The sequence below is a fragment of the Pseudomonas sp. RIT-PI-q genome, from assembly GCF_001297125.1.
Lineage (GTDB): Bacteria > Pseudomonadota > Gammaproteobacteria > Pseudomonadales > Pseudomonadaceae > Aquipseudomonas.
In genome coordinates this window covers 114747-171897 of record NZ_LHPC01000056.1, presented here as the reverse complement: position 1 = coordinate 171897, position 57151 = coordinate 114747, and the positions used below count along the sequence as shown (strand labels likewise).

Below are 57151 nucleotides of genomic sequence, written 5' to 3'. Positions count from 1 at the left end.
CAGGAGTTTGTGTATGGGGCGTGAGGGCCTCTTCGCGGGCAAGCCTCGCTCCTACAAGGAAACACGATCCCCTGTAGGAGCGAGGCTTGCCCGCGAAGGCCGCGCCTCGGTCTAACGTCTTACTGCGCGGTTGGGCTCACATCCCGCAACGGCTTGCCACGCACCGGCGCATCACCGGCGACGAAGTAAGCCGCCTTGCTGCGCGGCAATGGCTGGCGGCCACGAATCTTGTCGGCGATTTTCTCGGCGATCATGATCGTTGGCGCGTTCAGGTTGCCGGTGGTGATGATCGGCATGATCGAAGCATCGACCACCCGCAGGCTTTGCAGGCCATGCACGCGACCTTCAGCGTCAACCACGGCCATTTCGTCGGTGCCCATCTTGCACGAGCAGGACGGGTGGAACGCGGTTTCGGCGTGTTCGCGGATGAACTTGTCCAGCTGCTCATCGGTTTGCACGTCGATGCCCGGGCTGATTTCGCGGCCACGGAAAGCGTCCAGCGCCGGCTGTTGCATGATTTCACGGGTCAGGCGGATGCCATCGCGGAATTCCTGCCAGTCCTGCTCGGTGGCCATGTAATTGAACAGAATGCTCGGGTACTCGCGCGGGTCCTTCGACTTGGCCTGGATGCGACCGCGGCTCGGCGAACGCATGGAACCCATGTGCGCCTGGAAGCCGTGTTCTTTCACCCCGTTGCTGCCGTTGTAGTTAATCGCGACCGGCAGGAAGTGGTACTGGATGTTCGGCCAATCGAATTCTTCGCGGGTGCGGATGAAACCGCCGGCTTCGAACTGGTTGCTGGCGCCGATGCCGGTGCCGTTGAACAGCCACTCGGCACCAATGGCCGGCTGGTTGTACCAGAGCAGCGACGGGTACAGCGAGACCGGTTGGGTGCAGGCGTATTGCAGGTACAACTCAAGGTGATCCTGCAGGTTTTCGCCGACGCCTGGCAGGTCGTGGACCACCGGGATGTCGAGCTTGTTCAGCAGGTCGGCCGGGCCGACACCGGAGCGTTGCAAGATCTGCGGCGAAGCGATCGCGCCGGAGCACAGCAGCACTTCTTTGCGGGCACGGACTTCAACGCGCTCTTCAGCGGCGCCGATCAGGTAACGCACGCCGACTGCACGCTTGCCTTCGAACAGGATCTTGTCGGTCAGGGCGTGGGTGACGATGGTCAGGGTCGAGCGCTTCTTGGCGACGTCCAGGTAACCGCGAGCGGTGCTGGCGCGACGGCCGTTCGGCGTCACGGTACGGTCCATCGGGCCGAAGCCTTCTTGCTGGTAACCGTTCAAGTCTTCGGTGCGCGGGTAACCGGCCTGTACGCCGGCTTCAACCATCGCGTGGAACAGCGGGTTGTTGCCGGCTTTTGGCGTGGTCACGCTGACCGGACCGTCGCCACCGTGGTAGTCGTTCGGGCCGATGTCGCGGGTTTCGGCCTTGCGGAAATACGGCAGGCAGTTCAGGTAGTCCCAGTCTTCCAGACCTGGCAGTTTGGCCCAGTTGTCGTAGTCCATCGCGTTGCCGCGGATGTAGCACATGCCGTTGATCAGCGAAGAACCGCCGAGGCCCTTGCCGCGACCGCATTCCATCCGGCGACCGTCCATGTGTGGCTCTGGATCGGTTTCGTAGGCCCAGTTGTAGCGACGGCCTTGCAGCGGGAACGCCAGGGCGGCCGGCATTTGCGTGCGGAAGTCAAAACGGTAGTCCGGGCCGCCGGCTTCGAGCAGCAGGACGGTGACGCCTTCGTCTTCAGTCAGACGGGTCGCCAGGGTGTTACCAGCCGAGCCGGCACCGATGATGATGTAATCGAATTCTTGGGACATTAAATGCACCCTCTTTGAAGTTGGTTCAGGTCAGCGAGTGCTTCGCACCCGATCGCCGGCAAGCCGGCTCCTACAGGTATTGCGCTGTCCCTGTAGGAGCTGGCTTGCCAGCGAAGGCGGCCTCGCAGGCGAAGCGAATGTCGCCTTAGAACACCGAGGCGTAATCGCCCAGTTCGACCTGTACCGATTTGATGCGTGTGAAGTTGTTCAGCGAGCTGATGCCGTTCTCACGGCCAACACCCGATTGCTTGTAGCCGCCAACCGGCATCTTCGCGTCGGACTCGCCCCAGGCGTTGATCCAGCAGATACCGGCTTCCAGTTGATGAATCACGCGGTGAGCGCGGTTCAAGTCTTTGGTGACAACGCCAGCAGCCAGGCCGAAGTCGGTGTCGTTGGCACGACGGATCACTTCTTCTTCGGTTTCGTAAGTCAGGATGCTCATCACCGGGCCGAAGATTTCTTCGCGAACGATGGTCATCTCGTCGGTGCAGTCGGTGAACACGGTCGGGGCCACGAAGGCGCCTTTGGCGAACTCGCCTTCGGTCAGACGGCTGCCGCCGCACAGCACGCGAGCACCTTCTTCCTTACCTTTGGCGATGTAACCCAGCACGCTTTCCATGTGGGCGAAGCTGACCAGCGGACCGAAGTTGGTGTTTTCGTCTTCCGGGTTGCCGACGCGGATGCGCGCAACGCGCTCAACGATCTTGGCTTCGAACGCGGCTTTCAGGTGGCTCGGCACGAACACGCGAGTGCCGTTGGTGCAGACCTGGCCGGAGCTGTAGAAGTTGGCCATCATCGCGGTGTCGGCGGCGCGATCGAGGTCGGCGTCGTCGAAAATGATCAGCGGGGACTTGCCGCCCAGTTCCATGGTCACGTCTTTCAGCGACGAGGCGGAAGCGCTGGCCATGACCTTCTTGCCGGTGTCGGTGCCGCCGGTGAAGGAGATTTTTTCAATGCGTGGGTGCTCGGTCAGCCAGGTGCCGACTTCACGGCCGCTGCCGGTCAACACGTTGAACACGCCAGCCGGAACGCCTGCTTCAGTGTAGATCTCGGCCAGTTTCAGGGTGGTCAGGGACGTGACTTCGCTTGGCTTGAAGATCATCGCGTTACCGGCCGCCAGGGCAGGTGCGGATTTCCACAGGGCGATCTGGATCGGGTAGTTCCATGCGCCGATACCGGCGACAACACCCAGCGGCTCGCGACGGGTGTAGACGAACGACGTGGTGCGCAGCGGGATCTGCTCGCCTTCGATGGCCGGCACCAGGCCTGCGTAGTATTCCAGCACGTCTGCGCCGGTGACGATGTCGACATACTTGGTTTCGGAGTACGACTTGCCGGTGTCCAGGGTTTCCAGGGCGGCCAGTTCATCGTTGCGCTCGCGCAGGATGTCGACGGCGCGACGCAGGATGCGCGAGCGCTCCATGGCCGTCATGGCAGCCCAGATTTTCTGGCCCTTTTCGGCACTGACCACCGCGCGCTCGACGTCGTCGAAGGTCGCGCGTTGTACTGTTGCGAGGACTTCACCGTTAGCCGGGTTGATGGCTTCGAAAGTGGCGTCGCTGCTGGCGTCACTGTAGCCGCCATCGATGTAGAGTTTTTGCAGTTCGAAACGGGCCATATTGTCCTCGCAAGAGCATAAGTGGGTTGGCGGTAACCACTGGGCGCACCGTGTAGCTCGGGCGGCGCGGGTCAGTGGCGGTTCAGGGGCTGAGCGTTTTATGTGTGCTCTAGCTCACCTGCTTGGCCAATTGGAAATCCATGTATTCGTAAGCGATGCGGTGCGCTTGCTCGGTGTCGAAAGCATCGCCCGACAGCGCGCCGCGCAACCACAAACCGTCGATGAGGGCTGCCAGGCCTCGAGCTGCACTGCGCGCGTCATCGAGCGGCAATACACGGCGGAACTGGCAGCACAGGTTGGAATACAGACGGTGATCGTTGATCCGCTGCAACCTGTGCAAAGACGGGTGGTGCATGCTGGTGGCCCAGAAGGCCAGCCAGGTTTTCATTGCCGGGCCATTGACCTGGCTGGCGTCGAAGTTGCCTTCGATAATCACCTGAAGGTGCGCCCGCGGGCTGCTGTCCTCCAGCGCCTGACGACGCGCGGTGACGTTCTCGCTGAGGACACTCATCAGGTACTGCGCGGTGGCCGCGATCAGGCCGTTCTTGTCCTGAAAATAGTGACTGATGATGCCATTCGAGACACCGGCCAAACGGGCGATCAGCGCAATGCTGGCGTCCCCCATTCCGACCTGATCGACCGCCTGCAAAGTGGCTTCGATCAACTGCTGGCGACGGATGGGTTGCATACCGACCTTGGGCATCTTGCACATCTCCTTAGGCCTTCCGGCGGACGTAAAACGTCTATCGGATTGAAGGCCAGTCTATTTTGTTTTGATTGAACGTTCAATCAACAAAGAATAAGATCTGCGACAATTCGTCGCTGCCTACAGGTTTTTCCTACACGTAGTTAGCGGAAAAACGACATCCGAAAACGCTCGAAACCCACGCGCACTGGCGCTCCCGGGCTTCGGGCTTTTTTCGGGGTGTCTTTATATCACCCGCTGGTCGGCTGCCAACTAACCGATTGGTCGGGTATCGCGTTGCCTTGTGTTCTTCTCCCGCACTGCCCGGAGCATCTGTGCCATGAGTTCTGCCTCTCTTATAAAGACCCCGCCCGAGAAGGTGACGGTCAACGGTTGGGTGTTCTACACCTCTACCGCGTTGATTCTATTGTTGACCGCCATTCTGATCATCGCCCCGCAAGAGGCCGGCAGATTGCTCGGTATTGCCCAGGCCTGGTTGTCCCGCAGCTTCGGCTGGTACTACATGGTGGTGATTGCCGCTTATCTGGTGTTCGTGGTCGGCCTGGCGTTTTCCTCCTACGGCAAACTCAAGCTGGGCAGCAAGGACGATACCCCGGACTTCAGCTACGGCGCCTGGGCAGGGATGCTGTTCTCGTCGGGTATCGGCATCTCGCTGTTGTACTTCGGTGCCTCCGAGCCGCTGGACCACTACTTCAACCCGCCCGAAGGCGTGGCCGCCAGCAACATGGCCGCGCGTCAGGCGGTGCAATTGACGTTCCTGCACTGGGGCCTGCATGGCTGGGCGATCTACGCATTGGTCGGCCTGGCCGTGGCGTATTTTGCTTATCGTCACAACCAGCCGCTGGCGTTGCGTTCGGCGCTGTATCCGCTGGTCGGTGAGCGTTGGGTCAAAGGCGCAGCCGGTCATGCGGTGGACGGCTTTGGCATGTTCGTGACCCTGCTGGGTCTGGTGACGAACCTGGGGATCGGTTCGCTGCAAGTGTCTTCCGGGCTGGAAAACCTGTTCGGCATGGAACACAGCAACACCAACCTGCTGATCGTGATCATCGTGATGAGCACCGTGGCGACCATCGCTGCCGTATCGGGCGTGGAAAACGGCATCCGTCGCCTGTCCAACCTCAACATCGTGTTGTTCAGCGGTCTGCTGATTTTCGTCCTGCTGTTCGGCCCGACCCTGCACCTGCTCAACGGCTTTGTGCAAAACGTCGGTGACTACCTGAACGGCGTGGTGCTGAAGACCTTCGACCTCTATGTGTACGAAGGCGACAGTGACAAGTCCGACCGCTGGTTGGGCCTGTGGACCCTGTTCTACTGGGCCTGGTGGATTTCCTGGGCGCCATTCGTAGGCATGTTCATCGCGCGTATTTCCCGTGGTCGTACCGTGCGTGAACTGGTGGCCGGCGTGCTGCTGATTCCGCTGGGCTTCACCCTGGCGTGGCTGTCGATCTTCGGTAACTCGGCCCTCGACCTGGTGATGAACCACGGCGCGGTGGAGCTCGGGAAGACGGCGCTGGAACAGCCGTCCATGGCGATCTACCAGTTGCTGGAGCATTACCCGGCGTCGAAGATTGTGATCGGCGTGTCGATTTTCGTGGGTTTTGTGCTGTTCCTGACCCCGGCGGATTCCGGCGCGGTGATGATGGCCAACCTTTCCTGCAAGGGCGGCAACGTCGACGAAGATGCGCCGCACTGGCTGCGGATTTTCTGGTCGGCGGTGATCACTCTGGTGACCATCGGCCTGCTGTTCGCCGGTAACTTCGAAGCCATGCAAACCATGGTGGTGCTGGCCGGTCTGCCGTTCTCGGTGGTGCTGGTGTTCTTCATGTTCGGCTTGCATAAAGCAATGCGTCAGGACGTGCAGATCGAACAGGAACAAGCCGAGTTGGCGGCGCGCGGTCGTCGTGGTTTCAGCGAGCGCCTGACTCAGTTGGACTTGCAGCCGAACCAGTCGATCGTTCAGCGTTTCATGGACAAGCAAGTCAGCCCGGCGCTGGAAGACGCGACGGTGCAATTGCGCGCTCAGGGCCTGGACGTGCAGACGTTGCTGGGCAAATCGAAGCGGTGCATGGGTGTGCGGATCGAGATGGAAGAGGGCAACCCGTTTGTCTACGAAGTGAGCCTGGACGGTTACCTGGCGGCGGCGAGTGACACGGTGTCGGCTGAAAGTGCTGATGAACCCCGCGCCCGTTACTACCGCGCCGAGGTGTACCTGCACAACGGCAGCCAGGACTACGATTTGATGGGTTTCACCCAGGATCAGATCACTCGTGACGTGCTCGATCAGTTTGAAAGCCATCGGCAGCTCCTTGGCCGTGTCTATAGCTGAGTTGTAGGAGCTGGCTTGCCAGCGAACGCCTCACCGCGGTGCACCAGATGCACCGCATTCCCCTGTAGGAGCTGGCTTGCCAGCGAACGCCACACCGCGGTGCACCAGACGCACTGCATTCCCCTGTAGGAGCTGGCTTGCCAGCGAATGTTGCACCGCGGTGTATCTGATGCACCGCATTCCCCTGTAGGAGCTGGCTTGCCAGCGAACGCCTCACCGCGGTGTATCTGATGCACCGCTTTCGCTGGCAAGCCAGCTCCTACAGAGGTTGTGTTGATACAAATAACGCGTCCAAACAAAAACGCCGCGATCCTCTCGCGGCGTTTTTGTGTCTGTTGCCTTACCCCAGGTTCTTGCCGAGCAGTGCGTGATACAGCTCGCTGTCGCCTAGAATCCCGACCACTTGGTTGTTGTCGTGCAGCACCAGCTTGTTGCCCGTCTGGTAACGAATCTGCAGCGCATCGCGCATGCCGATGTTCGAGTCCACCAGCGTTGGCCGACGACCCAGGCCTTCAACCGCCTGCCCTGGAATCCAGTTCTGCAGGTCCAGGCTCGCACCGTTCTGGCGTGCGCCTTTGATGGTGTTGCCTTCGGCCAGGTCCAGCCACGAATCGCCGCCCGGATCGAGGCATACCGAACCGTTGATGCGTTTGCAGTTGTCCAGGGTGCGCATCAGGCTGCGACCGCACAGCACGTTCAGCGGATTGGTGTGAGCCACGAAGGTCCGCACATAGTCGTCCGCCGGGTTCAGCACGATTTCTTCCGGTTTGCTGTACTGGACGATCCGACCGTCTTTCATGATTGCGATACGGCTGCCCAGCTTCAGTGCTTCATCGAGGTCGTGACTCACGAACACGATGGTTTTGTTCAACTTGCTTTGCAGCGCCAGCAGTTCGTCTTGCAGGCCCTGGCGGATCAATGGGTCGAGTGCCGAGAACGGTTCGTCCATCAGCAGGATGTCGGCGTCCATCGCCAGCGCGCGGGCCAGGCCCACACGTTGCTGCATACCACCAGAGAGCTCGTCGGGTTTCTTGTTGCGCCACTGGGTCAGGCCCACCAGTTCCAGCTTTTCGTCTACCAGTTTGCGGCGTTCTTTCTCAGGGCGACCCTGCATCTCCAGGCCGAAGCTGATGTTCTCGCGAACGGTCAGCCAAGGCATCAGGGCGAACTTCTGGAACACCATCGCGATGCGCTTGGTGCGCATCATTTTCAGTTCGGCCGGGGTGCAGGAAGCGATGTCGATCTGCTTGCCTTCGTGCTCGACGAACAACTTGCCACGGCTGACGGTATTGAGACCGTTGATGCAACGCAGCAGGCTGGATTTACCGGAACCGGACAGGCCCATCAGTACGCAGATTTCGCCTTTTTCGACGTCCAGGCTGGCCTTCTCAACGCCGACGATCTGCCCGGTTTTTTTCAGAATCTGGTCGCGGGTCATGCCCTGGTCGAGGAGCTTGAGCGCCTCGCGCGGGTCTTTGGAAAAGATTACATCGACGTCTTCGAACCGAATAATGCTCATGCGTCACCCCCTACTTTGGCGTCGGGTTGTTTGCAGATACGGTCGAGCATGATCGCCAGCAGTACGATCGCCAGGCCGGCTTCGAAGCCCAGGGCGATATCAGCAGTGTTCAGTGCGTTGACCACGGGTTTGCCCAGGCCATCGGCGCCCACCAGTGCCGCAATTACCACCATCGACAACGACAGCATGATGCACTGGGTGATGCCGGCCGCGATGCTTGGCATGGCGTAAGGCAGTTCGATGCGCGCGAGCAGTTGACGGCGCGAGCAGCCGAAGGCTTTGCCGGCGTCCATCAATTCTGCGGGAACATCACGGATACCCAGGTAGGTCAGACGGATAGGCGCGGCAATCGCGAACACTACCGTTGAGATCAGGCCCGGGACCACACCGAGACCGAAGAGGGTCAGGGTAGGAATGAGGTACACGAAGGTCGGCACGGTCTGCATCAGATCGAGCACCGGACGCATCAGTGTGTAGAACATCGGTTTGTGCGCGGCGACGATGCCCAACGGCACGCCGATGACCACGCAGACCAGGGTCGCGAATAGCACCTGGGCGAGAGTTTCCATGGTTTCCTGCCAGTACCCCAGATTGAGGATCAGCAGAAAGGAGGCAATGACGAAAACGGTCAGGCCCCATTTGCGTTGGATGAAGTGTGCCAGTAGCGCGATGAGGCCGATCAATGCCAGCGGGTTGAACCAGGTCAGCGCGAAAGTCACGCCGTGGATCATCGTTTCCAGTGACACGGCGATTGCGTCGAAGGTGCTGGCGCCGTGTTGCGTCAACCATTCAACGAAGCCCGCGATGTACTGGCCTAAGGGTATTTTCTGATCAATCAGCATGGTAGTGAACGTCCGCATGCAAGGAAATAAACAGCCCGGGCGAGCGAACCCGCCCGGCGTAAGCGATTACTGCGCGAGCTTGGCTTTCACGGCCTCCAGGCCTGGTTTACCGTCAATGGTGGTCACGCCAGCGAGCCAGGTATCGAGGACCTGTGGATTCTTTTTCAGCCAGGCCTTGGCGGCCGCGTCAGGCTTCATTTTGTCGTCCAGGATGTTGCCCATCAGCGAGCTTTCCATGTCGACGGTGAATTCCAGGTTTTTCAGCAGCTGACCCACGTTGCTGCATTCCTGGACATACCCTTTGCGAGTGTTGGTCGCCACGGTGGCGGCACCAAAGTCGGGGCCGAAGAAGTCGTCACCACCGGTGAGGTATTGGATCTTGAAACGCTTGTTCATCGGGTGCGGTGCCCAGCCGAGGAACACCACAGCGGTGTCGCGTTTCTGGGCGCGGTCGACTTGCGACAGCATGCCCGCTTCACTGGACTCGACCATCTTGAAACCGGCGTCTTTCAAGCCGAAGGCGTTCTTGTCGATCATACTCTGAATCAGACGATTGCCATCGTTACCCGGTTCGATGCCGTAGATCTTGCCGTCGAGTTCTTTCTTGAATTTCGGAATATCGGCGAAGTCATGCAGCCCTTTGTCATACAGCGCTTGCGGTACGGCGAGGGTGTACTTGGCGCCGGTGAGGTTGGTGCGCACCACGTCCACGGTGCCGGCATCACGATACGCCTTGATGTCGTTTTCCATAGTCGGCATCCAGTTACCCAGGAAGATGTCCATGTTCTTGCCGTCGGCCAGGGACTTGTAGGTCACCGGCACGGAAATCATCGTGGTTTTGGTCTTGTAGCCCAGGGCCTGGAGGACGACGCTGGTGGTGGCGGTTGTTGCGGTGATGTCAGTCCAGCCGACATCGGAGAAGTTTACGGTACTGCATTGTGCCGGTTCTGCGGCTTGCGCCAGAAACGGCAGACTTAGCATGGCGGCCAACAACAACGACGGGGAACCTTTCATGGATGGACTCCTTGGTGTTTTTTTTGGCAGTGTTCCGACTGGACCACCGCACTTATAGGTTGCGGTTGGATGGCGTTTTTTAGACAGCTCTACCACGGCGCCTTGCAATCGAGTCGATACGATCATGTACCAGTGAAAATCTGACGCCTACAGGGGGCGTCGTAACCAGTACAGGGATGGTCGCATCCAGTGTCGGTGACGTCGTTTACAGCTTTTTTCAGCCCCCTTTGTCCCTCTGAACCGTAAAAAAACGGCGAAAACGCAGCGTGAAACGCCCGCGGCGTTCGTGGACAAGAGTGCGTCGGTGTGAGACGTCGAACGACCTGGCAAAAGCCTGATGATGCAGCCATACCGGCGGATTGCAGCTTGAGCGTAGCAGCTCCGTCACTGGGCGCTTTTGCGTCCAGAGTTGGCACATCCAGGAGTTCGGCAGTAATGGCTATCAGCGTTTTCGACCTGTTCAAAATCGGCATCGGCCCTTCCAGTTCGCACACCGTGGGGCCTATGCGGGCCGCGGCGCTGTTCGTGCAAGGTTTGCGTGAGCAGGGACTTTTGGAACAAGTGCGGCGCGTCGAAGTTCAGCTTTATGGTTCGCTGTCCGCCACCGGCATCGGTCACGGCAGCGATAACGCCGTGATCATGGGCCTGATGAGCGAGTGGCCGGACGCGATCGACCCGTCGCAAATCGGCATCCGCATCGAGACCCTGCGTGAAACCCACACGCTGCTGCTTGATGGTCGCCTGTCGGTGCCATTCATCTGGGCTCGGGACATGCGCCTGATCGACGAAAACCTGCCGTTCCATCCCAATGCCATGACCTTGATCGTTGAAGGTGATGACGGCGAGCTGCATCGCGACACCTACTATTCCATCGGCGGCGGTTTTGTCGTCGATGAAGCACAAGCCTCCAGCGGTGTGGTGGATCTTGATCGCACTGTGTTGCCGTATGACTTCTCCAGCGCCGTCGAACTGCTCAGCCTCTGCCAGACGCACAACTTGCGTGTGGCCGAATTGATGATGGCCAACGAGAAGGTCTGGCGCAGCGAAGAGGAAATCCGCGCCGGCCTGATGAAACTCTGGCGGGCGATGCAGGATTGCGTGGAGCAGGGCCTCAAGCACGAAGGCATCTTGCCCGGCGGGCTGAATGTGCGTCGGCGTGCGGCCAAGCTGCATCGCAGCCTGCAAGAGCTGGGGAAACCGAACGTGATCGGCTCGACGCTGAGCGCGATGGAATGGGTCAACCTGTTCGCCCTGGCGGTCAACGAAGAAAACGCCGCGGGCGGGCGCATGGTGACGGCGCCCACCAACGGCGCGGCGGGGATCATTCCGGCGGTGTTGCACTACTTCATGAAGTTCAGCGAGGCGGTGACTGACGCCAACGTGGTCGACTATTTCCTGAGTGCGGCGGCAGTGGGGATTCTGTGCAAGAAGAACGCCTCGATCTCCGGCGCGGAAGTCGGTTGCCAGGGTGAAGTCGGCTCGGCCTGCGCCATGGCTGCCGCCGGGTTGGCGGAGATTCTCGGCGCGACGCCGGAGCAGCTGTGCAACGCCGCGGAAATCGGCCTGGAACACAACCTAGGCTTGACCTGCGACCCGGTGGGCGGGCTGGTGCAAGTGCCGTGCATCGAACGCAACGCGATTGCCGCGGTGAAAGCGATCAACGCGGCGCAGATGGCGTTGCGGGGCGATGGTCAGCACTTTATCTCGCTGGATCGGGTGATCCGCACCATGCGTGATACCGGCGCCGACATGCATGACAAATACAAAGAGACATCGCGGGGCGGGTTGGCTGTAAGCGCGGTTGAGTGCTGAGACCGAGTTGACCCCATCGCGGGCAAGCCCGCTCCCACAGGATTTGTTGTGTATTCGAGAATTGAGACTCACCTTGAATCCCTGTGGGAGCGGGCTTGCCCGCGATAGCGCCAGACCAGTCAAAACTGCGCGCTAAGTGAACACCCGATTCAAAACGCGCCACGTTTTGGCGCGTCGCTTAGAGATAAGCGGCATCCAAACGGACAACGTTGAAAACGGACCTTGACCGTCCATCACCCGTGCTTGCGGTGACACTCTCCAGCAGGTCGCCGCAGGCCTGTTCCCACAAGTGCTACCGAATTGCTCACACCCAACGGGGCACAGCGATTGCGGCCATTGATGGCACTTATATTCCACCCTTCCTGCGCGTCATATCCAGACACATCGCGACGTCGTTTTCAGGAGTTATTGAACGCCCATTCAATTTTAGGCATGGCAATTGCTCTGTCATAACAAAGCCCGTCTCCCACGCGAGAACGATGGCAATAACAAGAGCCTCCGCCTGAGGCCATCACCCGCTTTGTGTGAGGAGATACCGCGATGACGACGTTCAACTCCGGGGCCCAACCCCAGAACCGTGCGCCTCAATCCATCGGCTTTCTGCTGCTGGACAATTTCACGCTTATTTCTCTGGCCTCCGCCGTAGAACCCCTGCGGATGGCCAACCAATTGTCCGGTCGCGAGCTGTATCGCTGGAGCACGCTCACCGTCGACGGCGGTCAGGTCTGGGCCAGTGACGGTCTGCAGATCACCCCCGATTGCTCCATGCACAAAGCACCGCCCCTGGACACCGTGATTGTCTGTGGTGGCATCGGCATCCAGCGCACCGTTACCCGCGAACACGTCTCATGGCTGCAAAGCCAGGCCCGTCAGTCGCGCCGTCTCGGTGCGGTCTGCACCGGCAGTTGGGCGCTGGCGTGCGCCGGCCTGCTGGACGGCTTCGATTGCAGCGTGCACTGGGAATGCCTGGCCGCGATGCAGGAAGCTTTCCCGCGTGTGGCCATGAGCACTCGCCTGTTTACCCTCGACCGTAACCGTTTCACCAGCTCCGGCGGCACCGCGCCGCTGGACATGATGTTGCACCTGATCAGCCGCGATCATGGACGTGAACTGTCGGCCGCGATTTCGGAAATGTTCGTCTACGAGCGCATCCGCAACGAGCAGGATCACCAACGCGTGCCGCTCAAGCACATGCTCGGCACCAACCAGCCGAAGTTGCAGGAAATCGTCGCGCTGATGGAAGCCAACCTTGAAGAACCGATCGACCTCGACGAACTGGCGGTGTATGTCGCCGTGTCCCGTCGTCAACTCGAGCGTCTTTTCCAGAAATACCTGCATTGTTCGCCGTCGCGCTACTACCTGAAACTGCGCCTGATCCGCGCCCGGCAGCTGCTCAAGCAAACGCCGATGTCGATTATCGAAGTGGCGTCGGTGTGTGGCTTCGTTTCCACGCCGCACTTCTCCAAGTGCTACCGCGAATACTTCGGCATTCCGCCGCGTGACGAGCGCGTAGGTTCCAACACCACCCAGCAAGTAGCGATGATGCCGCTGCCGCAAGCGCTGGTGCTGTCGCCGTTGTCCGGGCCGTTGTCGGCGCTGAGTCAGGCGCGCAATGAGTCGACGTTTGCCAGCGTAAGGCTGTAAACCGAGGCGCCTTCATCGCGGGCAAGCCCGCTCCCACAGGGATCACGAATAACCTGTGGGAGCGGGCTTGCCCGCGAAGGCGGTTTGTCAGGCGCTACGGCTCTGTTGATACTCCGCCAACGCTGGCAGCAATTGCTTGTCGATAGCCTGGCGCACGGCCGGCAGGATGGTCGCGCTGCTGGTGTACATCTGCTTGACCATGGTCCGCAGTTCCATTGCCCGTTCGTTGTTCAAACCCCGTACCGCGCATTCGCAGGCCTGCTCAGCAGTTGCACCAGGGGGCACTGCAAATCCTAACGCCTTGAGCTGGCCCAACAGGTCTCCCTGGTCAATCAAATCGGCGTACATCATGACGCAATCCTTCTTCAGGGAACGGTGTCGTGGCTCGATTCTCGTAGGGGCGGGGGGTGGCGGCAAGGACGATTTGTCGCAATGGCCGCAATACCTATGAACAGGTCGTTTTCGGCTAACTTGCGATCGATGCGAGTGGGCACACTGGCGTCAGCTGGCTTCACGAAGGTTTGGTCACCCTCGCGCAACGGCTCCTCAACAATACCCTCCTCAGCTCCGATCCTGTCACGGCTTGATCGGGGTTTTTTTTGCCTGTAATTCGGGGACGTTGTGTTGCCTGCCCAGACGCAATCGCGGGCAAGCCCGCTCCCACAAGGATCGCGAATAACCTGTGGGAGCGGGCTTGCCCGCGATGAACGATGACGCGGTTTAACGCTGTAGAACGAGGATCCGCGACAACAATTCATCACGGTCGACATAGCAGCCCTGGAAATGCCGGGCGCCGGAGGCGGGGTCGAAGGCGTTGCGGGCGTGGAGGGTACGGCGGTTGTCGAAGCACCACAATTCGCCGGGGTTGAGCCGCGTCATCAGGCGAAACCGTGCCTCGCGGGTCATGGCAATGAAGCGCCGATAAGCGCGATACAGCCTGGGCATTTGCTCCACCGAGGCATCGAACGGGCCGCGCAGGAAATTCGCCATGCGGATTTCCGACACCTGCCCAAACGCGTCCAGGGCAATGATAGGTGCGAGGCAGCGGTAATCGCTGTGGCGGTCCTTGTTGCGGAACTCCACGGGGATTTCACACAAGGCTTGAAACGCCTCGGGATCCTCCTGACGCAAAGCCTCGGCAATGGCAAAACCGTCGACGAAAATACTCTCGCCACCGTCGGCATCATTGACCAGGCAATGCAGAAACTGCAGCCCCGGTTGCAATTCCCGGGTCGGCAAGTCGCTGTGCAGCGGCAGGTTGAAAGCGGTGTAGGCGTTGCTGTCGGCATCGGCCTTGGACTGCACGTTGAACAGCACACCAAAGTTGCTCTCGCGGATGAACGAAATCCGCTGGGCGATCAGCTTCAACGAGCCCGGTTCGGTGGGCACGCCACGGACCTGGGTCAAGCCGATATCGCGCACCGACAGCAGCCATTGCAACAAGGCATTGTTGTCGTTCATCAACGCCTGGTATTCGAACACCGGCAGCTGCAAATCACTGTTCCAGAGCCGCGCTTTCGGTTTGCTAGCGCGACGTTCCGCGCGGGATTCGTCGTCGTAGGCGTGGGCACGCAACCAGCCTGGATCGAAGCGGCTGAGGTGACCGTCCTGCCACTGGACGCAGAGGCAACCGTCAGCATCGACGCTGGTCTCGGCCGGCACCAGGTTTTCCGGGACGTCGACGATTTCCAGCACTTGTTCGCGGGTCACGGTGTAGACGCAGTGCGGGCACGGGCAGTTGTCCCGCAACCAGCTGTGATGAAAGGGGCTGACGCGGTCGTCGGCCCACTTCACCAGAACACGATCCGCCAGGGTCTGCACGCCTGTCAGCGCGCTGATCAACGGATAGGTACGGAAGTCGGCAAAAGCGGCGGCGGTGTTCATGGCGATCTCCTTATGCGGTGGTGGCTACTTTGCAGGGGGCAGGGCGATGACGCGGCCGATGTAGTCGGGAGCGGGCAGGTCGGCTTGTTCGGTGACGATGGCATGCAGTTTGCTCAAGGTGTCTTCGCTGAACGGCGCGGATCGCGGCCCGGCGAGGTCGACGTGCAGGAGCATTTGCTCGTTGCCCGCCAGTTCCTTGTCTCCACCGATCAAGTGCAGGCTGTGGTAGAGGTGCAGGCGTTTGCTGTCGTGAGCGATGATCTGGGTGTGGACCTCGACGTCGGCGTCGAGCTTCACTTCGTGCAGGTAATTGAGGTGCAGTTCGAGGGTGAACAACGAATTGCCGCTGGCTTCGCGGTTGTTGCTGTCCATCCCGAGGCGGTCCATCAGGGCGTCGGTGGCGTAGCTGAAAATCAGCAGGTAAAAGGCATCGCGCAGATGGCCGTTGTAGTCGACCCAGTCGGGGATGATTTTGGTTTGGTAGGTGGTCAATGCGGGCATGTCATCAAATCCTGAAGTTAAGAAGACCTGTAGGAGCCGGCTTGCTGGCGAACGGGGCAATGCGGTGTGACAGACACACCGCTTTCGCTGGCAAGCCAGCTCCTACAGAGAGCGTTTAGTCGGCGAATGCCATCCCATGCTTCTCTTTGGTGGTCTTCACCGCCTCCAGCACCGCCAGCAAGCAATCATCACGATAGCGCTCCAGCGCCGAAATGCTGTGGTTGCCCAACTGCTCACTGGTGCCATCGACCACATCATCGATCAACTTGTCGGTCAGCTCCGGCGCAGGCAGATACGTCCACGGCAACTGCAACGCCGGACCGAACTGCGCCATAAAGTGCCGCATGCCTGCATCGCCACCCGCCAGTGTGTAGGTCAAGAACGTCCCCATGAACGACCAGCGCAGACCCGCGCCAAAACGAATGGCATCGTCGATTTCACCGGTGGTCGCCACACCGTCGTTGACCAGGTGCAGCGCCTCACGCCACAGCGCTTCGAGCAAGCGGTCGGCGATAAAGCCCGGCACTTCCTTGCGCACATGCAGCGGACGCATGCCCAAGAATTCGTAGACTTTCATTGCCGCTTGCACGGCTTCGGGGGCGGTGTTTTTGCCGCCAACCACTTCCACCAAGGGCAGCAGGTACACCGGGTTGAACGGGTGCCCGACCACGCAGCGTTCCGGGTGGGTCGAACTCTCGTAGAACTCACTCGGCAACAGGCCCGAGGTGCTGGAACCGATCAAGGCGTTGGGCTTGGCCGCTGCGCTGATTTTGCTGTGCAGTTCCAGTTTCAGATCCAGCCGTTCCGGAGCGCTTTCCTGAATAAAATCCGCATCGCGAACGCACTCTTCAATCGTTGCGACAAAGCGCAGCCGATCCTGTGATGCGCCCGGCGCCAGCCCTTGTTTCTCCAGTGCCCCCCAGGCATTGGCAACGCGTTTGCGCAGGGCCGCTTCGGCACCCGGCGCCGGGTCCCAGGCCACCACGTCGAGGCCGTGGGCGAGGGCGCGGGAGACCCAGCCGCTGCCGATGACACCGCTGCCCAGCGCTGCGAAGGTTTTGATTTCGGTGATAAAAGTCATGGCGACGTCCTAAAAGAATTCGGTGATCCCCTGTAGGAGCGAGGCTTGCCCGCGAAGAGGCCGGTACATCCGACGCATCTCTCGCGGGAGGAAAACCGCCTTCGCGGGCAAGCCTCGCTCCTACAGGTGTTATGTGTGGATTTAACCGCGTTTGGTCAGGCCCATTTTTGCCCGGCCTTCCGCCGGCGTCAGAACGCGGGCGCCGAGGCGGCTGAGGATTTCCGAGGCGCGTTCGACCAGTTGGCCGTTGGTCGCCAGAACGCCCTTGTCCAGCCAGATATTGTCTTCGAGCCCGACCCGCACGTTGCCACCGAGCAGCACCGCTTGTGCGGCCATCGGCATCTGCATGCGCCCGATACCGAAGCCCGCCCACACTGCGTTGGCCGGCAAGTTATCGACCATGGCTTTCATGGTGGTGGTGTCGGCCGGGGCGCCCCACGGGATGCCCAGGCACAGTTGGAACAGCGGGTCGTCGAGCAGGCCTTCCTTGATCAGCTGTTTGGCGAACCACAGGTGGCCGGTGTCGAAAATTTCCAGCTCGGCTTTCACGCCCAGCTCTTGAATTCGCTTCGCGCCGGCACGGAGTTGCGCCGGGGTGGACACGTAAATCGTGTCGCCATCGCCGAAGTTCAGGGTGCCGCAATCGAGGGTGCAGATTTCCGGCAGCAACTCTTCAACGTGGGCCAGACGGGTCAGCGGGCCGACCAGATCAGTGTTCGGGCCGAACTCCATCGGGTTCTCGCCAGCGCCGATTTCCAGGTCGCCGCCCATGCCGGCAGTGAGGTTGACGATGATGTCGACGTCCGCCTCGCGGATGCGCTCCATCACTTCGCGGTACAGCGCCACGTCACGGCTGAATTTGCCGGTCTCGGGGTTACGAACGTGGCAATGGACCACGGTGGCACCGGCCTTGGCGGCTTCCACGGCGGCAGCGGCGATTTGTTTCGGGGTGACCGGCACGTGTGGGCTCTTGCTGGTCGTGTCGCCAGCACCGGTGAGTGCGCAGGTGATGATGACGTCGTGGTTCATTTGAAGGTTCCTTACAGGCGTGGTGGTCCCGTTCGCAGCCCGGTCGGGCTGCGAATCGGTGGTTCGGTCAGGGTTTATTTGCTGGTCAGTTTCAGGTTTTCAGCGGCTGGTTTGCCATCGAAGGTGGTGACGCCTTCGAGCCAGCGTTGCTTGTCTTGGGGGTGATCGTTGAGCCATTGCCTGGCCGATTCGAAGGCGTCCTTGTGATCGAGCAGCGGCTGCATCATCCGGCTCTCGTCTTCGGCGGTGAAGGTCAGGTTGCTCAGCAGGCGGCCGATGTTCGGGCATTGTTCGGCGTATTTCGGCGAAGTGACGGTCCAGACCGTGGCCATGCCTTCGTTCGGGCCGAGGGCGTCTTCACTGCCGGTGAGGTAAGTCATCTTCACGTTGACGTTCATCGGGTGCGGCGCCCAGCCAAAGAACACCACAGCCTCGTTACGTCGCACGGCGCGATCGACTGCCGCCAGCATGCCGGCCTCACTGGATTCGACCAGTTGGAACTTGCCGAGGCCGAACTGATTCTTGGCGATCATCGCCTTGATCTGGGTGTTGGCACCCGAGCCAGGCTCGATCCCGTAGATCTTGCCGCCCAGTTCTTTTTCGAACTTGGCGATGTCGGCGAAGGTTTTCAGGCCCTTGTCGGCGAGGTAAGTCGGTACAGCGAGGGTGGCGCGGGCGTCTTTCAGGCTGGGTGCTTCAAGCACTTTGACCTGCTTGCCATCGACGAACGGGGTGATGGTCTGGGTCATCAGCGGGTTCCAGTAGCCCAGGAACATATCCAGGCGCTGGTCGCGGATCCCGGCGAAGATAATTTGCTGGGAGGCGCTGGTTTGCTTGGTGTTGTAGCCGAGGCCATCGAGCAGGACCTGGGTCATGGCACTGGTGGCGATTACGTCGGTCCAGTTCACTACGCCCATGCGCACGTTCTGGCACGCGGCGGGTTCGGCCGCCATGACACTGGCGCTCAGTAAAGCAGTACCGCTGAGTGCAAGAACACAGCTGCTGATCAGTCGTTTCATCTCAGGTTCCTCGGCAGTTCGTTATTGTGGGTCCGGTCGTCTGCATCCGGTCTTGCGGATAGCGCTCACATTTTGGCGAGTGGCTGTTGTCCTCAAGCAAGGCACCGCGACGAGTCATAGCTAGCTATGGCGAGGAGCGGTAACGCAGCTTGAGGGCAACAGCCGCCGCAAAAATTGAGCAGCTATCCGTAAGACCGGATGCGCCGTGCGCCGGTGATGCCAAGTTACGCAGCTGGAGGCCTGTGAAAGCGCACTACGGCGACCAGCTCTTGCACTGCAGCGACCTGACCTCTTGAAAGCCTGATGCAAGTGGCGTATCAACGTCCACACGCTACCCGCCACCGAGTGCGCTCCATGTCCCAGGATTTCTACTTCATGTTGATGCCGGGCTTCTCGGCCATCGGTTTTATCTCGGCCATCGAGCCGCTGCGGGTCGCCAATCGCTTTCGCGGCGAGCTGTATCGCTGGCATGTGCTGAGCGCCGACGGCGGCGCGGTCTTGGCCAGTAACGGCATGTCGGTCAACGCAGATGCGGCGCTGGAGCCGCTGAAGAAAGGTGCAACCTTGTTGGTGGTCGCGGGTTTCGAACCACTGAAATTCGCCACGCCGGCGCTGGAACATTGGCTGCGTCGGCTGGACAATGAAGGCGTGACCCTCGGCGCCATCGACACCGGCAGCTTCGTGCTCGCCGAAGCCGGCCTGCTCGACGGCCATCGCCTGACCCTGCACTGGGAAGCCATCGACGCGTTCAAGGAATCCTATCCACAGCTCAGCGTCACCCAGGAGCTGTTCGAAATCGACCGTCGGCGCATCACCTCAGCCGGCGGCACAGCGTCCATCGACCTGATGCTCGACCTTATCGGCCAGGCCCATGGCCCGGAACTGGCGATCAAGGTCAGTGAACAATTCGTACTCGGCCGCATCCGCCCGCGCAAAGACCACCAGCGCATGGAAGTCGCCAGTCGCTACGGCATCAGCAACAAAAAACTGGTGCAGGTGATTGGGGAAATGGAGCAGCACAGCGAACCGCCGTTAAGCACGCTGGCATTGGCGGAATCGATCAAGGTGACACGACGCCAGCTCGAGCGATTGTTCCGCTTGCACCTGAACGACACGCCAAGCAATTTCTACCTGCGCTTGCGGCTGGAGAAGGCACAGCAGTTGCTGCGGCAGACGGACATGAGCGTGCTGGAAGTGAGTATTGCGTGCGGGTTTGAATCACCGTCGTACTTCACCCGTAGCTATCGGGCAAAATTTGCAAGGTGCCCACGAGAGGATCGGCGTACCGCAAAAGCATGAACAACAGAGAACCCTGTGGGAGCCGGGCTTGCCCGCGATGAGGACGGAACTGTCAACGTTGATGTTGACTGACCCACCGCAATCGCGGGCAAGCCCGGCTCCCACAGGTTCTCCGTTTTGGCAGAAATTGTGTTACTTCTTCATCAACGCCGAGCAGGCCGCTTTAAACGCTTCATGCTGATACTTGTTCAGCGTGGCCGGCAGCTCAAAGTCGAACTTCTTGTTCTGCGCATTGATGGTCTGTGGCGACAGCAGCGTGACCTCGCAATTCTCCAGCAACTGGAAAACGCCCTCGATCTTGAACGTGGTCGGTCCGCCGGCAAACTCACCCTTCTTGCTGCGCTTCTTGATCGCAATCCGGTCGATGGAATTCTCGCGTACAAACGACGCCACCTGAGCGGCGAAGACTTTGACGTTGGCGGCTTCGTCGTCATCGTCGAGGGCGATTTTCTTGGTCGCGAGGGAGACATGGCTCAACGCCTGATCGTCGAGGGAGGCCACGGCGATAATCGCTTCGCTGCCTTTGATTTCGATGCCGCAGATTTTCATTTGAATTCATTTCCCTGATGGTGATGTGCAGCTTACAGCTCAAGCTGATTCGCGTTGATGCCAAACGCCGCAGCGATTCTTTCGCGGGTGGCCTTGCGAGGCTTGGCGACGGTCTCTTGCTGGGCGAAGGCCGGTTGTGAGATGCCCATGCGTTTGGCCACTTCATCCTGCGTAAGGTTCAAGTGTTCACGCCAGGCGCGAATAGGCGTCGCGCCATCGACGATGCGACTGACCACCTCGTGAGGGATCAAATCGGGCTCTATCTTCTGTGCGACGTATTGCGCGTAGGGAATGACCACGAACGCAGGGTTACCGTCTGCGTCATGGATGATTTGAACGTCAGTAGGTGCGTTCATCGCGTTTTTTGACCTCTTGAACTGATCACTTTGATTGCGCCGTCCCAGTCGAACATGACCCGATAGTTACCTACTCGAAGTCGATAGGCGTAGTCATGACCCACCAGCGCTTTGACATTGCCCGCATCAGGCATGCCAGCCAGTACTGTGACGGCGTCACGCACCTGGATCTGATGAGCGGAGTGCAATTTCAGAAGCTGCTTAACGGCCTTTCGAGTCCAGTGAATGCTGTTCATGGGAGAATATAAGTCTTTTATAAGATATTCCAATCTTTACTTATATTTTTGCGGCAGCCAATTAACGAAGCATGTCGGGATGTTGCCCGATGAGTAGGGTCTGCTCGAAGGCTCTGGGGCGCTGTAGTCTTGGTCAGCCAAGTGTGTGGGAAAGGGCCTTTCTTGAGGATCGAAAGCTGGCAGCAGTACCAGCTTCCGACGGAGGATCAGGGTTACTCCTGCCCAATCGACTCCAAAAACTCCGACCGTTCATCACTCATCCGCGCGATGCAATCATTCTGCGCAATGGTGAACGCCTTGCTACCGCTCGTCGCCGGGAATGCTTCCACCGCGCAATCCGCGTCCCGGGTCTTCAGCCACTGCTGTTGGGCGGCCTTGAGTTTGGCTGTGATGTCGGTCAGTTGCGCCGGGTTCTTGCCATAGGCCGTTTGCATGCGCTCGGTCAGGCCCTGGTAGTTGTCTTTGAGCAGGTCTTCGGCGGTGGTTCTGCTGTAGACCGAGCATTCCAGGGTCTGGACGTCGTTTTCGACGGCATCGCACGGGTTGTTGTCGGACTCTTCAGCCGCCTGTACGCCGGTCGCTATCAATGCCAAAGCCAGGAAGATCGTTCTCATTACGCCGCAGCCCCATTTTTCAATGCTATCCAGTGATGCGGCGAATTCTGGCCCAAGTTCCGGGGAAAGAACAGGTTGGCAAACAGCCCCTGGCGAGACCCTTTGTCGCGTATTGACGCTTTCGGCAAACCCCCTGTCGTTTTTGCACCCGGCTGCCCCGCCCCTCAGGCATATGCTGGCCCCAAAGCGCCGGCACACGATTCGGCGCATGAATCGCTAATAGGGGACAGCCTGATGAGCCCAGCCGAATTGCACGCCGACAGCATCGTTATCGACGGGCTGATTATTGCCAAGTGGAACCGCGAGCTGTTTGAAGACATGCGCAAGGGCGGTCTGACCGCGGCCAACTGCACCGTGTCGGTGTGGGAGGGCTTCCAGGCCACCGTCAATAACATCGCCGCCAGCCAGAAGCTGATCCGCGAGAACAGCGACCTGGTGATTCCGGTGCGCACCACCGCCGACATCCGCAAAGCCAAGGAGCAGGGCAAGACCGGCATCCTTTTCGGCTTCCAGAATGCTCATGCCTTCGAAGACCAGATCGGCTATGTCGAGGTGTTCAAGCAACTGGGCGTCGGTATTGTGCAGATGTGCTACAACACGCAGAACCTGGTCGGTACTGGTTGCTATGAGCGCGATGGCGGCCTGTCGGGCTTCGGTCGTGAAATCGTCGCCGAGATGAACCGCGTTGGCGTGATGTGCGACCTGTCCCACGTCGGATCCAAGACCTCCGAAGAAGTCATCCTCGAATCGAAGAAGCCGGTGTGCTACTCCCACTGCCTGCCGTCGGGTCTGAAAATTCACCCGCGCAACAAATCCGATGAAGAGCTGAAGTTCATTGCCGACCACGGCGGTTTCGTCGGCGTGACCATGTTTGCGCCGTTCCTGGCCAAAGGCATCGATTCGACCATCGACGACTACGCCGAAGCCATCGAATACACCATGAACATTGTCGGCGAAGACGCCATCGGCATCGGCACCGACTTCACCCAGGGCCATGGCCAGGACTTCTTTGAATACCTGACCCATGACAAGGGCTACGCCCGCCGCCTGACCAGCTTCGGCAAGATCATCAACCCGCTGGGCATCCGCACCGTCGGCGAGTTCCCGAACCTGACCGAAACCCTGCTCAAGCGCGGCCATTCTGAGCGCGTGGTCCGCAAGATCATGGGCGAGAACTGGGTCAACGTCTTGAAAGACGTCTGGGGCGAGTAAGCCCTCTCAAACGAACCCTGTAGCAGCTGCCGAGGCACGAGGCTGCGTTGCGGTCCGCAGGACCGCCCTCTGGGGCCGCTTCGCAGCCCGACGCAGCCTCGCAAGCTCGACAGCTGCTACGGATGCTACGGCACGACAACACAACGAATTTTTCTGGAGTTAAGTTTCCATGGCCAAGATCGCCCCGCAATTGCCTATCGAAGTCGACAGCGAAACCGGTGTCTGGACCTCCGACGCCCTGCCGATGCTGTACGTGCCGCGCCATTTCTTCGTCAACAACCACATGGGCATCGAGGAAGTGCTGGGCGCCGACGCCTACGCCGAAATCCTCTACAAGGCCGGCTACAAGTCCGCCTGGCACTGGTGTGAGAAAGAAGCTGAATGCCACGGCCTGGAAGGCGTCGCGGTGTTCGAGCACTACATGAAGCGCCTGTCGCAACGCGGCTGGGGCCTGTTCAAGATCCAGGACATCGACCTCGACAAAGGCACCGCCAGCGTCAAGCTCGAACACTCGGCATTCGTCTATGTGTACGGCAAGGTCGGGCGCAAGGTCGACTACATGTTCACTGGCTGGTTTGCCGGTGCCATGGACCAGATTCTGCAAGCCCGCGGCAGCAAGATCCGCACCGTTGCCGAACAAGTCTACGGTGGCTCCGAAGAAGGCCACGACGACGGTTTGTTCACCGTCAAGCCGTTGTAAGTCGAGGACCCCGCCATGGCTTTCGAAGCAATGTTCCAGCCGATCCAGATCGGCAAACTGACCATCCGTAACCGCGTGCTCAGCACCGCGCACGCCGAGGTCTATGCCACCGACGGCGGCATGACCACCGACCGGTACGTCAAGTATTACGAAGAGAAAGCCAAGGGCGGGATCGGCCTGGCGATTTGCGGCGGTTCCTCTAGTGTGGCCATCGACAGCCCGCAAGGCTGGTGGAAGTCGGTCAACCTGGCCGACGACCGGATCATTCCGCACTTCCAGAACCTGGCCGACGCCATGCACAAGCATGGCGCCAAGATCATGATCCAGATTACCCACATGGGTCGACGTTCACGTTGGGACGGCGAGCATTGGCCAACCCTGCTGTCGCCGTCGGGCATCCGCGAGCCGGTGCACCGTGCGACCTGCAAAACCATCGAGCCGGAAGAAATCTGGCGCGGGATCGGCCACTACGCCACTGCGGCGGGCCGCGCCAAGGCCGGGGGCCTGGACGGCATCGAACTGTCGGCCGTGCACCAGCACATGATCGACCAGTTCTGGAGCCCGCGCGTCAACAAGCGTACCGACGAATGGGGCGGCAGCTTCGAAAACCGCATGCGTTTCGGCCTCGAAGTATTGAAGGCCGTGCGGGCTGAAGTCGGCCCGGATTTCTGCGTCGGGATCCGTCTGTGCGGTGACGAATTCCACCCGGACGGCTTGTCCCACGAGGACATGAAGCAGATCGCCAAGTATTACGACGACACCGGCATGATCGACTTCATCGGCGTGGTCGGCTCGGGTTGCGACACCCACAACACCCTGGCCAACGTTATCCCGAACATGAGTTATCCACCGGAGCCGTTCCTGCACCTGGCCGCCGGTATCAAGGAAGTGGTCAAGGCCCCGGTTCTGCCTGCGCAGAACATCAAGGACCCGAACCAGGCGACCCGTATTCTGGAAGGCGGCTACGTCGACATGGTCGGCATGACCCGCGCCCACATCGCCGACCCGCACCTGATCGCCAAGATCAAAATGGGCCAGGTCGACCAGATCAAACAATGCGTCGGCGCCAACTATTGCATCGACCGTCAGTACCAGGGTCTGGACGTTTTGTGCATCCAGAACGCCGCGACTTCCCGTGAATACATGGGCGTGCCGCACATCATCGAGAAATCGACCGGTGTGAAACGCAAAGTCGTGGTGGTCGGTGCCGGTCCTGCGGGGATGGAAGCGGCTCGCGTGTCGGCCGAACGTGGCCACGACGTGACCCTGTTCGAGAAAAAAGAATTCATCGGTGGGCAGATCACTACGGCCTCGAAAGCCCCGCAACGGGACCAGATCGCCGGTATCACTCGCTGGTTCCAGCTTGAGCTGGCGCGTCTGAAAGTCGACCTGCGCCTTGGCGTGGCGGCGGATGCGGCGACCATTCTCGACCTGCGTCCAGACGTCGTGGTGCTGGCCGTCGGCGGCCATCCGTTCCTGGAGCAGAACGAACACTGGGGCGCGGCGGAAGGCCTGGTGGTCAGCAGCTGGGACATCCTCGATGGCAAGGTTGCACCGGGCAAGAACGTGCTGGTCTACGACACCATTTGCGAGTTCACCGGGATGTCCGCCGCCGACTTCCTCGCCGACAAAGGCAGCCAGGTCGAGATCGTCACTGACGACATCAAACCGGGCGTGGCGATTGGCGGGACATCGTTCCCGACGTACTACCGCAGCATGTACCCCAAAGAAGTGATCATGACCGGCGATATGATGCTGGAGAAGGTCTACCGCGAAGGCGACAAGCTGGTGGCGGTGCTGGAAAACGAATACACCGGCGCCAAAGAGGAGCGGGTGGGGGACCAGGTCGTTGTCGAAAACGGCGTGCGGCCGGACGAAGAAATCTACTACGCCCTGAAGGAAGGCTCTCGCAACAAAGGCCAGATGGACATCGAAGCCCTGTTCGCGATCAAGCCGCAACCTTCGCTGAGCCAGGCGGGCGACGGCTACTTGCTGTTCCGCATCGGCGATTGCGTGGCGCAACGCAACACCCACGCGGCGATCTACGACGCGCTGCGGCTGTGCAAGGATTTCTAAGCCAACCTTCTGTAGGAGCCGGCTTGCTGGCGATGAACGATAACGCGGTTTGTCTGATCCATTGCGTCGTCTGAATCGCCAGCAAGCCGGCTCCCACGAGACCCCGAGGTCTTTGGGAGCTCCACCATGTTGAACACCCTTCTTCCAATCCTGTTGTTCGCTGCCCTGGGCCTGGCTGTCCTGGGCGCGTTGCGGCGGGTGGCTATGTGGCGCCGGGGCCGGGCTTCGAAAGTCGACCTGATCGGCGGCCTGCTGGCCATGCCCAAGCGCTACATGGTCGACTTGCACCACGTCGTCGCGCGGGACAAATACATCGCCAACACCCACGTCGCCACGGCGGGTGGTGCGGTGGCGTCGATCGTGCTGGCGATTGTGGTACACGGTTTCGGCCTGCATAACCGCTTCCTCGGCTATGCACTGCTGTTGATGACGGCGGTGATGTTCGTCGGTGCGATTTTTGTTTACTTGCGTCGACGCAACCCACCGGCCCGTCTGTCCAAAGGCCCGTGGATGCGCCTGCCGAAAAGCTTGCTGGCGTTCTCGGCGTCGTTCTTCCTGGTGACCTTGCCGGTCGCCGGCATCCTCCCGGAAAACTTCGGCGGTTGGTTGGTAGCGGCGGTCCTCGGCGTCGGTGTGTTGTGGGGCGTTAGCGAATTGTTCTTCGGCATGACCTGGGGCGGGCCGATGAAGCACGCCTTCGCCGGTGCCTTGCACCTGGCCGGGCACCGTCGCGCCGAGCGCTTTAATGGCGGCCGTTCCACCGGTTTGAAACCGCTGGATCTAAACGATCCGACTGCGCCATTGGGTGTGGAAAAACCCAAGGATTTCACCTGGAACCAACTGCTCGGCTTCGACGCCTGCGTGCAGTGCGGTAAGTGCGAAGCTGCCTGCCCGGCATTCGCCGCTGGCCAACCGCTGAACCCGAAAAAACTGATTCAAGACATGGTGGTCGGCCTCGCTGGTGGCACCGACGCCAAGTTCGCCGGCAGCCCGTATCCGGGCAAGGCGATTGGCGAGCATGCGGGTAATCCGCATCAGCCGATCGTCAATGGCCTGGTCGACGCTGAAACCTTGTGGTCGTGCACCACCTGCCGTGCCTGCGTCGAGGAATGCCCGATGATGATCGAGCACGTCGATGCCATCGTCGACATGCGCCGCCATCTGACTTTGGAAAAAGGCGCGACCCCGAACAAGGGCGCCGAAGTCCTGGAAAACCTGATCGCCACCGACAACCCGGGCGGCTTCGCCCCGGGCGGACGGATGAACTGGGCGGCGGATTTGAACCTCACGCTGATGAGCGAGAAGAAGTCGGTCGACGTTCTGTTCTGGGTCGGCGACGGTGCTTTCGACATGCGCAACCAGCGCACCTTGCGCGCCTTCGTCAAAGTGCTGAAAGCGGCCAAGGTCGACTTCGCCGTGCTCGGTCTTGAAGAACGCGACAGCGGTGACGTGGCCCGACGCCTGGGCGACGAAGCGACGTTCCAGCTGTTGGCCAAGCGCAACATCCAGACCCTGGCCAAATACAGCTTCAACCGCATCGTCACCTGCGACCCGCACAGCTTCCATGTGCTGAAAAACGAATACGGCGCCTTCGACGGCAACTACCTCGTGCAGCACCACAGCACCTACATGGCTGAAATCATCGGCGCTGGCGCCCTGAACCTCGGTCAGCACAAAGGCAGCAGCGTGACCTATCACGATCCGTGCTACCTCGGCCGCTATAACGGCGAATACGAGGCACCGCGTGAAGTGCTGCGCGCCCTCGGGATTGAAGTGAAAGAGATGCAACGCTCCGGTTTCCGTTCACGCTGCTGTGGCGGCGGTGGCGGCGCGCCGATCACTGACATTCCGGGCAAGCAACGGATCCCCGACATGCGCATGGAAGACATCCGCGAAACCGGCGCCGAACTGGTCGCCGTGGGCTGTCCACAATGCACCGCGATGCTCGAAGGCGTGGTTGAACCACGGCCATTGATCAAGGACATCGCCGAACTGGTGGCCGACGCATTGCTCGAAGACGAAGCACCGAGCAAACCGTCCACACCGGCCAAACGTGAACCTGCGGAGGCCCACTGATGAGCGACATTATCCGCCGCGACCCCCGCGCCGAATGGATTGCCCGCAACCGCCTGCACCCGCTGCACGCGGCCATGCAACCGGCGCAGCACAGCTGGATGGGGCCTAACGGCGTCATCCGCAAGAATCTTCATGGCATCGGTTTTATCGGCCCCAACGGCATCAAGCGCATCGATCGCAGCGGCGCGCAACAGGGCGGGGCGAGCAAACGCTCGGCCGCCGTTGAAGTGCAATTGCCATTGCATCAAGTGCCTGCACCGGCGTTCTACATCAGCGTGGTGCCGGACATGGTCGGCGGCCGCTTGAGCAGCCACGACCGCGACTTGCTGGGCCTGGCTCATCAACTGGCTGGCACGGATGGCGCCGTGTTGGCCGTGGTCTTCGGTGAACACAAGGAAAATGCTTTTGCTACGGCTGGCGTCGATCGCCTGCTGGTACTGGAAGGCGACGAGTTCAGCGGTTATGCACCGGAACAACGGGTCCAGGGCCTGCGGGCTGTGGATAACCAGTTCAACCCGCGTCACTGGTTGCTGCCGGACAGCCGCAGCGGTGGTGGCGAACTCGGTCGACGTTTTGCTGCCGCGCTGGGCGAACGCCCGGCCACGCGGGTTTGGCAGGTCAAGGATCAAGAGTGCATCGGCCGCGCCGGTGCTGGCCTGCAAGACCTTGCACGCCCGGTTGCGCGGTTGATTCTGGCCGCCGTCGAGTGCGCCGAACCCGTCAGCGAAACCCGTCACGAAGCCTTGCCGGTGGAGTTATCCACAAGCGTGGCGCGCAGTTTGTCGCGCATCGAGGATTTGGGCGCGGTGGCGGTGGACCCGGCGGCGATTCCGATGGCCGAAGCCGAATTCATCTTCTCCGGCGGCAACGGGGTCAAGGATTGGAATTTGTTCCACCAGACCGCCGCCGCCCTAGGCGCCACCGAAGGCGCATCCCGCGTGGCGGTGGACGATGGCTTCATGGCGCGCGACCGTCAGGTCGGCGCCTCTGGCACCTGGGTCACTGCGCGGGTCTACGTGGCCGTGGGAATTTCCGGGGCGATCCAGCACCTGCAAGGCATCGGTGCCTGCGACAAGGTGGTGGCGATCAACCTCGACCCTGGCTGCGACATGATCAAACGGGCCGACCTGTCGGTGATCGGCGAGAGCGCCGAGATTCTTCAAGCCTTGATCGCGGCGGTAGAGGCTTACCGCAACGAAGCCAAGCGCGATGCGGCTTAAGGGAAGGAAAGGGTTATGAGCACGAAAATCATCAGCCTGGTGTCCATCGGCGCCCACCCGACCTCTGGCCGGCCACGTCGCGCCGAGCAGGATGCGCGAGCCGTGGAACTGGGTCTGCAACTGGCTGGGGATAACTTGCAAGTGCTGCATGCCGGCGACGTCGCCGAGCCTGCGCTGCGCGCTTATCTGGGCATGGGGCTTGAGCAACTGCACGTGCTGGAACAACCGGAAGGCGCCGACGCGCTACCGGCCTTGACCGCCTATTTGCGTGATGCCGGGGCACAAGTCGTGCTGACCGGCAGCCAGGCAGAAACCGGTGAAGGCTCGGGCATGCTGCCGTTCCTGCTGGCGGAAAGCCTCGGCTGGCCGCTGGTGGTGGGATTGGCTCAGGTCGAGTCCATCGACGGCGGCTCGGCGCTGGTGCTGCAAGCCTTGCCGCGCGGTCAACGCCGGCGCTTGAAAGTGCGCCTGCCGTTTCTCGCCACTGTGGATAACGCCGCGCCAAAGCCGCGGCAGAGCGCCTACGGCCCAGCCCGGCGTGGTGTGTTGCAAGCGGATGAAGTCGAAGTGATCGACGATGAACTGCTGGCGGTCGCCACCCTGCAACCGGCCAAGCCACGGCCTAAACGCTTGAAAGTGATCAAGGCCAAGAGCGGCGCCGACCGCATGAAAGCCGCGACGGCCAAGGCCAGTGGCGGCGGCGGACAAGTGCTCAAAGGCGTGAGCGCGCAAGCCGGTGCCGAGGCAATCCTCAAATTGCTGATCGAAGAAGGCGTCGTCCGCTAACGAACATCCAGCACAAATCTAATGTGGGAGCGGGCTTGCTCGCGAAGAGGTCGTCATATCCAACATCAATGTGACTGACAGATCGCCTTCGCGAGCGAGCTCGCTCCCACAAGGAAAACCAATGACCGTTGAATTTCGTTCGGCCCTGCGCGCGGATGCGCGGGAGATTGCTCGTTTGTTCCAGATTTCATCAGAAGGCGCCTCGGATTACATCTGGAGCCAACTGGCCGAGCCCGGCCAGGATCTACTGGATGTAGGCGCCAGCCGCTACGCCCGCGACGACGTGGATTTCTCCTGGCAGAACTGCCTCATCGCCGAGGCCGAGGGCCGCGTCATTGGCATGATGCACAGCTACGTGATGCGCCACGATCCACTGGCGGCGCCCGTCACCGATCCGGTCCTGGCGCCCTACGCCACAATGGAAATCCCCGACACCCTCTACATCTCCAGCCTGGCGCTGCATGAGGGCTGGCGAAATCAAGGCCTGGGCAAGCAATTCCTCGCCTACGCCTACGACCGTGCCAACCAGTTGGGGCTCAATGGCCTGAGCCTGATCGACTACGCCGCCAACACCGGCGCCCGGCGGTTTTACGAACGACATGGCTTTCGCATTGTCGACACCTGCCAAATCACGCCGCATCCGATGATTCGGGTTACGGGTGAGGCCTATCTGATGTATCGGCCCTGATGAGCTACATTTTTCTATGAGCTGGCTTTCCGTGAGCAGGGCGGGGTGGCAGCAGCGCTAATCCATAAAACTCGTTTTCAAGAATGGGTTGAACATGCGAGCGGTCAGTCGACATGAGACATGTCTGATCTGTGGCGCGATGCTTGTTGTGTTTTTTCTGGTTGTACCCACGAGTTCGATGGCTGTTACCCGCACGCAAGAACCGGATTTTTATAAATGGCTGGAGTCTGAACAGGGACAAAAAGCCTCCCTGGCGCAGATGAAGCAGCAATGCGACAAGGTGTTGGCGGCTGATAAAAACCTCAATTGCTCAGTCTCCGTTCTCGCCAGAATGTTCGAGACCAAAGCCGCCAACCAGCTTCCTGAATACTATCTGATGATCAAGCGTCGCCATGCCCAGGCCATAGCGAAGGACCCTGAGCTCAAAGCAATGTTTTCCATGTTCGGCAGTGAATCGATCGCGACCTTGCGGGCGGTCGCCGATTTTTCGGTGACAAGGACCAGGCGGCACGAGGTACTGCCGATTCATCCCTACGCCAGTGACAATCACGTGATTGACGAGGTGCTGCCCTACATTGATGTCAAAGCAGCCAATGGCTTCTCGACACGGTTCATTCTAGACACCGGAGCGCCGCAAACCCGGGTCAACACCGAAACCGCGAAGCTGATGGGGATCAAGCTGTTAACCGACTCCCACTATGGCTACAGCACGTTTTATGGCGAGCGCGACCTGTCCGCCAAGCTCGGGATCTTCAAGTCTTTAACGATAGGCTCAAGCGAGTTCAGGAACGTCCTGGTGTTTGTCAGTGACCGGGATAACTTACTCGGGCTTGATCTGCTCGGTAAGTTAGGTCGCTTAAAGGTTACGAAAAAGACCCTGGAGATAAACGCCGAACCTCCTGCGCGATGTGATTCGCCCATTACCTATGCGCGTATCGACATCAATCAGAGACTGACCATTGCCGCACATCTGGATCGTCGGGCGACGCTGGCGATTATCGATACCGGCAATGTCGATTACCTGACATCGGCCTCACCGGGTAGCTCACCCACTTACGTCGCCGACAAGTGGCGCTATCGAACCTACAAGGGCGAGTTGAGCCTGGCGGGACATACCCGGTTGATCACCTACCGATACTACCCGGACTATACGATCCCGCCGTCCATGCTGCTTGGGCGGTACGTGCCGTCACTTTTGCTCGGGTGGCGTGCATTCAAAGACTACGAGTTGAATCTTGATATCGACTCAGGCCGGTCGTGTTTCAACAGGACATGATCGTGGTTACCCACAATCCCTGTTAGCGCTTCTGTGGATAACATGTTCGCCCTTCGCTACACCCCATACAAATCAGGCCCTGTAAGCCTTCGTACAAAAAACAACCAGCCTAACCTGCGGTTTTTACACGCTTTTTACGGTGGATAAGATCTGGCGCTGGCCAATACTTGCCCCCAATCTCTGTTGGCGCTTCTGTGGATAAGATGTTCGCTAACCGCTACAGGCCATACAATTCGGGCTGTTCAGGCTTCTGGTTAAAAAACGATCAAATCATAGTTTAACGTCGATAAAACTCTCGGAAACCCCGATTTATAGTGGCTGCCGGCAGTTTTCCACAGAACCGACGAAGTTGCCCCCAAAGTCTGTTGGCGCTTCTGTGGATAAGGTGTTCGCCATCCTCTGCAAGCCATACAAACTGTGGCCTTCAAGCTTTAGATCAAAAAACGATCAATGCGCGTTGGAAACCCTGCTTCTGGATAAGTCACGGATTTTCTTCGGTTTCTGTGGAGAATTTTTTGCGTAAATCCACACTTGTCCCCATTAGCTGTGGGTGGAGGTGTGGATAACTTGTTTGCGGAAGGCTGGGAGCCACGCCCGGCATAGGCCTGAACGTGATAGATCATATTTCGTACAGTTATAACGAAGAGGGGGTTTTGCGGGGAGAGAGGCGGTGACGGGGAGGGCGCCTTCGTGAGCAAGCCCGCTCCTACACTTGACCGGGTTGTTCACAAAGTTTGTGAACGCCGGCGATCTAATGTGGGAGCGGGCTTGCTCGCGAAGCTTTTGACGTTAGCCCTGAACCGGAACGCCTTTGAGATAAGGCGCAGGCTCGGCCCCGAGGTTGCTCAGCAGGCGCTCGCTGTACCAATCCACAAAGTTCACCACGCCAAACTCATAGGTCTTGGAATAAGGCCCTGGCTGGTAAGCGGTGGAGTTGATGCCGCGCTGGTTCTCTTCGGCCAGGCGACGGTCCTGGTCGTTGGTGGCGTCCCAGACCTTGCGCATGCGCTCCACGTCGTAGTCCACGCCTTCGACCGCGTCCTTGTGCACGATCCACTTGGTGGTGACCATGGTTTCCTGCGCGCTGATCGGCCACACGGTGAACACGATGATGTGGTCGCCCATGCAGTGGTTCCACGAATGCGGCAGGTGCAGGATGCGCATCGAGCCCAGGTCCGGGTTCTTGATGCGGCCCATGAGTTTGGCGCAGCCCTGTTTGCCGTCCAGGGTCATCGACACGGTGCCCTTGAGCAGTGGCATGCGCACGATGCGGTTACGCAGGCCGAAGCTGGCGTGGGCGTAAGGGATCTTCTCGGCTTCCCAGGCAGCGGCGGAGGCGGCGACGTGGTCCTTGAAAGCCTGGTCGGCACGCGGGTCGGTGACGTCGTCCCATTCCAGCAGGGTTTTCAGCAGTTCCGGGTGCGACGCGTTGCAGTGGTAGCACTCGCGGTTGTTTTCCAGCACCAGTTTCCAGTTGGCCTTTTCGAACAAGGTGGTCTGGATCGCCACCTTGGTGTTTTCCATGTCGTACGGTTCCATGTAATGGTTCAGCGTCGACAGGAAGTCGTCGATGGCCGGCGGGTTCTCCGCCAGGCTGATGAAGATATAGCCCCCGGCGGTCTTCACGTTTACCGGTTTCAGGCCGTACTGCTTCATGTCGAAGTCGGCGCCCATTTCGGTGCCGGCGAACAGCAGGCGACCGTCCAGTTCGTAAGTCCACTGGTGGTAGTGGCAGACCAGCTTGGCGACCTTGCCTTTTTCACTGGTGCACAAGCGCGAACCACGGTGACGGCAGACGTTGTGGAACGCATGCACGACGCCTTCGGCGCCGCGAATCACGATGATCGGGTTCTTGCCGATTTGCAGGGTCAGGTAGTTGCCCTTGGCCGGGATCTCGCAGGTCATGCCGGCGATCAACCACTCTTTCTGGAAGATTTCCTGCATGTCGATATCAAACAGCCGCTCGTCAGAGTAAAACGGCTGCGGCAGCGAGAAAGTGCGCTCGCGCTCTTGCAGCATCTGCGCGGTGGCCTTGCGTGCGGGTTCCAGCGGATCGCCCAGGCTGATTTTTGCGGTGACGTCCATCGATTTTATCCTCATGGCCATTCTGTGTGGCCGGCGAAATAGTGGCTGATACGGTGTGCTACGCAAGGGTGTAAAGAAATCGTCTTTGTGTGGAGCGAGTGTGGGGCCGACGTTGCCCGGAACCTTATCCATGGGCGACATGGCCCAATCTGTTCCCGACGCGCAACCCCCGGTAGTTGGGGGCTGGTCGCGATAAGTATGTGAATGTCGCAGATAGGTAAATGGGTGATCCGCGCTATACGCAGAATCGCCAACATAAGGCCGAACATCGGCGGTGGAGAACAGCATGTCCAACAGCTTCCTGAATCCGGTAACGACCCAGACCTGGGCCAATGGTCGTCACATCGTCCGTTGCGTCAAAGTCATCCAGGAAACCTGGGATGTGCGCACCTTCTGCTTTATGGCGGACCAACCGATTTTGTTCTTCTTCAAGCCGGGGCAGTTTGTCACCCTGGAGCTGGAAATCGAAGGCGTGCCGATCATGCGCTCCTACACCATTTCCAGCTCGCCGTCGGTGCCGTACAGCTTCTCGGTGACGATCAAGCGCGTGCCGGGCGGCAAAGTCTCGAACTGGCTGCACGACACCCTGCACGAAGGCCAGGAGCTGGCAGTGCACGGGCCGGTCGGGCTGTTCAACGCCATGGACTTCACCGCGCCGAAAGTGCTGTATCTCAGCGGTGGCGTTGGCATCACGCCGGTCATGTCGATGGCGCGCTGGTTCTACGACACCAACGGCAACGTCGACATGGTGTTTATCCACAGCGCCCGTTCGCCAAAAGACATCATCTATCACCGCGAGCTGGAACACATGGCGTCGCGGATCGACAACTTCAGCCTGCACCTGATCTGTGAGAAGCATGGTCTGGGCGAGCCATGGGCCGGTTATCGCGGTTACCTGAACCACAAGATGCTCGAGCTGATGGCGCCGGACTTCATGGAGCGCGAGGTGTTCTGCTGCGGGCCGACGCCATACATGAACGCGGTCAAGCGCATGCTCGAAGCGGTCGGCTTCGACATGTCGCGTTATCACGAGGAATCCTTCGGCGCCACGCCACCGGAAGCCCGTGCCGATGCGGTGGAACAAGCCGAAATCGCCGCCGACGCGCCGGACATCGACGTGGCGGATCTGCATCAGGTGGAGTTCACCGCTTCCGGCAAGAGCATTCGTGTGGCGCCGGGGGAAACCGTGCATGCCGCAGCGGCCAAGCTCGGTCTGTTGATTCCGAAGGCGTGCGGGATGGGGATCTGCGGGACGTGCAAGGTGATGAAGCTGGGCGGCGAAGTGGAGATGGAACACAACGGCGGGATCACCGAAGAAGACGAAGCGGAAGGGTTCATCCTGTCGTGCTGCAGCGTGCCGAAAGGCGACGTGCGGATTGAGTTCTAAGCAGCGCCAATCCCTTGTAGGAGCGAGCTTGCTCGCGAAGGACGTCAACGAAAACGCGAAAAACCTGATACTCAGCGGCGAGTTCAGGTTTTTCGCGAGCAAGCTCGCTCCTACAGAGCGCTGTCGACAAACAGATCCGGCATCAGTTTGTCGGTGGTGTCGGGCGCAAACCGATACTGTTGAAAATCCGTCACGCCGTGTTCACCCAGAATCTCCTCATCAATCAGCAACCGCCCGGTAATGCTGCGACCGCTGCTGTCCAGTATGACGTGGGCAGCATCCGCCATGATCGCCGGCGTTCGTGCGTGTTTGAAAGACTCGCGTGAGCCGAGCTGAAATTCGATGGCGGCGGTGGCAATCATCGTCTGCGGCCACAGTGAATTGACGCTGATGCCATAACCGGCAAACTCCTCGCTCATGCCCAGGGTTAGCATGCTCATGCCGTATTTGGTCACCGTGTAGGGGCTGTATTGGGCGAACCATTTCGTCGCCAGGTTCAACGGTGGCGACAGGTTAAGGATGTGGCCATCGGTTTTTTTCAAATAGGGCAGGGCCGCCTGACTGCACAGCAGCACGGCACGGGTGTTGATCTGGTGCATCAAGTCAAAGCGCTTGAGTTCGATGTGTTGCACACCGGTCAGCTTGATCGCCCCGGCGTTGTTGATCAGCGCATCAATGGCGCCGAAATGTTCGTGGGCCTGGGCCAGCGCCTCGCGTACCGCGACTTCATCGCGAACATCCACTTGCAAGGCCAGCGCTTGACCGCCGGCTGCTTCAACTTCCTTGGCCACGCTGAAAATTGTGCCCGGCAGCTTTGGGTGCGGCTCGGCGCTTTTGGCGGCAATCACAATGTTGGCCCCATCCCGCGCGGCCCGCAGCGCGATCTCACGACCGATCCCACGACTGGCGCCGGTGATGAACAGGGTTTTGCCTTTCAAAGACATGCGTACGCTCCTGATTATTATTGTCTGGAGCGATTCAATGTAGACCAAGACGTGTGGTGGTCAGGCACACCGCGTCGCGGCATTCGCCAGCAAGCCGGCTCCTACGGGGGTGTGATGCATAAGATAGCTGTTCACGCGAAATTGTAGGAGCTGGCTTGCCAGCGAAGGCGGTGCGTCAGGCACACCGCGTCGCGGCATTCGCCAGCAAGCCGGCTCCTACGGGGGGATGCATAAGATGGCTGTTCACGCGAAATTGTAGGAGCTGGCTTGCCAGCGAAAGCGGTGCGTCAGGCACACCGCGTCGCGGCGTTCGCCGGCAAGCCGGCTCCTACAGGTCGTGGTCATAAATGAGATAGATGTTCGGGCGCGAAATTGTAGGAGCTGGCTTGCCAGCGAAAGCGGTGCGTCAGGCACACCGCGTCGCGGCGTTCGCCGGCAAGCCGGCTCCTACGGAATGTGTGTTAGCGCGACATCACTTCGCGGATGTCCGCCGCCAATTCCCGCACGCGTTCTTCTTCGGTGTCCCACGAGCACATGAACCGTGCGCCGCCGTTGCCGATGAAGGTGTAGAAGCGCCAGTGCTTGGCCGTCAGTGCGGCGATGGCCGGTTCCGACAGTTGCAGGAATACGCCGTTGGCCTGCACCGGGAACATCAGTTCCACGCCAGGAATGTCGCTCACCAGTTCAGCCAGCAACTGCGCGCAGTGGTTGGCGTGCTTGGCGTATTTGAGCCAGGCGTCGCTTTCCAGGATCCCGACCCACGGGGCCGAGAGGAAACGCATCTTCGACGCCCGTTGCCCGGCCTGTTTGCAGCGGTAGTCGAAGTCTTCGGCCAGTTTGTGGGTGAAGAACAGAATCGCGTCCCCCACCGCCAGGCCGTTTTTCGTGCCGCCGAAACACAGTACGTCGACGCCGGCCGTCCAGGTCAGGTCCGCTGGCGAGCAGCCAAGGAATGCGCAGGCATTGGAGAACCGCGCGCCGTCCATGTGCAGGTTCAGGCCCAGCTCTTTGCAGGTGACGCTGATCGCGCGGATTTCTTCCGGGGTGTAGACGCTGCCGACTTCGGTGGCCTGGGTCAGGGTCACGACGCGCGGTTTCGGGTAGTGGATGTCCTGGCGCTTGAGGGCGATTTCGCGGATCGATTCCGGGGTCAGCTTGCCGTTTTCGGTGCGGGCGACGAGCAGCTTGGAGCCGTTGGAAAAGAATTCCGGGGCGCCGCATTCGTCGGTTTCGACGTGGGCGGTTTCCGAGCAGATCACGCTGTGATAACTCTGGCACAGCGACGACAGGGCCAGGGAGTTGGCGGCGGTGCCGTTGAAGGCGAAGAACACTTCGCAGTCGGTTTCGAACAGTTTGCGGAAATCGTCGGACGCGCGGGCGGTCCATTCATCGTCGCCATAAGCGCGTTGGTGGCCGTGGTTGGCCTGTTCCATGGCAGCCCAGGCTTCAGGGCAGATACCGGAATAGTTGTCGCTGGCGAATTGTTGGCTCTTATCGGTCATGGCCGGCTTCCGTGGTCGAGGCTCTTATGGTGAAGAGCTTCGTGGTCAATGATGGTGCGCACTTTACCCAAGATCGTCAGGAGAGCACACGGGATGATGCTGTCAGAAAAATACAAAGATGACGGGCAATTATGCACATGACGCCAAGGGATGGGGCACTCGATCTGCTCAAGTGGCTGGCGCTATTGAGCATGGTGCTCGATCACCTGCGATATGTCGGTTATTCCGTCGATCTGCTGTATGTGCCGGGACGATTGGCGTTTCCGTGGTTCTGCTTGGCAATGGCCGCCAATCTGGCTCGGGCGCGTGCGGTGACGACCGACAGTCAGTGGCGTTATCTCGGTTGGCTGGTGCTGTTTAGCGCCATCAGCGAAATCCCCTATCGGATCTACATTCCTGATCCCGACACCTTGAACGTATTGCCTACGTTGGCGCTTGGCTTGTTGGTGGCGCGCGGCTGGCAGCACAAAAACCTGCAATCGCGACTGCTGGCGGTCGGCGCTCTAACCCTGGCGGCAGTGTTCTCGGAGCGGCTGATGTTCGGTTTCTTCGGTGTGCTGTTGCCGTTGGTGATGTTGCTGGTGATCCGTCGGCCCTGGTATTTCAGCCTGTTGCCGGGGCTGGTCTGCCTGGCGGCGAATCAATGGCAAGTGCTGTATGCCGCCGCGCGGTTTTACAGCAGTGAGGCCATCCTCGGCATTGCCGCTTGTCTGATCGCGCCATTGCTGGGGCTGCTCTTGTTGCGACACGCCAGGCATCTCAAACCACCGCCAATGCGGCGCTGGTTGTATGCGTTGTACCCGCTGCATTTCCTGCTGCTGTTACTTGTCCGCCAGATCGTCGCATAACCCTGTGGGAGCGGGCTTGCCCGCGATGGCGGCGTCACTTCCACCATTGATGGCGGCTGACCCATCGGTATCGCGGGCAAGCCCGCTCCCACAGGGTTTCTCATTGATTTGAGGATTGTGTCCGGTCAGCCATTTCAGCCCATGTCGTAAACGCACCTTTGCGTGGCGTCCGTAGGCATTTGACCTGTCTGCGCCGGTCATACCATCGCATTCAAAGGGCACTGCCGAAACGCCAGTGCCTTACCGAGACGAATGGCGCATAGATGCCGCTGGGAGAGACGCGATGTTCAGCAAGCAAGACCAGATCAAGGGTTACGACGATGCACTGCTGGCGGCGATGAATGCCGAGGAGCAACGCCAGGAAGATCACATCGAGCTGATCGCGTCAGAGAACTACACCAGCAAACGCGTCATGGAAGCGCAAGGCAGCGGCCTGACCAACAAATACGCCGAAGGCTATCCGGGCAAGCGCTACTACGGTGGCTGCGAGCACGTCGACAAGGTTGAAGCCCTGGCCATCGAACGCGCCAAGCAACTGTTCGGCGCCGATTACGCCAACGTCCAGCCGCACTCCGGTTCTTCCGCCAACAGCGCCGTTTACCTGGCCCTGATCCAGCCGGGCGATACCATTCTCGGCATGAGCCTGGCCCACGGCGGCCACCTGACCCACGGCGCCAAAGTGTCGTCCTCGGGCAAGCTCTACAACGCTGTGCAGTACGGCATCGACACCAAGACCGGTTTGATCGACTACGACGAAGTCGAACGTCTGGCCGTCGAGTGCCAGCCGAAAATGATCGTCGCCGGGTTCTCGGCTTACTCCAAGACCCTCGACTTCCCGCGCTTCCGGCAGATTGCCGACAAGGTCGGCGCGCTGCTGTTCGTCGACATGGCCCACGTTGCCGGCCTGGTCGCCGCCGGTCTGTATCCGAATCCGCTACCGTACGCTGACGTGGTCACCACCACCACCCACAAGACCCTGCGCGGTCCGCGTGGCGGGTTGATCCTGGCCAAGTCCAACGAAGAGATCGAGAAAAAGCTCAACGCCGCGGTATTCCCCGGTGCACAGGGCGGCCCGCTGATGCACGTGATCGCCGGTAAAGCGGTGTGCTTCAAGGAAGCGCTGGAGCCAGGCTTCAAGGTCTATCAGCAACAAGTGATCGACAACGCCCAGGCCATGGCCGGCGTATTTATCAAACGCGGCTACGATGTAGTGTCCGGCGGCACCGACAACCATCTGTTCCTGGTCAGCCTGATCCGTCAGGGCCTCACCGGCAAAGAGGCGGACGCAGCACTCGGTCGCGCCCACATCACCGTGAACAAGAACGCTGTCCCGAACGATCCACAGTCGCCGTTCGTGACCTCCGGCCTGCGTATCGGCACCCCGGCGGTAACCACTCGCGGCTTCAAGGTGACCCAGTGCGTCACGCTGGCCGGCTGGATCTGCGACATCCTCGACAACCTCGGCGATGCCGATGTCGAGGCCAATGTTGCACAGCAAGTGGCAGCCCTGTGCGCGGACTTCCCGGTTTATCGCTGAGCGCGGTTTTGGAGTAAATGACTATGCAACGCTATTCGGGCTTCGGCCTCTTCAAACACTCCCTCAGCCATCACGAAAACTGGCAGAAAATGTGGCGCACGCCGACCCCTAAAAAGGTCTACGACGTGGTCATCGTCGGCGGTGGCGGGCATGGTCTGGCGACCGCCTACTACCTGGCCAAGGAGCACGGCATCACCAACGTGGCCGTGGTCGAGAAAGGCTGGCTGGGCGGCGGTAACACCGCGCGCAACACCACCATCGTTCGCTCCAACTACCTGTGGGACGAGTCGGCGCACCTGTACGAACACGCGATGAAATTGTGGGAAGGCCTGTCCCAGGACCTGAACTACAACGTGATGTTCTCCCAGCGCGGCGTCTACAACCTGTGCCACACCCTGCAGGACATTCGTGATTCCGAACGTCGGGTCAGCGCCAACCGCCTCAACGGCGTCGACGGCGAACTGCTCGATGCCAAACAAGTGGCCGACGAGATTCCGTACCTCGACTGCTCGAAGAACACGCGCTACCCGGTAATGGGCGCCACCGTCCAGCGTCGCGGCGGCGTCGCTCGTCACGATGCCGTGGCGTGGGGCTTTGCCCGTGCCGCTGACGCACTCGGCGTGGACCTGATCCAACAGACCGAAGTGATCGGTTTCCGCAAGGAAAACGGTGTGTGCATCGGCGTTGAAACCAACAAGGGCTTCATCGGCGCCAAGCGCGTCGGTGTGGTCACTGCGGGTAACTCCGGGCACATGGCCAAGCTCGCCGGTTTCCGTCTGCCGATCGAATCCCACCCGCTGCAAGCGCTGGTGTCCGAGCCGATCAAGCCGATTATCGACAGCGTGATCATGTCCAACGCCGTACACGGTTACATCAGCCAGTCCGACAAGGGCGACCTGGTGATCGGCGCCGGTATCGACGGCTACAACGGCTATGGCCAGCGTGGTTCGTACCCGGTGATCGAACACACCATCCAGGCCATCGTCGAGATGTTCCCGGTGTTGTCCCGCGTACGCATGAACCGGCAGTGGGGCGGCATCGTCGACACCACGCCGGATGCGTGCCCGATCATCTCGAAAACCCCGGTTCCGAACATGTTCTTCAACTGCGGTTGGGGCACCGGTGGCTTCAAGGCAACACCTGGCTCGGGCAACGTATTTGCCGCGAGCCTGGCCAAGGGTGAAATGCACCCATTGGCCGCACCTTTCTCCATCGACCGTTTCCACAACGGTGCGTTGATCGATGAACACGGCGCTGCTGCGGTTGCCCACTAACAGGAGAAATCCCCATGTTGCATATCTTCTGTCCTCACTGCGGCGAACTGCGCTCCGAAGAGGAATTCCACGCATCCGGCCAGGCGCACATCCCGCGTCCACTGGATCCGACCACCTGCACCGACGAGGAGTGGGGCGACTACATGTTCTTCCGCGATAACCCTCGCGGTCTGCACCACGAACTGTGGGATCACGTCGCCGGTTGCCGCCAGTATTTCAACGCCACCCGCGACACCGTGACCTACGAGATTCTCGAGACCTACAAGATCGGCACCAAGCCACAATTCACCGACAAGACCGACAGCCCGAAAGCGGCCGCCACGGCTCTGGGAGAGAAGGTATGAGCCAGATCAATCGCCTGTCCAACGGCGGACGGATCGACCGCAACAAAGTGCTGAGCTTCACCTTCAACGGCCAGGTCTACAAAGGCTTTGAAGGCGACTCCCTGGCCGCAGCCCTGCTGGCCAACGGCGTCGACATCATCGGTCGCAGCTTCAAATATTCCCGTCCGCGCGGCATCTTCGCCGCCGGTGCCGAAGAGCCGAATGCCGTGCTGCAAATCGGCGCGACCGAAGCCACGCAAATCCCCAACGTACGCGCTACGCAACAAGCGTTGTACCAAGGCCTCGTCGCCACCAGCACCAACGGCTGGCCGAGCGTGAACAACGACATGATGGGGATTCTCGGCAAGGTCGGCGGCAAGCTGATGCCGCCGGGCTTCTACTACAAAACCTTCATGTACCCGCAATCGTTCTGGATGACCTACGAGAAGTACATCCGTAAGGCTGCCGGCCTTGGCCGCTCGCCGACCGAGAACGATCCGGACACTTACGATTACATGAACCAGCACTGCGACGTGCTGATCGTCGGCGGCGGCCCTGCTGGCCTGGCCGCTGCATTGGCGGCCGCGCGCAGCGGTGCACGCGTGATTCTCGCTGATGAGCAGGAAGAGTTCGGCGGCAGCCTGCTCGACTCCCGCGAAAGCCTCGACGGCAAGCCTGCGGCCGAGTGGGTCGCCAGCGTGATCGCTGAACTCAAAGACACCCCTGACGTGCTGCTGTTGCCGCGCGCCACGGTCAACGGTTACCACGACCATAACTTCCTGACCATTCACGAGCGCCTGACCGATCACCTCGGCGACCGCGCCCCGATTGGCCAGGTGCGTCAACGCATCCACCGGGTTCGCGCCAAGCGCGTAGTGCTGGCGACCGGCACGCACGAGCGTCCACTGGTTTACGGCAACAACGACGTGCCGGGCAACATGCTCGCCGGCGCTGTCTCGACTTACGTTCGTCGTTACGGCGTGGCACCGGGCAAAAAACTGGTGCTGTCGACCAACAACGACCACGCCTACCGCGTTGCCCTGGATTGGCTCGATGCCAGCCTGCAAGTCGGGGCCATCGCCGCCGCCCGCAGCAATCCGCGCGGTGCTTGGGTGGAGGAGGCGCGCGCCAAAGGCAGCCGCATCCTCCCCGGCGGCGCGGGGAGCGCGGCCGGGGGCAGCAAGCCCGGGACCGCCGCCCGCGTTGCCGCGATCGATGTCAAAGCGCACGCCGTGACCAGTCCTGGCGAATGGCTCGAATGCGACCTGGTGGCCAGTTCCGGCGGTTACAGCCCGGTGGTTCCCCTGGCGTCCCACCCGGGCGGCAAGCCGATCCGGCGTGAAGACCTCCTCGGTTTCGTACCGGGCGAAGCACCGCAGAAACGCGTGTGCGTCGGGGGCATCAACGGCGTCTATGGTCTTGGCGATTCCCTGGCCGATGGTTTTGAAGGCGGCGCTCGCGCAGCCAGCGAAGCCGGTTTCAGCGTGGTCGAAGGCACCTTGCCGAAAGCCCTGAGCCGTCTCGAAGAGCCGACCCTGGCGCTGTTCCAGGTGCCGCACGAAAAGAACACCGCACGTGCGCCAAAGCAATTCGTCGACCTGCAAAACGACGTCACCGCGGCCGCCATCGAACTGGCGACCCGCGAAGGCTTCGAGTCGGTCGAGCACGTCAAACGCTACACCGCACTGGGCTTCGGTACGGACCAGGGCAAACTCGGCAACGTCAACGGCCTGGCCATCGCCGCCCGTTCGCTGAACGTGACCATCCCGCAGATGGGCACCACCATGTTCCGCCCGAACTACACGCCGGTGACTTTCGGCGCCGTGGCCGGCCGTCACTGTGGGCACATCTTCGAGCCGGTCCGTCACACCGCGCTGCATCACTGGCACGTGAAGAACGGTGCCGAGTTTGAAGACGTCGGTCAGTGGAAGCGTCCTTGGTACTTCCCGAAAAACGGTGAAGACCTGCACGCCGCCGTGAAGCGCGAATGCAAAGCCGTGCGCGACAGCGTCGGCCTGCTGGACGCGTCGACCCTGGGCAAGATCGACATCCAGGGCCCGGACTCGCGCGAGTTCCTCAACCGCATCTACACCAACGCCTGGACCAAGCTCGATGTGGGCAAGGCGCGTTACGGCCTGATGTGCAAAGAAGACGGCATGGTCTTCGACGACGGCGTAACAGCCTGTCTGGCCGACAACCATTTCGTGATGACCACCACCACGGGCGGCGCAGCACGCGTACTGCAATGGCTGGAAATCTACCACCAGACCGAATGGCCAGACCTGAAGGTGTACTTCACCTCCGTGACTGACCACTGGGCAACCATGACCCTGTCCGGACCGAACAGCCGCAAGCTGCTCAGCCAGGTCACCGACATTGATCTGAGCAACGAAGCGTTCCCGTTCATGACCTGGAAAGAAGGTCTGGTCGGCGGTGTGCCGGCGCGGGTGTTCCGGATTTCGTTTACCGGTGAACTGTCGTACGAAGTCAACGTGCAGGCCGACTATGCGATGGGCGTGCTCGAGAAAATCGTCGAGGCCGGCAAGCAATACAACCTGACGCCGTACGGCACTGAAACCATGCACGTCCTGCGGGCCGAGAAGGGTTTCATCATCGTTGGTCAGGACACTGACGGCTCGATGACCCCGGACGACTTGAACATGGGCTGGTGTGTCGGTCGCACCAAACCGTTCTCGTGGATCGGCCAGCGTGGCATGAACCGCGAAGACTGCGTGCGTGATCAACGTAAACAGTTGGTGGGCCTGAAGCCGATCGATCCGACTAAATGGCTGCCGGAAGGTGCGCAACTGGTGTTCAACACCAAGCAGGCGATCCCGATGACCATGGTCGGTCACGTCACCTCCAGCTACTTGCACAACTCCCTCGGTTATTCGTTTGCCATGGGTGTGGTCAAGGGCGGCTTGAAGCGCATCGGCGAGCGCGTGTTTGCGCCACTGGCGGACGGTAGCGTGATCGAAGCGGAAATCGTTTCTTCGGTGTTCTTCGATCCGAAAGGCGATCGCCAGAACATCTGACACCACAACCCCTGTAGGAGCGAGCTTGCTCGCGAAGGACTAGAGAGCAACGCGTTAAACCAGAAAGCACGCGTTATCGTTGGCCTTCATCGCGAGCAGGCTCGCTCCTACAGGTGAGATGCAAGAATTTCAGGAAAGGTGCTTTATGACCGCAGCCAATGTTTACCAACAACGCCCAACCACCGGGGCCAAGGCCGAGTCGTCGCTGCATCACGCCGACCTCGCCAGCCTAGTGGGCAAGGGTCGCAAAAGCGCCGGCGTGACCGTGCGCGAGAAAAAACTTCTCGGCCACCTGACCATCCGTGGTGATGGCCACGATGCCGCCTTCGCCGCTGGCGTGCACAAGGCTCTCGGCATCGAATTGCCGGCAGCGCTGACGGTCGTCATCAAAGGTGAAACCAGCCTGCAATGGATGGGGCCGGATGAATGGTTGCTGATCGTGCCGACCGGTGAAGAATTCGCCGCCGAGCAAAAACTCCGTGAAGCGCTGGGCGACCTGCACATCGCGATCACCAACGTCAGCGGCGGCCAACAGATCCTCGAACTGAGCGGCCCGAACGTGCGCCAGGTGCTGATGAAATCCACCAGCTACGACGTCCATCCGAACAGCTTCCCGGTGGGCAAGGCGGTCGGCACGGTGTTCGCCAAGTCGCAACTGGTGATTCGTCATACCGCTGAAGACACCTGGGAACTGCTGATTCGTCGCAGCTTCTCGGATTACTGGTGGTTGTGGTTGCAGGATGCAGCCGCTGAATACGGCCTGAGCGTTCAGGCTTGATCACAACCGCTCACCTGTAGGAGCGAGCTTGCTCGCGATGGACTCGAGGACGACGCGTTAACCCAGGCATCACGCGTTTTCGTTGACGTCCATCGCGAGCAAGCTCGCTCCTACAGAGGTAGCGTCGTTTACCGATCTCTCAGGAGTCACCGCACTATGAGCCGCGCCCCAGACACATGGATTCTGACCGCCGACTGCCCAAGCGTCCTCGGCACCGTGGACGCGGTGACCCGCTTTCTGTTCGAGCAGGGCTGCTACGTCACCGAGCACCACTCCTTCGATGACCGACTCTCGGGCCGTTTCTTCATTCGCGTGGAATTCCGCCAACCTGACGGTTTCAACGAACAAGCCTTCCGCGCAGGGCTTGAAGAGCGCGGTGCCCATTTCGGCATGATCTTCGAACTGACCGCGCCGAATTACCGGCCGAAAGTGGTGATCATGGTCTCCAAGGCCGATCACTGCCTCAACGATTTGCTCTACCGCCAGCGCATCGGCCAGTTGTCGATGGACGTGGCCGCCGTGGTCTCGAATCACCCGGACCTCAAACCGCTGGCCGACTGGCACCAGATTCCGTACTACCATTTTCCCCTGGACCCGAACGACAAACCGTCGCAAGAGCGTCAGGTTTTGCAGGTGATTGAAGAGTCCGGCGCCGAACTGGTGATTCTCGCCCGCTACATGCAGGTTCTGTCGCCAGAGCTGTGCCGCAAACTCGACGGCAAGGCGATCAACATCCACCACTCCCTGCTGCCGGGTTTCAAGGGCGCCAAGCCCTATCACCAGGCGTACAACAAGGGAGTGAAACTGGTTGGCGCGACGGCGCACTACATCAACAACGACCTGGACGAAGGCCCGATCATCGCCCAGGGCGTAGAGGTCGTGGACCACAGTCATTACCCGGAAGATTTGATCGCCAAGGGGCGGGATATCGAAGGGCTGACGTTGGCGCGCGCCGTTGGATATCACATCGAACGACGGGTGTTTTTGAACGCCAATCGCACCGTCGTTCTGTAGATCGCCTTCGCGGGCAAGCCTCGCTCCTACAGGGGCGGGTTGGACGCGATAACGGGGACAGCCCCAATCCTGTAGGAGCGAGGCTTGCCCGCGAAGAGGCCCTGACAGACAACGCAAAAAGACACAGGCAATAACCCGAGCAATCAACGCGCCGCCGATCCTGGGCGACGCGACCGCTACATAAAAACAACAGCGAGGTGAAAGCATGTCTGGCAATCGTGGTGTGGTGTATCTCGGCGCTGGCAAGGTCGAAGTACAAAATATCGAGTATCCGAAAATGCAGGACCCGCGTGGCAGGAAGATTAATCACGCTGTCATCCTGCGCGTAGTTTCCACCAACATCTGTGGTTCCGATCAGCACATGGTGCGCGGTCGTACCACCGCTCAAACCGGTCTGGTGCTGGGCCACGAAATCACCGGTGAAGTGATCGAAAAGGGCAGCGACGTCGAGAACCTGCAGATCGGCGATCTGGTGTCCGTACCGTTCAACGTGGCGTGCGGGCGCTGCCGTTCCTGCAAGGAAATGCATACCGGTGTCTGCCTCAGCGTTAACCCGGCGCGTCCGGGCGGTGCCTACGGTTACGTCGACATGGGCGACTGGACCGGCGGTCAGGCTGAATACGCGATGGTGCCGTATGCCGACTTCAACCTGTTGAAGCTGCCGGATCGCGATCGCGCCATGGAGAAAATCCGTGACCTGACCTGCCTCTCCGACATCCTGCCCACCGGTTATCACGGCGCAGTGACCGCCGGCGTAGGCCCGGGCAGCACCGTGTACATCGCAGGCGCCGGCCCGGTCGGCCTCGCCGCCGCCGCTTCCGCTCGCTTGCTGGGCGCGGCAGTGGTCATCATCGGCGACGTCAACACCGTCCGCCTGGCACACGCCAAGGCCCAGGGTTTCGAAATCGCCGACCTGTCGCTGGACACTCCGTTGCACGAACAAATCGCTGCACTGCTGGGAGAACCGGAAGTGGATTGCGCCGTCGACGCCGTAGGCTTCGAAGCACGCGGTCACGGCCATGACGGCGTGAAACACGAAGCCCCGGCCACCGTGCTCAACTCGCTGATGGGCGTGGTACGCGTTGCCGGCAAAATCGGTATTCCGGGCCTCTACGTGACAGAAGATCCAGGTGCTGTGGATGCCGCCGCGAAAATGGGCAGCCTGAGCATCCGCTTCGGTCTGGGCTGGGCTAAATCCCACAGCTTCCACACGGGGCAGACGCCAGTGATGAAGTACAACCGCCAACTGATGCAGGCGATTATGTGGGACCGTATCAACATCGCCGAAGTGGTGGGTGTTCAGGTGATCAGCCTGGATCAGGCACCACAGGGTTATGGCGAGTTCGACGCGGGCGTGCCGAAGAAGTTTGTGATTGATCCGCATAAGTTGTTTAGTGCGGCGTAAGGGCTTTAAGTAAAAGAAGAGGGCGACTTGATGTCGCCCTTTTTTACGACTGTTTTTATAAGGAGTCTCTTAATTCTTGGTTTCTGCGATAAAGCGGGGGTTGGCCAAGTTCGCTCCTGTAGTTATTTATGTTGCGTGTCAGTGAGTTAATTGTTTCTTGCAATACTGGAGACATCGATACAAGGTTTCGAGTGTTCTCATCTATTCGTTGTAAATGGGCAGTTGCGAGATTAATTTTACGTTGCAGAATAGTCTGTCGATGTTGGCTGATCACTGGGAGTTGGTTGCCCGAGTACAGTGGTGGTGGGCTCAAGTTGGGTTCACTAATTGATCGAGTAGGCGAGAATTCTACATCGCTTCTCCGGGAGTAAGGTGGGGGGAGTTCGAAGCTATCTAGCTGCGTTTGGCTTTGTGTGTAGGGTGGTGGAGCATCGGTGGATACCCCAGGTAACGAAGTTTGTGTGTTTGCCTGACTTTGCGCTGCAGCAGAATTAGCCTGCTCGGCGCGAACCCTGCTTGGAGTACGCCCTAGTAAATTTAAGACTCCCTTAAAGGGATTTTTAATATGTAAGCCCCCCCTAAAGGGATTTCCAATATGTCCTGTCGGATCCATCCGGTTCACCGGATCCCCGACACAATACGCATATGCATTCAACCCACCCTTCCCAAACGGACTCCAACTGTCCGGACTGTTAAACCGCATCGACACCGGGTTAAACGCCCGATAGCCATTCCCCAACAAATAACACCCTGTCACCCCATCCGGCCGTTCACCATTGAAACCGAGCAGGCTGAGTAATCCGCTTTGCGGAGGTCGGTGACCATAGGCTGTGTAGGCAAGAGGAATGCGCTGCGCTGCGGCGAGTACATTCAACACTGAACGTTGCTGATCAGTGGCGAGCAAGCGCGTTTCCACGGTGCCGCTCTGGCGCTGTTGCTGCGCCAACAGATGATCGTCGTGTTGCATGATCGAACGCTGCTCGGTGCCTTTAATCTCGGTGGCCAGGCGATCTCTCAGATAGAAACGCTGGGTATCGACCTGCGCTGAGGGCGTGTTTGCGACCAGCCGATTGAGTGCGTCGTAGCGGTAGCGGCAGAGCAAGGTTTTGCTGTCGATCTGCATGGGGCTGATCTCCCTGAAGAGGCCATCGATTCAGGGTTTCACTGTGACGCAATCGGCCAGGGTTGCCTACTAGCAGAACTGATAGGGTTTGAGCTTTAGTCTCAACGCAATCCGGTCAAACGCCGGTGATTAAAGTACATCCGACAACTGATGCTGGATGCAGGCGATCATGGGGGATCGTATTCATATGGCTGATAAAACTGTAGGACCGCGGTTACTGAGTGTTGGTGAACTCCACACTCACCGAAACGAACCTTGTCGTATATTTTGATTTTCGCTGTAGGGCGGTGGAAGTTCGTCTATTCTCCCCTGAACATATCCAATCTGCGTTGCTAGTTCTGCCGTTTGAGTGGCAGATGCTGTTGAGCCTAATCCGTCCAGTTGAGATTGAAGATCACTCAGTTGACTCTCCAGTCGTAGGCGTACCGATATGAGGGATGCAGGCGTTGTATGAGGAATAGACGGAGGTTGTTCGAAATAAGGCGGAGGCCTATTGCTGCTGAAAGATGACGTACTTTGCTGTTCAGTAAATTGGCGTGAGTGCGGATCGGCCACCTCACTGTACGGAGGTAATCGCCTTTCAGTATCCATATTTTCTGGTGGAGTTGGGGGGGGCAGGCCTGCCTGACGTGGAGCTTCAGTATGGGTAGAAGGGGTACGAGGTACTCTTGGAGATCTGCGGTGTAACCAATTTCCAAGACTTTTAGATCCCCAATGTCCCGTTGGATCATCCCGATTAACTGGGTCCCCAATGCAATACACATACGCATTCAACCCACCCTCCCCAAACGGACTCCAACTGTCCGGGCTGTTAAACCGCATCAATACCGGGTTAAACGCCCGATAACCATTGCCCAACAAATAGTGCCCAGTTAAGGGATCCGGCCGTTCGCCGTTGAAACCGAGCAGGCTGAGTAATCCGCTTTGCGGAGGGCGGTGACCATAGGCTGTGTAGGCAAGAGGAATGCGCTGCGCTGCGGCGAGTACATTCAACACTGAACGTTGCTGATCAGTGGCGAGCACGCGCGTCTCCACGGTGCCGCTCTGACGCTGTTGCTGCGCCAGCAGTTGATCGTCGTGCTGCATGATCGAACGCTGCTCGGCACCTTGAATCTCGGTGGCCAGGCGATCTCTCAGATAGAAACGCTGGGTATCGACCTGCGCTGAGGGCGTGTTCGCGACCAGCCGATTGAGTGCGTCGTAGCGGTAGCGGCAGAGCAAGGCTTTGCTGTCGATCTGCATGGGGCTGATCTCCCTGAAGAGGTCATCGATTCAGGGTTTCACTGTGGCCCAATCAGCCAGGGTTGCCTACTAGCAGAACTGATAGGGTTTGAGCTTGCGTCACAACGCGATCCGTAGCAGTTGGGGAAGCCTGGTTGGCGTGCCAAAGAAGTTTGCTGATTGATCGCATAAGTGCGGGGCTGTCCGTTGCCGTGGTGCGATTTAGGGTGTGAATTTTACCGGTTGGTAATTAAACTCTTCACCCTGTAATTTTTGTTTTCGAATAATGGCAGCTGATTGTTCAATTTTTGATAGTTGCTTCGGGTCGGATCTATATAGGTTATAAAAATTCTCCGCTGTATCATGTGGTATATCTACATAAACTTTACCTATGTAGGCTTTCACCTCTTTTCCCGTCCTCAGCGCTATTTCGGCACCTATTGTGTCAGAATGACAGGCTAGTATGCGGACACGATCATAGGGCTTGACATCAATATTTTTTAATATTGTTCCTGCGTTCCAGAGTCGCTCGTCAACAATGATGTTTCCTGGCGAGGGTTCGCTGCCGTGAGCCATAATTGTAAGTCTAGAACCACCTTTGTGCGTTGTTTCAAAAGTATAGGCATCCTCGGCGAGTCTCGTGACGTTCGTCATCTTGCCATGAGGCACTGGAGGTTTAGCGGTGGTTGGAATTGTTGTGTTTCTAACGCCAAAAAATGACTTTAATCCAAACATATGCCCTGTAGGATCAACAAAGTTAATTGGGTCCTCCACGCAATACGCGTACGCATTCAAACCACCTTCCCCAAACGGACTCCAACTGTCCGGGCTGTTAAACCGCATCAACACTGGGTTAAACGCCCTATACCCATTCCCCAACAAATAACACCCCGTCACCGGATCCGGCCGTTCACCATTGAAACCGAGCAGGCTGAGTAGTCCGCTTTGTGAAGGGCGATGACCATAGGGCGTATAGGCAAGAGGATTACGCCGCACCGCGGCGAGCACGTTCAACACCGAACGTTGCTGATCAGTGGCGAGCAAGCGCGTTTCCACGGTGCCGCTCTGACGCTGTTGCTGCGCCAGCAGTTGATCGTCGTGCTGCATGATCGACCGCTGCTCGGCGCCTTGAACCTCAGTGGTCAGACGATCTTTCAGATAGAAACGCTGGCTATCGGCCTGCGCCAAGGGCGTGTTCGCGACCAGCCGATTGAGTGCGTCGTAGCGGTAGCGGCAGAGCAAGGCTTTGCTGTCGATCTGCATGGGGCTGATCTCCCTGAAGAGGCCATCGATTCAGGGTTTCACTGTGGCGCAATCAGCCAGAGTTGCCTACTAGCAGAAGTGATAGTGGCACTTTGTAGGAGCTGGCTTGCCGGCGAATGACTCGAAGGCGCCGCGTTTTTCCAAGGTACACGCGTTATCGTTGACGACCTTCGCTGGCGAGCCAGCTCCTACAGGGATCCACTCAAGCCACGGGTTACAGCGCCGCTAGTGCTCCTTGATATAGCACCGGGCCCGTCGGTTGCCCGGTTGGCGAGCCACCCTTCGGTTCAAGGCTGACTGCCAAGGCAATCGGCTTACCGATCAGTGCTTTTTGCGCGTCGCTCAGTTCTACGCGACCCTTACCGTCAGGCGGAATCACCCCGAGGGAAATCGGTTTGCCATCCGCCGGAATCGCCCACAACTCCAGGCTCTGTCCTGGCTCGATGGTGGCGAGGGTCAGCGGTTCGACGTTCAAATAATCCTCATGCGCCTCGACCTTCATTGCAGGCTGCGCGTTTGCCGCCAGCAACGTGGCGCTGTATCGCGCACTGTCGCGGTTGTAGATAACACCCAACGTCACGGCGACCACCAGCGAGCAAACCGCCGCCGTCACCCGCATCCAGTTCCAGAACGGACGCCTTGCAGGCACATGCAGCACTTGCGGTTCGATCCGCGCCGTAATGCCTTGCCAGACGCGATCCGGCACCGGCTGCTCGGGCAGTGCTTCGGTCAAAGTGGTCAGGCTTTCCTGCCAGTGCGCCAGTTCCGCGCGCAGTGCCGCGTCCTCCAGCAACAACTGCTCGAAACGTCGGCGCGCGGCAGCCGGCATCAGGCCAATGGCGTAGTCGGCGGCGAGGGCGCGGCGTAGGGTCGGGGTTTGATAGTTCATGATTCCAGGCACCTGCGCAGGCGTTCCATGCCGCGGCGGATCCAGGACTTCACCGAGCCCAGCGGCGCAGCCAGATGTTCGGCCAGTTCAGCGCACGACAGCCCCTGAAAGTACGCGACGGTGATCGATTGACGCTGCATGCCTTCAAGGCTTTCCAGGCAGCGATTCAAGGCGCTGGCGTCGCGGGCACTGCTCAATTGTTCGTGGGCCGATGGGCTTTCGTCCACCAGCGCTTGCTCTTCGACATCGCTTAACGGCCGGTCACGGTGTTTGCGCAACTGGTCGATGGCTTGATTACGCGTGATGTTGATCATCCAGGTCAGCGGCGCCGACAAGTGCGCTTCGTAGCGCGAGGCGTTGTTCCAGATGCGCACGAAGCTTTCCTGCAACACCTCTTCAGCCAGGTCGGGACGCCCCATGAAGCGCAGCGCTACGCCGTGCAAGCGCGGGCCGACGCTGCGGTAAAGCGTCTCGAAAGCGCGGCGGTCGCCCAGTGAGCACTGGGCGAGAAGCTGCCTGAGCTGATCGGCGTCGGTGATGGAAATAGCGGTTCTCCAAACAGTCGAGGTGCGCAGCGTGCGATGTCGGTTGCAGGCAGAGGTTAGTTCACGGCGTGGGGTTGTTCCATTCACGGGTGGACACCTCAGGAGAAACCGCCGACCCTGATGCGCAGGGTCGGCGGCACGGCTCAGCTTTTTGGCATCAAGACTTTGTCGATGACCTGGATCACACCGTTGGACTGGTAGACGTCGTAGGTTGTGATGTCGGCGACGTCACCTTTTTCATCCTTGATGGTGATGTTGTGCGGGCCGTTCATCATCGCCCACAACTTGCCGCCCGCGACGGTGGTAAGTTCGGTCTTGCCGCCACCGGCCTTGATCTTCTCGGCCAGGGTCATCATGTCTAGTTTGCCGGCGACCACGTGGTAGGTAAGGATTTTGCTCAGGGTGGCTTTGTTTTCCGGTTTGAGCAGGGTGTCGACAGTGCCGGCGGGCAGGGCGGTGAACGCCGAGTTGACCGGGGCGAACACAGTGAACGGGCCTTTGCCCTTGAGGGTGTCGACCAGGCCGGCCGCTTTCACGGCTGCCACCAGGGTGGTGTGGTCGGCGGAGTTCACGGCGTTATCGATGATGTCCTTGCTTGGCAGCATGCTTTGGCCGCCGACCGTGACACTGTCGTGGCCCATGCTGGCCGCTTGCACGGTGTTCAGGGCGAATGCGCCGCCAAGGGCCAGGGTCAGCAGGCTGGCCATCAACGGTGTTTTGATCGAAGTGCGTTTCATGGTGTTGATCCTGTGTGGGGAGAATCGGCCAGGAGTGTCTGTCCGTGCTTGATATACGTGGCCGGGACCCGACTGGATGCAGCGCAGGGAATTCTTTTTTTCTGTAGGAGCGAGCTTGCTCGCGATGGACCTGAGAGCGCCGCGTAAACTCAGCACGCACGCGTTTTCGTTGACGTCCATCGCGAGCAAGCTCGCTCCTACAGGGAGGGTGGGAACAATGTTGGGGGTTACCAGTCCAACACACAGTTTTTCGCCGCCCATGGGTGGGCGGTATATGCCTTGAAGAGGTTGTCTCGATGAAGATTTCACGCGGTTTTGCACTGGCTTCGCTGATGAGTCTGGCAGCCAGCCCGGTCTTTGCTCAGTTCAGCCTGAACGATGCGGCTAATGCCATCTCCGGCATGAAGGGCGATAACGCCGCCGCAGCGGCCGCGCCGACTTCGCAGACGGCCGGCTTGTTGAGTGCGCTGAGCCAATTGAACGTGACACCGCAACAAGCCGTTGGCGGTACTGGCGCGATGCTGGGGTTGGCGAAGAATCAGTTGAGTTCTACCGACTACTCGGAGCTGGCCAAAAGCGTGCCGGGGATCGATAAACTCTCGGGCGGCGGTGAACTGGGCGCTCTCAGCGGCTTGCTCGGTTCGTCCGGTAAATCGGCAGGCCTGGAAAACGCCTTGGGCAACGTGAAAAACACCAATGACCTGAACAGCGCCTTCAGCGCACTGGGCATGGACAGCGGCATGGTCGGCCAGTTTGCCCCGGTGATTCTGCAATACCTCGGCCAGCAGGGCGTCGGCGGTCCATTGCTGGAAAGCCTGGGCGGGATCTGGGGCGCCGGCACCGGTAGTTGATTCAGCGGCGCTCGGCGCGCAAGGCGTCGATGCGCTGGTCTTTTTCGATCCAGAGCTGGTTGACCCAGTTCTGGATGCTTTCGCGAAACAGCGGATCGTTCTCGTAATCGCCCTGCCACAGCGCCGGGTCGAGGTCGCGGGTCTTGATGTCGATGATGATCCTCGGCACGTTGCCGCTGAGCAAATCCCAGAACCCCGGGATTTTCTGCTGCGGATACACCACCGTCACATCGAGAATGGCGTCCAGCTGTTCGCCCATCGCCGCCAGCACAAACGCCACACCACCCGCCTTGGGCTTGAGCAGGTGGGTGAACGGTGACTGCTGCTGGACGCTTTTCGCCGCCGTGAACCGGGTGCCTTCCAGATAATTGACCACCGTCACCGGCTGGCGCTTGAACAGCTCGCAGGCTTGTTTGGTGATCTCCAGATCCTTGCCGGCAAGCTCCGGGTTTTTCGCCAGGAACGCCTTGGTGTAGCGCTTCATGAACGGGTAGTCCAGCGCCCACCACGCCAGGCCCAGGAGCGGCACCCAGATCAGCTCTTTCTTGAGGAAGAATTTGAAAAACGGCGTGCGCCGGTTCAGCGTCTGGATCAACGCCGGGATATCGACCCAGGATTGGTGGTTGCTGATGACCAGGTAGGAGGTATCGCGGCGCAGGTCGTCGCCGCCACGAATGTCCCATTGGGTGGGGATGCACAGTCGGAAAATCAGCTTGTCGATTTCGGCCCAGGTCTCGGCGATCCACATCACCGCCCATGAGGCATCATCGCGAAAGCGCCCGGGCAGGATCAGTTTGAGCACGGCAAACACCATCAGCGGACCGAACAGGACCAGGGTGTTGAGCAACAGCAGCAGGGTGACGAAACAGCCGGTGAGCAGGCGGCGCATAAGTAACTCTTGAAAGCTTTTGGGCGCGCAATGATAAGCAGCTTCGGGCGGCAGGCCAAATCGGTGGTGACGAATGTTTCACTTTGGCAGCGGTATGCTGGGTCAATGTTGTAAAGGTCAGCTTGCTTTGGTGTCTGTTCCGGCCTCTTCGCGGGCAAGTCAGCTCCCACAGGTTTTGTGCGCAACCTGTGGGAGCGGGCTTGCCCGCGATTCGATTTCAGAACGAACGAATTGCTGACTGACGGTCTAAAATCCCGCGATCGACGCCCTAATTCCCCAAGGAAGCCCAATACGTGAAATCCCTCCTTGCACTGCTTTCCCTCGTGGCCCTGCCGGTCCTGGCCGCTGAGCCGACTCTGTACGGGCGCTACGAATACATCGCGCTGCCGGAAATCGGCGGCGAAGTCCTCAAGGCCAAAATGGACACCGGCGCCCTGACCGCGTCGCTGTCGGCCAAAGACATCGAGACCTTCACCCGCGACGGGGACGAGTGGGTGCGTTTCCGCCTCGCCACCAAAGACGCCAGCAACAAGGTCTACGAACACAAGGTCGCGCGGATCAGCAAGATCAAGACTCGCTCAGAAGAAGACGAAGATGATGAGGAAAAGATCGCACCCACCAAGCGCCCGGTGGTCGATCTGGAACTGTGCCTGGGTAATGTCAAACGCACGGTGGAGGTCAATCTGACTGACCGTAGTAGCTTCAACTACCCTTTGTTGATCGGCGCCAAAGCTTTGCGTGAATTCGGCGCGGCGGTGAATCCGGCACGGCGTTTCACGGCCGACAAACCCGACTGCTGATTGACGGGGTGTGAGGCTTGAGTCACCGTTCGCCCACCCAACTTCCGGGCTCGGACGCCATGCCTCATATCCTGATAGTCGAAGACGAAGCGGCGATTGCCGACACCCTGATTTTCGCCTTGCAGGGCGAGGGGTTTACCACCACGTGGGTGAGCCTTGGTGCGGCGGCGCTTGAGCAGCAGCGGCAGACGCCAGCCGACTTGATCATTCTCGACATCGGCCTGCCGGACATCAGCGGCTTCGAAACCTGCAAGCAATTGCGTCGTTTCAGCGAAGTGCCGGTGATTTTTCTCAGTGCCCGCGATGCGGAAATCGACCGGGTGGTGGGGCTGGAGATCGGCGCCGACGATTACGTGGTCAAGCCGTTCAGCCCTCGGGAAGTGGCAGCGCGGGTCCGGGCGATTCTCAAGCGCGTGGCGCCGCGCGCGGTAGCTGAAACCTCACCGATGCTGTTTCGTATCGACAGTGAGCGGGTGCAGATCAGCTATCGCAATCAGCCGTTGAGCCTGACCCGCCATGAATTCCGTCTGCTGCAATGCCTGCTGGAGCAACCTGAACGCGTCTTCAGCCGCGAGCAATTGCTCGATGCGCTGGGTGTGGCCGCCGATGCGGGATACGAGCGCAGCATCGACAGCCACATCAAGAGCGTGCGCGCCAAATTGCGTTTGGTGAAGGCTGACGCCGAACCGATCCAGACCCATCGCGGCCTCGGTTACAGCTACAACCCGGGGCACAGCTGATGCCGCTGGGGATCCGGATTTTTCTGGTCTATGTGCTGTTTATCGGCCTGACCGG

50 protein-coding genes and 1 pseudogene (1 of these 51 running past the window's edge) are annotated in these 57151 nt (G+C 59.8%); 25 read left to right on the top strand and 26 right to left on the bottom strand.

The genetic code is table 11. The features are described 5' to 3' along the window. Positions 1-119: 119 nt before the first annotated feature. The 3 genes from betA to betI form a co-directional block, all read right to left on the bottom strand. Entirely contained in the window at positions 120-1823 is a 1704-nt protein-coding gene (betA, locus tag AEQ67_RS30585; protein WP_059407478.1) for a choline dehydrogenase, read from the bottom strand. Between the two features lie 145 nt (positions 1824-1968). Next, positions 1969-3441, bottom strand: coding sequence for a betaine-aldehyde dehydrogenase (gene betB / locus AEQ67_RS30580; protein WP_059407477.1), 1473 nt, complete (start codon positions 3439-3441; stop codon positions 1969-1971). Positions 3442-3550: 109 nt separating this feature from the next. Continuing rightward, entirely contained in the window at positions 3551-4144 is a 594-nt protein-coding gene (gene betI / locus AEQ67_RS30575; RefSeq protein ID WP_010466984.1) for a transcriptional regulator BetI, read from the bottom strand. 379 nt (positions 4145-4523) lie between these two features. Here betI and AEQ67_RS30570 point away from each other — a divergent pair, with 379 nt between their 5' ends. Continuing rightward, entirely contained in the window at positions 4524-6473 is a 1950-nt protein-coding gene (locus AEQ67_RS30570; protein ID WP_236710429.1) for a BCCT family transporter, read from the top strand. Positions 6474-6813: 340 nt separating this feature from the next. On the opposite strand, the gene choV is transcribed toward AEQ67_RS30570, so the two are convergent. The 3 genes from choV to AEQ67_RS30555 form a co-directional block, all read right to left on the bottom strand. Next, positions 6814-7992, bottom strand: coding sequence for a choline ABC transporter ATP-binding protein (gene choV, locus AEQ67_RS30565; protein ID WP_059407475.1), 1179 nt, complete (start codon positions 7990-7992; stop codon positions 6814-6816). Beyond that, a complete protein-coding gene (gene choW, locus AEQ67_RS30560) occupies positions 7989-8834 on the bottom strand; it encodes a choline ABC transporter permease subunit (RefSeq protein ID WP_059407474.1) in 846 nt (281 codons plus the stop codon). The genes choV and choW overlap by 4 nt, the downstream gene beginning before the upstream one ends. 66 nt (positions 8835-8900) lie before the next feature. After that, a complete protein-coding gene (locus AEQ67_RS30555) occupies positions 8901-9848 on the bottom strand; it encodes a choline ABC transporter substrate-binding protein (protein WP_059407473.1) in 948 nt (315 codons plus the stop codon). 435 nt (positions 9849-10283) lie between these two features. Here AEQ67_RS30555 and AEQ67_RS30550 point away from each other — a divergent pair, with 435 nt between their 5' ends. Further along, on the top strand, positions 10284-11660 hold the full coding sequence (locus tag AEQ67_RS30550; protein ID WP_059407472.1) for an L-serine ammonia-lyase: 1377 nt from the start codon (positions 10284-10286) through the stop codon (positions 11658-11660). A gap of 540 nt (positions 11661-12200) precedes the next feature. Continuing rightward, positions 12201-13304, top strand: coding sequence for a GlxA family transcriptional regulator (locus AEQ67_RS30545; protein WP_059407471.1), 1104 nt, complete (start codon positions 12201-12203; stop codon positions 13302-13304). Between the two features lie 87 nt (positions 13305-13391). Here the strand turns inward: AEQ67_RS30545 and AEQ67_RS30540 are convergent, their stop codons facing one another. From AEQ67_RS30540 to choX, 6 genes are all read right to left on the bottom strand, one after another. After that, positions 13392-13655 carry a hypothetical protein gene (locus AEQ67_RS30540; RefSeq protein ID WP_059407470.1) on the bottom strand — a complete coding sequence of 88 codons (264 nt, stop codon included), beginning with the start codon at positions 13653-13655 and terminating at the stop codon, positions 13392-13394. A 369-nt stretch (positions 13656-14024) separates the two neighbouring features. Continuing rightward, positions 14025-15188: a gamma-butyrobetaine dioxygenase gene (locus AEQ67_RS30535; RefSeq protein ID WP_059407469.1), complete on the bottom strand. Its 1164-nt coding sequence runs from the start codon at positions 15186-15188 to the stop codon at positions 14025-14027. Positions 15189-15212: 24 nt separating this feature from the next. Beyond that, entirely contained in the window at positions 15213-15689 is a 477-nt protein-coding gene (locus AEQ67_RS30530; RefSeq protein WP_059407468.1) for a thioesterase family protein, read from the bottom strand. A gap of 115 nt (positions 15690-15804) precedes the next feature. Further along, positions 15805-16770, bottom strand: a complete 966-nt coding sequence (locus tag AEQ67_RS30525; RefSeq protein WP_059407467.1) for an L-carnitine dehydrogenase — start codon at positions 16768-16770, stop codon at positions 15805-15807. A 141-nt stretch (positions 16771-16911) separates the two neighbouring features. Beyond that, complete coding sequence (locus AEQ67_RS30520; RefSeq protein ID WP_017341199.1) at positions 16912-17799, bottom strand: 3-keto-5-aminohexanoate cleavage protein; 888 nt, start codon at positions 17797-17799, stop codon at positions 16912-16914. A 74-nt stretch (positions 17800-17873) separates the two neighbouring features. Further along, positions 17874-18818, bottom strand: a complete 945-nt coding sequence (gene choX / locus AEQ67_RS30515) for a choline ABC transporter substrate-binding protein (protein ID WP_059407466.1) — start codon at positions 18816-18818, stop codon at positions 17874-17876. 354 nt (positions 18819-19172) lie between these two features. Here choX and AEQ67_RS30510 point away from each other — a divergent pair, with 354 nt between their 5' ends. After that, positions 19173-20117, top strand: a complete 945-nt coding sequence (locus tag AEQ67_RS30510) for a GlxA family transcriptional regulator (protein ID WP_059407465.1) — start codon at positions 19173-19175, stop codon at positions 20115-20117. 132 nt (positions 20118-20249) lie between these two features. Here the strand turns inward: AEQ67_RS30510 and AEQ67_RS30505 are convergent, their stop codons facing one another. The 4 genes and pseudogenes from AEQ67_RS30505 to AEQ67_RS30490 all read right to left on the bottom strand — a co-directional run bounded on the left by AEQ67_RS30505 (position 20250) and on the right by AEQ67_RS30490 (position 21872). After that, positions 20250-20666 carry a DUF3010 family protein gene (locus AEQ67_RS30505; RefSeq protein ID WP_059407464.1) on the bottom strand — a complete coding sequence of 139 codons (417 nt, stop codon included), beginning with the start codon at positions 20664-20666 and terminating at the stop codon, positions 20250-20252. 32 nt (positions 20667-20698) lie between these two features. After that, the gene (locus AEQ67_RS30500) at positions 20699-21022 is read right to left on the bottom strand and encodes a helix-turn-helix domain-containing protein (RefSeq protein WP_059407463.1); all 324 of its coding nucleotides are present in this window, start codon (positions 21020-21022) and stop codon (positions 20699-20701) included. Beyond that, positions 21006-21258, bottom strand: a pseudogene (locus AEQ67_RS30495) (type II toxin-antitoxin system RelE family toxin). Before AEQ67_RS30495 ends, AEQ67_RS30500 begins: the two are co-directional and overlap by 17 nt. Before the next feature lie 212 nt (positions 21259-21470). Then, complete coding sequence (locus AEQ67_RS30490) at positions 21471-21872, bottom strand: lysozyme inhibitor LprI family protein (protein ID WP_059407462.1); 402 nt, start codon at positions 21870-21872, stop codon at positions 21471-21473. Positions 21873-22106: 234 nt separating this feature from the next. Here AEQ67_RS30490 and AEQ67_RS30485 point away from each other — a divergent pair, with 234 nt between their 5' ends. The 8 genes from AEQ67_RS30485 (at position 22107) to AEQ67_RS30450 (ending at position 31906) form a co-directional block, all read left to right on the top strand. Further along, a complete protein-coding gene (locus tag AEQ67_RS30485) occupies positions 22107-23084 on the top strand; it encodes a dipeptidase (RefSeq protein WP_008033250.1) in 978 nt (325 codons plus the stop codon). 169 nt (positions 23085-23253) lie between these two features. Continuing rightward, positions 23254-23784 carry a DUF5943 domain-containing protein gene (locus AEQ67_RS30480; protein WP_008033249.1) on the top strand — a complete coding sequence of 177 codons (531 nt, stop codon included), beginning with the start codon at positions 23254-23256 and terminating at the stop codon, positions 23782-23784. Between the two features lie 15 nt (positions 23785-23799). Further along, the gene (gene dgcA / locus AEQ67_RS30475) at positions 23800-25860 is read left to right on the top strand and encodes a dimethylglycine demethylation protein DgcA (protein ID WP_059407461.1); all 2061 of its coding nucleotides are present in this window, start codon (positions 23800-23802) and stop codon (positions 25858-25860) included. A 126-nt stretch (positions 25861-25986) separates the two neighbouring features. Further along, positions 25987-27936 carry a dimethylglycine demethylation protein DgcB gene (gene dgcB, locus AEQ67_RS30470; protein WP_059407460.1) on the top strand — a complete coding sequence of 650 codons (1950 nt, stop codon included), beginning with the start codon at positions 25987-25989 and terminating at the stop codon, positions 27934-27936. Further along, positions 27936-29156, top strand: a complete 1221-nt coding sequence (gene etfA, locus AEQ67_RS30465) for an electron transfer flavoprotein subunit alpha (RefSeq protein ID WP_059407459.1) — start codon at positions 27936-27938, stop codon at positions 29154-29156. Before dgcB ends, etfA begins: the two co-directional genes overlap by 1 nt. 15 nt (positions 29157-29171) lie before the next feature. Next, the gene (gene etfB, locus AEQ67_RS30460; protein ID WP_059407458.1) at positions 29172-29942 is read left to right on the top strand and encodes an electron transfer flavoprotein subunit beta; all 771 of its coding nucleotides are present in this window, start codon (positions 29172-29174) and stop codon (positions 29940-29942) included. Between the two features lie 121 nt (positions 29943-30063). Beyond that, positions 30064-30630, top strand: coding sequence for a GNAT family N-acetyltransferase (locus AEQ67_RS30455; RefSeq protein ID WP_059407457.1), 567 nt, complete (start codon positions 30064-30066; stop codon positions 30628-30630). A 94-nt stretch (positions 30631-30724) separates the two neighbouring features. Then, positions 30725-31906 (top strand): retropepsin-like aspartic protease, encoded by a 1182-nt coding sequence (locus tag AEQ67_RS30450; protein WP_059407456.1) that lies wholly within the window; start codon positions 30725-30727, stop codon positions 31904-31906. Positions 31907-32695: 789 nt separating this feature from the next. Here the strand turns inward: AEQ67_RS30450 and gbcA are convergent. After that, the gene (gene gbcA, locus AEQ67_RS30445) at positions 32696-33991 is read right to left on the bottom strand and encodes a glycine-betaine demethylase subunit GbcA (RefSeq protein WP_059407455.1); all 1296 of its coding nucleotides are present in this window, start codon (positions 33989-33991) and stop codon (positions 32696-32698) included. A 286-nt stretch (positions 33992-34277) separates the two neighbouring features. Between gbcA and gbcB the strand changes: the two genes are divergently transcribed. After that, complete coding sequence (gene gbcB / locus AEQ67_RS30440) at positions 34278-35378, top strand: glycine-betaine demethylase subunit GbcB (protein ID WP_059407454.1); 1101 nt, start codon at positions 34278-34280, stop codon at positions 35376-35378. A 110-nt stretch (positions 35379-35488) separates the two neighbouring features. On the opposite strand, the gene AEQ67_RS30435 is transcribed toward gbcB, so the two are convergent. Both AEQ67_RS30435 and AEQ67_RS30430 read right to left on the bottom strand, forming a co-directional pair. Beyond that, on the bottom strand, positions 35489-36322 hold the full coding sequence (locus tag AEQ67_RS30435) for an SDR family oxidoreductase (RefSeq protein ID WP_059407453.1): 834 nt from the start codon (positions 36320-36322) through the stop codon (positions 35489-35491). Between the two features lie 461 nt (positions 36323-36783). Further along, on the bottom strand, positions 36784-37824 hold the full coding sequence (locus tag AEQ67_RS30430) for a threonine aldolase family protein (protein ID WP_059407452.1): 1041 nt from the start codon (positions 37822-37824) through the stop codon (positions 36784-36786). 131 nt (positions 37825-37955) lie between these two features. Between AEQ67_RS30430 and AEQ67_RS30425 the strand changes: the two genes are divergently transcribed. From AEQ67_RS30425 to fdhA, 8 genes are all read left to right on the top strand, one after another. Beyond that, positions 37956-38672 (top strand): TraX family protein, encoded by a 717-nt coding sequence (locus AEQ67_RS30425; protein WP_059407451.1) that lies wholly within the window; start codon positions 37956-37958, stop codon positions 38670-38672. A 283-nt stretch (positions 38673-38955) separates the two neighbouring features. Further along, entirely contained in the window at positions 38956-40209 is a 1254-nt protein-coding gene (glyA, locus tag AEQ67_RS30420) for a serine hydroxymethyltransferase (RefSeq protein WP_059407450.1), read from the top strand. A gap of 23 nt (positions 40210-40232) precedes the next feature. Further along, positions 40233-41483, top strand: a complete 1251-nt coding sequence (locus AEQ67_RS30415; protein ID WP_007947735.1) for a sarcosine oxidase subunit beta — start codon at positions 40233-40235, stop codon at positions 41481-41483. 14 nt (positions 41484-41497) lie between these two features. Beyond that, positions 41498-41827, top strand: a complete 330-nt coding sequence (locus tag AEQ67_RS30410; RefSeq protein WP_059407449.1) for a sarcosine oxidase subunit delta — start codon at positions 41498-41500, stop codon at positions 41825-41827. Beyond that, complete coding sequence (locus AEQ67_RS30405) at positions 41824-44841, top strand: sarcosine oxidase subunit alpha (protein WP_059407448.1); 3018 nt, start codon at positions 41824-41826, stop codon at positions 44839-44841. The genes AEQ67_RS30410 and AEQ67_RS30405 overlap by 4 nt, the downstream gene beginning before the upstream one ends. A 145-nt stretch (positions 44842-44986) precedes the next feature. Further along, on the top strand, positions 44987-45619 hold the full coding sequence (locus tag AEQ67_RS30400; protein ID WP_059407447.1) for a sarcosine oxidase subunit gamma: 633 nt from the start codon (positions 44987-44989) through the stop codon (positions 45617-45619). A gap of 156 nt (positions 45620-45775) precedes the next feature. Next, complete coding sequence (gene purU, locus AEQ67_RS30395; protein WP_059407446.1) at positions 45776-46633, top strand: formyltetrahydrofolate deformylase; 858 nt, start codon at positions 45776-45778, stop codon at positions 46631-46633. A 205-nt stretch (positions 46634-46838) separates the two neighbouring features. Next, positions 46839-48038 carry a formaldehyde dehydrogenase, glutathione-independent gene (fdhA, locus tag AEQ67_RS30390; RefSeq protein WP_059407445.1) on the top strand — a complete coding sequence of 400 codons (1200 nt, stop codon included), beginning with the start codon at positions 46839-46841 and terminating at the stop codon, positions 48036-48038. A gap of 55 nt (positions 48039-48093) precedes the next feature. Here the strand turns inward: fdhA and AEQ67_RS34470 are convergent, their stop codons facing one another. From AEQ67_RS34470 to AEQ67_RS30365, 6 genes are all read right to left on the bottom strand, one after another. Then, positions 48094-49161, bottom strand: a complete 1068-nt coding sequence (locus tag AEQ67_RS34470) for an RHS repeat-associated core domain-containing protein (RefSeq protein ID WP_082377999.1) — start codon at positions 49159-49161, stop codon at positions 48094-48096. A gap of 240 nt (positions 49162-49401) precedes the next feature. Then, complete coding sequence (locus AEQ67_RS34465) at positions 49402-50403, bottom strand: RHS repeat-associated core domain-containing protein (RefSeq protein ID WP_082377998.1); 1002 nt, start codon at positions 50401-50403, stop codon at positions 49402-49404. A 201-nt stretch (positions 50404-50604) separates the two neighbouring features. Then, positions 50605-51645, bottom strand: a complete 1041-nt coding sequence (locus tag AEQ67_RS34460; protein ID WP_082377997.1) for an RHS repeat-associated core domain-containing protein — start codon at positions 51643-51645, stop codon at positions 50605-50607. A 214-nt stretch (positions 51646-51859) separates the two neighbouring features. Further along, positions 51860-52534: an anti-sigma factor gene (locus AEQ67_RS30375; protein ID WP_059407443.1), complete on the bottom strand. Its 675-nt coding sequence runs from the start codon at positions 52532-52534 to the stop codon at positions 51860-51862. After that, positions 52531-53166 (bottom strand): sigma-70 family RNA polymerase sigma factor, encoded by a 636-nt coding sequence (locus AEQ67_RS30370; RefSeq protein WP_059407442.1) that lies wholly within the window; start codon positions 53164-53166, stop codon positions 52531-52533. Before AEQ67_RS30370 ends, AEQ67_RS30375 begins: the two co-directional genes overlap by 4 nt. 56 nt (positions 53167-53222) lie before the next feature. Further along, positions 53223-53816 (bottom strand): fasciclin domain-containing protein, encoded by a 594-nt coding sequence (locus AEQ67_RS30365; protein ID WP_082377996.1) that lies wholly within the window; start codon positions 53814-53816, stop codon positions 53223-53225. A gap of 296 nt (positions 53817-54112) precedes the next feature. Between AEQ67_RS30365 and AEQ67_RS30360 the strand changes: the two genes are divergently transcribed. Then, the gene (locus AEQ67_RS30360) at positions 54113-54667 is read left to right on the top strand and encodes a DUF2780 domain-containing protein (protein ID WP_059407441.1); all 555 of its coding nucleotides are present in this window, start codon (positions 54113-54115) and stop codon (positions 54665-54667) included. A 1-nt stretch (position 54668) separates the two neighbouring features. On the opposite strand, the gene AEQ67_RS30355 is transcribed toward AEQ67_RS30360, so the two are convergent. Then, complete coding sequence (locus AEQ67_RS30355) at positions 54669-55556, bottom strand: acyltransferase (protein WP_059407440.1); 888 nt, start codon at positions 55554-55556, stop codon at positions 54669-54671. A gap of 293 nt (positions 55557-55849) precedes the next feature. Between AEQ67_RS30355 and rloA2 the strand changes: the two genes are divergently transcribed. The 3 genes in view from rloA2 to creC are tightly spaced (at most 59 nt apart) and all read left to right on the top strand, a layout consistent with a single transcriptional unit that may run on beyond the window. Beyond that, complete coding sequence (gene rloA2, locus AEQ67_RS30350; RefSeq protein ID WP_059407439.1) at positions 55850-56356, top strand: retropepsin-like aspartic peptidase RloA2; 507 nt, start codon at positions 55850-55852, stop codon at positions 56354-56356. 59 nt (positions 56357-56415) lie between these two features. Further along, positions 56416-57096, top strand: coding sequence for a two-component system response regulator CreB (creB, locus tag AEQ67_RS30345; RefSeq protein ID WP_059407438.1), 681 nt, complete (start codon positions 56416-56418; stop codon positions 57094-57096). After that, positions 57096-57151 carry the beginning of a two-component system sensor histidine kinase CreC gene (creC, locus tag AEQ67_RS30340; protein WP_059407437.1) on the top strand. 1363 nt of this gene lie beyond the right edge of the window, so only the first 56 of its 1419 coding nucleotides appear in the window; it begins with the start codon at positions 57096-57098; its stop codon lies beyond the right edge, outside the window. Before creB ends, creC begins: the two co-directional genes overlap by 1 nt.

Excerpts from the sequence above, each read along its gene's own strand:
- AEQ67_RS34470 (WP_082377999.1), bottom strand. The coding sequence starts at position 49,161 with ATGCAGATCGACAGCAAAACCTTGCTCTGCCGCTACCGCTACGACGCA.
- gbcB (WP_059407454.1), top strand. The coding sequence starts at position 34,278 with ATGTCCAACAGCTTCCTGAATCCGGTAACGACCCAGACCTGGGCCAAT.
- purU (WP_059407446.1), top strand. The coding sequence starts at position 45,776 with ATGAGCCGCGCCCCAGACACATGGATTCTGACCGCCGACTGCCCAAGC.
- AEQ67_RS30400 (WP_059407447.1), top strand. The coding sequence starts at position 44,987 with ATGACCGCAGCCAATGTTTACCAACAACGCCCAACCACCGGGGCCAAG.
- AEQ67_RS30435 (WP_059407453.1), bottom strand. The coding sequence starts at position 36,322 with ATGTCTTTGAAAGGCAAAACCCTGTTCATCACCGGCGCCAGTCGTGGG.
- AEQ67_RS34460 (WP_082377997.1), bottom strand. The coding sequence starts at position 51,645 with ATGCAGATCGACAGCAAAGCCTTGCTCTGCCGCTACCGCTACGACGCA.
- AEQ67_RS30430 (WP_059407452.1), bottom strand. The coding sequence starts at position 37,824 with ATGACCGATAAGAGCCAACAATTCGCCAGCGACAACTATTCCGGTATC.
- AEQ67_RS30520 (WP_017341199.1), bottom strand. The coding sequence starts at position 17,799 with ATGAACCACGACGTCATCATCACCTGCGCACTCACCGGTGCTGGCGAC.
- AEQ67_RS30365 (WP_082377996.1), bottom strand. The coding sequence starts at position 53,816 with ATGAAACGCACTTCGATCAAAACACCGTTGATGGCCAGCCTGCTGACC.
- choV (WP_059407475.1), bottom strand. The coding sequence starts at position 7,992 with ATGAGCATTATTCGGTTCGAAGACGTCGATGTAATCTTTTCCAAAGAC.
- AEQ67_RS30530 (WP_059407468.1), bottom strand. The coding sequence starts at position 15,689 with ATGCCCGCATTGACCACCTACCAAACCAAAATCATCCCCGACTGGGTC.
- AEQ67_RS30450 (WP_059407456.1), top strand. The coding sequence starts at position 30,725 with ATGCGAGCGGTCAGTCGACATGAGACATGTCTGATCTGTGGCGCGATG.
- creB (WP_059407438.1), top strand. The coding sequence starts at position 56,416 with ATGCCTCATATCCTGATAGTCGAAGACGAAGCGGCGATTGCCGACACC.
- AEQ67_RS30525 (WP_059407467.1), bottom strand. The coding sequence starts at position 16,770 with ATGACTTTTATCACCGAAATCAAAACCTTCGCAGCGCTGGGCAGCGGT.
- glyA (WP_059407450.1), top strand. The coding sequence starts at position 38,956 with ATGTTCAGCAAGCAAGACCAGATCAAGGGTTACGACGATGCACTGCTG.
- dgcA (WP_059407461.1), top strand. The coding sequence starts at position 23,800 with ATGGCTTTCGAAGCAATGTTCCAGCCGATCCAGATCGGCAAACTGACC.
- AEQ67_RS30510 (WP_059407465.1), top strand. The coding sequence starts at position 19,173 with ATGTCCCAGGATTTCTACTTCATGTTGATGCCGGGCTTCTCGGCCATC.
- AEQ67_RS30415 (WP_007947735.1), top strand. The coding sequence starts at position 40,233 with ATGCAACGCTATTCGGGCTTCGGCCTCTTCAAACACTCCCTCAGCCAT.
- choX (WP_059407466.1), bottom strand. The coding sequence starts at position 18,818 with ATGAAACGACTGATCAGCAGCTGTGTTCTTGCACTCAGCGGTACTGCT.
- etfA (WP_059407459.1), top strand. The coding sequence starts at position 27,936 with ATGAGCGACATTATCCGCCGCGACCCCCGCGCCGAATGGATTGCCCGC.
- AEQ67_RS30480 (WP_008033249.1), top strand. The coding sequence starts at position 23,254 with ATGGCCAAGATCGCCCCGCAATTGCCTATCGAAGTCGACAGCGAAACC.
- AEQ67_RS34465 (WP_082377998.1), bottom strand. The coding sequence starts at position 50,403 with ATGCAGATCGACAGCAAAGCCTTGCTCTGCCGCTACCGCTACGACGCA.
- betB (WP_059407477.1), bottom strand. The coding sequence starts at position 3,441 with ATGGCCCGTTTCGAACTGCAAAAACTCTACATCGATGGCGGCTACAGT.
- gbcA (WP_059407455.1), bottom strand. The coding sequence starts at position 33,991 with ATGGACGTCACCGCAAAAATCAGCCTGGGCGATCCGCTGGAACCCGCA.
- betI (WP_010466984.1), bottom strand. The coding sequence starts at position 4,144 with ATGCCCAAGGTCGGTATGCAACCCATCCGTCGCCAGCAGTTGATCGAA.
- AEQ67_RS30555 (WP_059407473.1), bottom strand. The coding sequence starts at position 9,848 with ATGAAAGGTTCCCCGTCGTTGTTGTTGGCCGCCATGCTAAGTCTGCCG.
- AEQ67_RS30540 (WP_059407470.1), bottom strand. The coding sequence starts at position 13,655 with ATGATGTACGCCGATTTGATTGACCAGGGAGACCTGTTGGGCCAGCTC.
- AEQ67_RS30425 (WP_059407451.1), top strand. The coding sequence starts at position 37,956 with ATGCACATGACGCCAAGGGATGGGGCACTCGATCTGCTCAAGTGGCTG.
- AEQ67_RS30410 (WP_059407449.1), top strand. The coding sequence starts at position 41,498 with ATGTTGCATATCTTCTGTCCTCACTGCGGCGAACTGCGCTCCGAAGAG.
- etfB (WP_059407458.1), top strand. The coding sequence starts at position 29,172 with ATGAGCACGAAAATCATCAGCCTGGTGTCCATCGGCGCCCACCCGACC.
- AEQ67_RS30355 (WP_059407440.1), bottom strand. The coding sequence starts at position 55,556 with ATGCGCCGCCTGCTCACCGGCTGTTTCGTCACCCTGCTGCTGTTGCTC.
- AEQ67_RS30545 (WP_059407471.1), top strand. The coding sequence starts at position 12,201 with ATGACGACGTTCAACTCCGGGGCCCAACCCCAGAACCGTGCGCCTCAA.
- AEQ67_RS30405 (WP_059407448.1), top strand. The coding sequence starts at position 41,824 with ATGAGCCAGATCAATCGCCTGTCCAACGGCGGACGGATCGACCGCAAC.
- AEQ67_RS30505 (WP_059407464.1), bottom strand. The coding sequence starts at position 20,666 with ATGAAAATCTGCGGCATCGAAATCAAAGGCAGCGAAGCGATTATCGCC.
- fdhA (WP_059407445.1), top strand. The coding sequence starts at position 46,839 with ATGTCTGGCAATCGTGGTGTGGTGTATCTCGGCGCTGGCAAGGTCGAA.
- AEQ67_RS30550 (WP_059407472.1), top strand. The coding sequence starts at position 10,284 with ATGGCTATCAGCGTTTTCGACCTGTTCAAAATCGGCATCGGCCCTTCC.
- AEQ67_RS30455 (WP_059407457.1), top strand. The coding sequence starts at position 30,064 with ATGACCGTTGAATTTCGTTCGGCCCTGCGCGCGGATGCGCGGGAGATT.
- AEQ67_RS30375 (WP_059407443.1), bottom strand. The coding sequence starts at position 52,534 with ATGAACTATCAAACCCCGACCCTACGCCGCGCCCTCGCCGCCGACTAC.
- dgcB (WP_059407460.1), top strand. The coding sequence starts at position 25,987 with ATGTTGAACACCCTTCTTCCAATCCTGTTGTTCGCTGCCCTGGGCCTG.
- AEQ67_RS30485 (WP_008033250.1), top strand. The coding sequence starts at position 22,107 with ATGAGCCCAGCCGAATTGCACGCCGACAGCATCGTTATCGACGGGCTG.
- choW (WP_059407474.1), bottom strand. The coding sequence starts at position 8,834 with ATGCTGATTGATCAGAAAATACCCTTAGGCCAGTACATCGCGGGCTTC.
- betA (WP_059407478.1), bottom strand. The coding sequence starts at position 1,823 with ATGTCCCAAGAATTCGATTACATCATCATCGGTGCCGGCTCGGCTGGT.
- AEQ67_RS30535 (WP_059407469.1), bottom strand. The coding sequence starts at position 15,188 with ATGAACACCGCCGCCGCTTTTGCCGACTTCCGTACCTATCCGTTGATC.
- AEQ67_RS30500 (WP_059407463.1), bottom strand. The coding sequence starts at position 21,022 with ATGAACGCACCTACTGACGTTCAAATCATCCATGACGCAGACGGTAAC.
- AEQ67_RS30360 (WP_059407441.1), top strand. The coding sequence starts at position 54,113 with ATGAAGATTTCACGCGGTTTTGCACTGGCTTCGCTGATGAGTCTGGCA.
- AEQ67_RS30490 (WP_059407462.1), bottom strand. The coding sequence starts at position 21,872 with ATGAGAACGATCTTCCTGGCTTTGGCATTGATAGCGACCGGCGTACAG.